The organism is Bradyrhizobium sp. CCGE-LA001 (genome assembly GCF_000296215.2).
GTDB lineage: Bacteria > Pseudomonadota > Alphaproteobacteria > Rhizobiales > Xanthobacteraceae > Bradyrhizobium.
Genome location: NZ_CP013949.1, coordinates 4,410,491 through 4,467,147, shown reverse-complemented (window position 1 = coordinate 4,467,147; position 56,657 = coordinate 4,410,491). Strand labels below are relative to the sequence as shown.

Here is a 56,657-nt window from a genome sequence, read left to right as displayed (position 1 = left end):
CAATCCGAGCCTTTCGTTCAAGCGCCGTTCAGCCGGCCGCGCGTCAGATGCGCGGTGGCGTTTGAACCATATATTGGCGGGCGGAGCAGGCGATGCGTGGGACATACGGAGCTTTCTTCGGCCTTCTTCTGGCGATCCCGCTGGTTGCGGGCATGATGCCGGGGCCCGCAAGCGCGCAGCAACAGGAGAAGCGCATCGCGCTCGTCGTCGGCAACGGCGCCTATGCCAAGTCGCCGCTGGCGACCACCGCCAACGATGCCGGCCTGATCGCGCAGACGCTGCAGGCCGCGGGCTTCGATGTCGTCGGCGCGCGCGATCTCGACGGTGACACGCTGCGCAAGAGCTTGCGCGACTTCATCCAGAAGGCCCAGGCATCCGGCCCGGGCACCGTCGCGATGATCTATCTCGCCGGCTATGGCGTGCAGCTCGCCGGCGAGAACTATTTCGTCCCGGTCGATTCCAACATCAGCCGCGACACCGACATTCCGACCGAGGCCCTGCGCATCAGCGACTATGTGCGCCAGCTTGCAGCGATTCCGCTCAAGGCCAACATCGTCGTGCTCGATGCGGCCCGTGCGCAGCCCTTCATCGAGGGCGGCCAGCCGATCGCCAGCGGCCTTGCACTGGTCGAGCCCGAGGCGAACATGCTGATCGCCTTCAACGCGGCGCCCGGCACGGTGGCGCCGGAGGAGGCGGGCCCCTACGGCATCTACGCGCAGTCGCTCGCCGAGATGATCCGCACCGGCGGCCTGCCGCTGGCCGAGGTGTTCGACCGCGTCCGCCTGCGCGTCAACGAAGCCTCCAAGGGGGCGCAGGTGCCTTGGAACGAGCAGAAGATCACCGCGCAATTCTCGTTCTTCGAGCGTGGGCCCGACGCGCCGCCGCCGGAGGCCGCGTCCGACCAGGTTGCCGCGATCCGCAACAAGCCGATCCGCGATCTCGGCGTGCAGGATGCCTATGCCGCCGCGCTCGAGCGCGACACGCTGGCGGGCTATGAGGAATTCCTCGTGACCTATCCGAGTGATCCGCTCGCCAAGCGCGTGAGGGCGATCGTGGCGGCGCGGCGCGAGGCGATCACCTGGCGGCGGACCTATCGCACCGACACGCCGGAGGCCTATTGGTCGTATCTGCGCCGCTATCCGCGCGGACCGCATGCGGCCGACGCGCGCCGGCGTCTTGCGATTCTCACCGCGCCGCCTGAGCCGCCGCCGACCTTCGCGATGATCGATTACGACGTGCCGCCGCCGCCGCCGGAGGAGGTGGTCTATGTCGATCGCCCCGTGCTGTATTTCAGCGATCCCGATTTCGGCTTCGCGCCGCCGCCACCGCCGCCGGTCTATTACCTGCCGCCGCCGCCGCCGGATTTCGTCGTGCTGCCGCCGCCGCTGCCCGTGGTCGGCCTGTTCGTGCTGCCGCAGCCGGTGTTCGTGCCGATTCCAGTGTTCGTCAGGCCGCCGGTCTATGTCGCGCCGCCGCCGAACAACATCATTTACCAGAACATCCACAACACCACGGTCATCAACACCGTGATCAACCGGCCGCCGCCGCCACCGCCTGCGGGAGCAGGCCCGGGGACCGGACCGGCCAATCTGGCGCCTGCCGTCGCCGGGCGCGCCAACCCGGCAGGTCCGGCGGTGCCGCAGGCCGTGGTCCAGCGCGCTGCGCTGATCCAGCAAGGCAAGGTGCCGATGCCGCCGAGCGCGACGATCCAGCCGATTGCAAGGCCAGGTATCGCGGCACCGGCTCCGGCCAATGTCGCGCCCGCCACATCCGCGCAGCCGCCGGCTGGGGCCAAGCTGCCGCAGGCGGATACGCTGCCGCAGGCCAATACGCCGCCGTCGCCGGGGACTCCCGGTGCGCCACCGGCCGGAGCAGGGGTGGCGCCCGGAGCTATCACGCCGAACACAGGTCCGACCACGACTGCCCCCGCCGGCAACGCGGCTGCGACCCCGCAAGCACCGGGGGCGGCCAAGCCGCCGCAGGCCAGCACACCGCCACCGGCCAGCACACCGCCGCAGGCGAATACGCTGCCGGTGCCGGGGACCCCTGGCGGACCGCCGGCTCCGGCTGGCGCAGGGCGCGCGCCCGGCATGGCCCCATCGCAGGGCAAACCCGTCGCGACGACCACGCCACCCGCCGGCAACATTAAGCCCGCGCAGCCGAACGCGGCAACCACTACCGCGCCCAACCAGCCGCCCGCTCGCGGAGGTCCGACGCCGCCTTCCGCGGGGCTGCCCAGGCCGGGGGCATTGCCTCCGTCCGCGACGGACCCGCGCGGCAGGCCGACCGGCCCTCAGCCGGGCGTTTTGCCGCCCCCGAGTGCCGCCGGCAAACCGGGTGTTCCGAGCGCGGTCAGGCCCGCGACGCCTCCACCGCCGCCGGTGGCAGCGCGCGAGCCGTCAACGGTTCAGGATCGTCGGCCGGTTCCGCCGCCGCAAGCCGCCAGGCCCGCGCCGCCGGTCAATCCTCAGGCTCTGGCCAGGCCGACAGCTCCGCCACCGCCACGGGTCGCACCGCCTCCGCCGCCGCGTGCGGCGCCTCCACCGGTGGCCGTCGCACGACCGACACCGCCGCCGCCCATGGCCCGGCCCGCTCCGCCGCCTCCGATGGCGCGGCCGGCGCCGCCTCCGCCACCGGTGGCAAGGCCGGCACCGCCGCCGCCACCTCCGGTGGCGCGTGCAGCACCGCCTCCCATGGTCGCGGCGCCGCCGCGGCCAGCGCCAGCACCACATCATCCGCCGCCACGGCCGGCCGGGCCGCCGCCGAAGGTTTGCCCGCCCGGCCAGAAATGCTAAGGCGGCAAGCGACGGAAAGCTTCCGGGCGCCCGGGAAGGGCCCCTTATTTCCTTGCTTCTGGCCGAAATGGCGCTATATAGCGCGCCATCTCACACGGAAACATGGCTCACAAGGCCGTCCGGTGGCAACCGGGGCGAGAACGCTCCGTTTTGCTCACACGTTTCCGGAGGAACCAACCGGAGAATTAGAACGATGGCGCTACCCGATTTCACCATGCGTCAGCTGCTCGAAGCTGGCGTGCACTTTGGTCACCAGTCTCACCGCTGGAATCCGAAAATGGCTCCGTTCATTTTCGGCGCCCGCAACAACATCCACATCGTCGACCTCGCCCAGACCGTGCCGATGCTGCACACGGCCCTTCAGGCCGTTAGCGACACCGTCGCCAAGGGCGGCCGCATCCTGTTCGTCGGCACCAAGCGCCAGGCTCAGGACGGCGTCGCCGACGCAGCCAAGCGCTGCGCCCAGTACTTCGTCAATTCGCGCTGGCTCGGCGGCACGCTGACCAACTGGAAGACGATCTCGGCCTCGATCAAGCGCCTGCGTCATCTCGATGACGTGCTCTCCGGCGGCGACGCCAGCTCCTACACCAAGAAGGAGCGCCTGACGCTTCAGCGCGAGCGCGACAAGCTCGACCGTTCGCTCGGCGGCATCAAGGACATGGGCGGTTTGCCCGACCTGATCTTCGTGATCGACACCAACAAGGAAGACATCGCGATCCAGGAAGCCCAGCGGCTCAACATCCCGGTCGCCGCGATCGTCGACACCAATTCGGACCCCAAGGGCATCACCTATGTGGTGCCGGGCAATGACGACGCCGGCCGCGCCATCGCGCTCTATTGCGACTTGATCGCGCGCGCTGCGATCGACGGCATCTCGCGCGCCCAAGGCGATTCGGGTGTCGACATCGGTGCCTCGACTCGTCCGCTCGCCGAAGAGCTGCCGGCTGCTTCCTCAAGCGGCTTCCAGGGCCTTGCAGGTCCGCGCGGCACCGCCGACGACCTCAAGAAGCTTCCGGGCGTGTCGGGTGCGATCGAGAAGAAGTTCAACGACCTCGGCATCTTCCACTACTGGCAGCTCGCCGAGCTCGACCACGACACCGCGCACACGATCGGCGAAGAAGTCGGTCTGCCGAGCCGCGCGGACGCCTGGGTGGCCAAGGCCAAGGCGCTGACCGCGGAAGCGGAATAGTCAAAAAGGCGATGGGTTGGCCGGCTAAGCCCCGGCCACCATTTCATTCAGTTGACGCGAATTCCTGAGATGGACCGCGGCGGGGCAATGGGATGCCGCGCCGCGGCGAACCGGCAGGCAAGAAGGATTTTCAACGATGGCAACGATCACAGCTGCGATGGTTAAGGACCTGCGCGAGTCGACCGGCGCGGGCATGATGGACTGCAAGGCCGCACTGACCGAAAACGACGGCAACATGGAAGCGGCGCAGGACTGGCTGCGCAAGAAGGGCCTGTCGAAGGCCGCCAAGAAGTCTGGCCGCGTCGCTGCCGAGGGCCTCATCGGTGCGCTCACCAAGGGAAACAAGGGCGTCGTGGTCGAGGTCAACTCCGAGACCGACTTCGTGGCGCGCAACGGCCAGTTCCAGGGCCTCGTCAAGATGATCGCCCAAGTCGCGTTCAACGTCGGCGCCGATGTCGAGAAGATCAAGGCTGCCAAGGTCGGCGACGTCACGATCGAGACCGCGATCAATGACGCGATCGCCACCATCGGCGAGAACATGACGCTGCGCCGCGCTGCCCAGCTCGAGGTGAGCCAGGGCGTGGTCTCGCACTACGTCCACGGAGCCGTCATCGACGGCGCCGGCAAGATGGGCGTGATCGTGGCGCTGGAATCGCCGGGCAAGGCCGACGAGCTCGCAGCGCTCGGCCGTCAGATCGCGATGCATATCGCCGCTGCCAACCCGCTGGCGCTCGACCCGTCGGGCCTCGACCCTGCGGTGGTCAAGCGCGAGAAGGACGTGCTCGCCGACAAATACCGCCAGCAGGGCAAGCCCGAGAACGTGATCGAGAAGATCGTCGAGTCCGGCCTCAAGACCTACTACAAGGAAGTCTGCCTGCTCGAGCAGGCCTTCATCCACGACACCGGCAAGTCGGTGGCGCAGGCGGTGAAGGAAGCCGAAGGCAAGGTCGGCGGCCCCGTGAAGATCGCCGGGTTTGTGCGCTATGCTCTCGGCGAGGGAATCGAGAAGCAGGAAAGCGACTTCGCAGCCGAGGTCGCGGCGGCCAGCGGCAAGAAGTAAGCGCCGGAACGTTCCTTCCGGCGCCGCCGGAAGCGGCGCCCGGACAAGGAAGGTGCTCATGACTGATCCGGTCTATCGTCGCGTCGTGATCAAGCTGTCCGGCGAATATCTCGCGGGACAGCCGGGCTTTGGTATCGACCAGCTGACCGTCGACCGGGTTGCGGACGATTTGATCGCCGCCCGTAAGCTCGGCACCGAGGTTGCGGTCGTGATCGGTGGCGGCAACATCGTGCGCGGGGTCGAGGTTTCCGCCCGGGGCGTGTCGCGGCCGACCGGTGACACCATGGGCATGCTCGCCACCATGATGAACTGCCTCGCGCTGGAGGCGGCGATCGAGCGCAAGGGCACCCCGGCGCGCACGCTGTCGGCCTTCGTCATGCCGGAGATCTCCGAGCTGTTCACCCGCGCCGCGGCGCACAAATACCTCGCCGAGGGCCGGATCGTGCTGCTCGGCGGCGGAACCGGCAATCCGTTCTTCACCACCGACACGACCGCGGTGCTGCGTGCCGCCGAAATCGGCGCCCAGGCGGTGCTGAAGGCGACCAATGTCGACGGCGTCTATTCGGCCGACCCCAAGAAGGACCCGTCCGCCACTCGTTTCGACCGCCTGACGCATTCGCAGGCGATCGAGGGCGGCTACAAGGTGATGGATGCGACCGCCTTCGCGCTTGCCCGCGAGACATCACTGCCTATCATCGTATTCTCGATCGCGCAGCCGGGGTCGATCGGTGCGATTCTGCGTGGCACCGGCCACGGAACCATTGTCGCCGGCTGATGTCTCGTCGTCGCCTTCCAAAAAGGGAGGGCGCGGAGAGATCGCCGGGATTTTGAAGGAGAAACGTGATGGCCACGGGTAGTTTCGACCTCAACGAAGTGAAGCGCCGCATGCAAGGCGCCGTCCAGTCGCTCAAGCACGAGCTTGGCGGCCTGCGCACGGGGCGGGCCTCGGCCTCGATGCTCGATCCGGTCCAGGTCGATGCCTATGGCAGCCACATGCCGCTCAACCAGCTCGCCACCGTCAGCGTGCCGGAGCCGCGCCTGATCTCGGTGCAGGTCTGGGACAAGTCGATGGTCAAGGCCGTCGAGAAGGCGATCGTCGATTCCAATCTCGGCCTGTCGCCCGCGACTGAGGGACAGGTGCTGCGCCTGCGCATTCCCGAGCTCAACGAAGAGCGGCGCAAGGAGCTGGTGAAGGTCGCGCACAAATACGCCGAAGCCGCCAAGGTCGCCGCGCGCCATGTGCGCCGCGACGGTCTCGACGTGCTCAAGAAGCTCGAGAAGAATCACGAGATGTCGGAGGACGACCAGAAGCGTCACGCCGACGAGGTGCAGAAGGCGACCGACGGCACCATTGCCGAGATCGACCAGCTGCTGGCTGCCAAGGAAAAAGAAATCCTCACGGTTTAAGGCATCGCCTTCATGTCCAACGCCGCGCCCGCAACGGAAGGACCCGATCGGTCCGAGGCGCCTGCGCATGTCGCCATCATCATGGATGGCAACGGGCGTTGGGCGGCCGCGCGCGGTCTGCCGCGTGCGGAAGGGCATCGCCGCGGCGTGGACGCGCTGCGCCGCGTGGTGCGCGCCTCGCACGAGCTCGGCATCCGCTATCTCACCATCTTCTCGTTCTCTTCGGAGAACTGGTCGCGGCCGGCGAGCGAGATCGGCGATCTGTTCGGCCTGCTCCGGCGCTTCATCCGCAACGATCTGGCGAGCCTGCATCGCGACGGCGTCAAGGTCCGCATCATCGGCGAGCGCGAAGGGCTCGAGAGCGACATCTGCGCGCTGCTCAACGAGGCCGAGGAGCTGACGCGCGACAACACGCGCCTCACGCTCGTCGTCGCCTTCAACTACGGCTCGCGGCAGGAGATCGCGAAGGCGGCCCAGAAGCTGGCGCGCGAGGTCGCGGAGGGCAGGCGCGATCCTGAAACGATCGACGCGGAGACGCTCGGAACCTATCTCGACGCGCCTGACATTCCCGACCCCGATCTCATCATCCGCACCAGCGGCGAGCAGCGCCTGTCCAACTTCCTGATGTGGCAGGCCGCCTATAGCGAGCTGGTCTTCGTGCCGATCCACTGGCCCGATTTCGACAAGGCGGCACTGGAAAGCGCGATCGCCGAATTTGCCAGGCGCGAGCGCCGTTTCGGCGGTCTGGTCGCGAAAACCGCCTCGTGAGCGAACCCGACGCCGCATCGGCGGGCGGAAAGCCCGCCCCGAGCAATCTGGTGATGCGGGTCCTCGCAGCACTGGTGCTGGCGCCGCTGACCATTGCGATCGCTTACGCCGGTGGCTGGCTGTGGGCGCTTCTCGTCACCCTGGTCTCGATCGGGCTGTTCGCGGAATGGCTGATGGTGGTGGGTGCGGGATCGACCGCGCTGACGGGGGCAGGGACGATCGTCATCGCCATGATGGGTGCCGCCGTCGCCTTCGGCGGGCTCAAGACCTCCGTCATCGTCGGCCTCGTCGGCGGCGCGGTCGTGACGTTGATCGCTCGGGGCAAGTTCGTCTGGGCGGCGACCGGCTTCGCCTATGCAGCGGCAGCGCTGCTGGCCTCGATCCTGGTGCGGAAGGATCTCGTCAACGGCTTCTCCGCGCTGATGTTCGTGCTGCTGGTGGTATGGGCGACCGATATCGGCGGCTATTTCGCCGGGCGCAGCATTGGCGGGCCGAAGCTGTGGCCGCGCGTGAGCCCGAAGAAGACCTGGGCGGGCGCATTCGGGGGCTTTGCCACAAGCCTTGCGGTTGCGGCCGGCTTTGCCGCCTGCGGGATCGGAAAGCTGGTTCCGCTGCTGCTTGTCAGCGCCGTCCTGTCGGTGGTGTCGGCGTTGGGAGATCTGTTCGAATCCGCGGTGAAGCGGCGTTTCGGTGTCAAGGATTCCAGTCACTTAATTCCCGGCCATGGCGGGCTCATGGATCGCCTTGACGGTTTTGTCGCCGCCATCCTGGTGGCATGGATTATCGGCTTTCTCCGCCATGGTGTGCATAGCGCCGGAAGCGGTCTTATGGTTTGGTGAGGATATGAGCGCGGTCCCATTGCGTAACAACAGGCTTGCTGCGACCAGCGTCCGCAGCGTCACGGTCCTCGGCGCCACCGGTTCGATCGGCGACAGCACGATGGATCTGCTGCGCGCTTCGCCCGAGCGCTACCGCGTCGAGGCGCTGACGGCGAACGGCAACGTGGCGGCCCTCGCCAAGCTCGCGAAGGAATTCTCTGCGCGCTTCGTCGCGATCGCCGATAGCTCCAAGCTCGGCGAGCTCAAGGCCGCGCTGGCGGGCACCGGCACCGAATGCGGCGCCGGCGAAAGCGCGGTGATCGAGGCGGGTGCGCGTCCGGCCGACTGGGTGATGGCGGCCGTGAGCGGCGCGGCCGGACTGAAGCCGGCGCTGGCCGCGGTCGATCGCGGCGCGCATGTTGCGCTCGCCAACAAGGAATGCCTGGTCTGCGCCGGCGATTTCTTCATGCAGCGCGCGGCCAAGGCGGGCGCCTGTATTCTGCCGGCCGATTCCGAGCACAATGCGCTGTTCCAGGCGTTGGCTTCCGGCAATCGCGACGAGCTCGTCCGCGTCATTATCACGGCGTCGGGCGGCCCGTTCCGGACCTGGAAGCCGGCCGATATCGAGCAGGCGACGCTCGAACAGGCCCTGAAGCATCCGAACTGGAGCATGGGCCAGAAGATCACGATCGATTCCGCCTCGATGATGAACAAGGGCCTCGAGGTGATCGAGGCGTCCTATCTGTTCGCGCTCTCGCCCGACGAGATCGACGTTCTGGTGCATCCGCAGTCGATCATCCACGGCATGGTCGAGTTCTCCGACCGTTCGGTGATGGCGCAGCTCGGTGCGCCCGACATGAGGACGCCGATCGCGCATTGCCTCGGCTGGCCCGACCGCATCAAGGGACCGGCGGCCAAGCTCGACCTCGCCAAGATCGGCCAGCTCACCTTCGAGGCCCCGGATTTCGAGCGCTTCCCGGGCCTGCGCCTGGCCTTTGATTCGCTCCGGACCGGGAAGGGCGCGACCACCGTCTACAACGCGGCCAACGAGGTTGCGGTCGCCGCCTTCATCGCCGGCAAGATCCGCTTTGGCGCGATCGCGCGCCTGGTCGAGGCGACATTGGACGACTGGGTCCGCAGCGGGAACCAGGCCCCGATGACCTCGGCCGATGATGCAATATCCGTTGACCATGTTGCGCGAAATAGAGCTGCCGCCCTATTGCCTCAAATTGCCTTAAAGGCATCCTAGATGGCTTGGGGCCAGGGCCTTGCGGCGCTGGATGAGGGACTTCGATGATCGACTTTTTCGTCCATAGTTTCAATACGTTGAGCCATGGGCTCCTGGGTTACGCGGTTCCCTTCCTGTTCGTCCTGACCATCGTCGTGTTCTTCCATGAGCTCGGCCATTTCCTGGTCGCGCGCTGGGCAGGCGTTCGCGTGTTAACCTTTTCGCTCGGTTTCGGACCGGAGCTGGTCGGCTTCAACGACCGCCATGGCACCCGCTGGAAGATCTCCGCGATTCCGCTCGGCGGCTACGTCAAGTTCTTCGGCGACGAGAGCGAGGCCTCGACCCCCTCGGCGCAGACCCTGTCGTCCATGACGGCCGAGGAGCGCGCCGGCAGCTTCCACCACAAGAAGGTCGGCCCGCGTGCCGCCATCGTCGCAGCCGGACCGATCGCCAATTTCATCCTGGGCGCGCTGATCTTCGCCGCCATGGCGCTGTACTACGGCAAGCCGAGCACGATCGCGCGCGTCGACGGCGTCGTCGCGGACGGCGCTGCGGCGGCGGCCGGGTTCAAGGTCGGGGACGTCGTCGTCCAGATCGACGGCAAGCCGATCGAGAGCTTCGCCGACATGCAGCGAATCGTTGCAATGAGCGCGGGTTCAGCGCTTGCATTCCAGGTGAGACGCGACGGCGCCATCGTAGCGCTGACGGCAACTCCTGCGCTGCTCGAGCGCAAGGATCCCTTCGGCAACCGACACCGAGTCGGCGTATTGGGCGTCGAGCACAAGTCGCAGGCCGGAGAGGCCTCGACCGCGCCGGTGGGCGTTGGCGAGGCGCTGAAGATCGGTGTCGAGCAGGTCTGGTTCATCATCACCAGCACTTTCAAGTTCCTGGGCTCCTTGTTCGTCGGACACGGCAATCCAAACGAGGTCAGCGGCGTCCTGGGAATTGCGAAGATGTCCGGGCAGGCGGCCAGCGCCGGGTTCCAGTTCGTGATCAACCTGTGCGCCGTGCTCTCGGTGTCGATCGGCCTGTTGAACCTGTTCCCGATCCCGCTGCTCGATGGCGGCCACCTGATGTTCTACGCGGCCGAAGTGGTCCGCGGCCGGCCTCTATCTGAGCGGACTCAGGAGATGGGGTTCCGAATCGGGCTCGGTTTGGTGCTGATGTTGATGGTGTTTGCGACCTACAACGACATCTTGCGGATGGCCGCTTCGTGATAGGGGCTTTTTTGTGGCGTTGCTGATCAGCAACGTCTTGGAATGAAATTGAAATTACGGCGCGCTCGGCCGTTTGCGGCGTCGGGGAAATTGGATACAAGCGGCGTGAACTTGGGGAATCTTCCAGATCGGCGTTGGGGTTGGGTCTGGTACGGAATGATAAGGGCGCGTTGCGCGATGAAGTTTGGACTGCGACTCCGGGGGGGCTTGCTCGCAACCCTGATCATGTTCGGCGCGCCGGTGGTTGCCCCGGTTGGGGCTGTTTTTGTGTCTTCGTCTGCGCTCGCTCAGACCGTCCAGTCGATTTCCGTCGAAGGAAATCGCCGTGTCGAGGTGGAGACCATCCGCTCCTATTTCAAGCCGGGTCCGGGCGGCCGCCTGGACCAAGCCGCCATCGACGACGGCCTCAAGGCGCTGATCGAGACCGGCCTGTTCCAGGACGTCAGGATCAATCGCGGCGCCGGCGGCCAGATCATCGTCTCCGTGGTGGAAAACCCGGTGATTGGTCGCGTCGCCTTCGAGGGCAACAAGAAGATCAAGGACGAGCAGCTCACGACTGAAGTCCAGTCCAAGGCGCGCGGCACCTTCTCCCGCGCCATGGTGCAGTCCGACACGTTGCGAATCGCCGAAATCTATCGCCGGTCCGGCCGCTATGACGTGCGCGTCACGCCTGAGGTCATCGAGCAGCCGAACAACCGCGTCGACCTGATCTTCACGATCGAGGAGGGCGCCAAGACCGGCGTCAAGTCGATCGAATTCGTCGGCAACAACGCGTTCTCGTCCTATCGCCTGCGCGACGTCATCAAGACCCGCGAATCCAACCTCTTGAGCTTCCTCGCCAGCGGCGACATCTACGACCCCGATCGGGTCGAGGCCGACCGCGACCTGATCCGCCGCTTCTATCTCAAGAACGGCTTTGCCGACGTCCAGGTGGTGGCCGCGCTCACCGAATACGATCCCGAGAAGAAGGGCTTCAACGTCACCTTCAAGATCGAGGAAGGCGCGCAATACCGCGTCGGTTCGGTCGATTTCCGCTCCAGCATTCCGAATTTCGACCCCTCGTCGCTGCGGGCCTATTCGCGCGTCTATGCCGGTTCGCTCTACAACGTCGAATCGGTCGAGAAGTCGGTCGAGGAGATGCAGATCGAGGCGTCGCGCCGCGGTTATGCCTTCGCCGTGGTCCGCCCGGGCGGCGACCGCAATTTCGAGGCGCACACCGTCTCCGTCGTGTTCAACATCGACGAGGGCCCGCGCACCTATATCGAGCGCATCAACCTGCGCGGCAACACCCGCACACGCGACTACGTGATCCGCCGCGAGTTCGACATCTCCGAGGGCGACGCCTATAACCGCGCGCTGGTCGACCGTGCCGAACGGCGCCTGAAGAACCTCGATTACTTCAAGAGCGTGAAGATCACGACCGAGCCCGGCTCGTCGAGCGACCGCGTGATCCTGATCGTCGACATGGAAGAGAAATCGACCGGCGACTTCTCGATCTCGGGCGGCTACTCCACGACCGACGGCGCGCTGGCGGAAGTTTCGGTCTCCGAACGCAATTTGCTCGGCCGCGGCCTGTTCGCCAAGGCCTCGGTGACCTATGGCCAGTACGCGCGCGGCTACTCGCTGTCGTTCGTCGAGCCGTATCTGCTCGACTACCGCGTCGCGCTCGGCCTCGACCTCTATCAGCGCGAGCAGCTGTCCAACAGCTACATCTCCTACGGTACCAAGACACTCGGCTTCTCGCCGCGCCTCGGCTTCTCCTTGCGGGAAGACCTCGCGCTCCAGCTGCGCTACTCGGTCTACCAGCAGCAAATCTCGCTGCCGAGTTACCTGGCGAACTGTAACAACAATCTGGGGACTTCGGCTTTTAACCCGAGCCCGGCCTTTGCCGCGTCGCAAATCCCACCGATCGACCTGAGCTCGACCAACGGCCTCGGCTGCTACGCCGACGGCGAAGCCTCGCTGCCGGTGCGCAAGGAGCTTGCCAACGGCAAGACCCTGACGTCGGCGCTCGGCTATACGCTGACCTACAACACGTTGGACAACAACAAGAACCCGACCGACGGTCTGCTCATCGACTTCCGGCAGGATTTCGCCGGCGTCGGCGGCGACGTCTCCTATCTGAAGACCGTGGCGGACGGAAAGTACTACGCTCCGCTGGTGTCTGATATCGTCGGCATCGTTCGTCTCCAGGGCGGCATTCTGACCAAGATCAACGATGATCTGCGGATGCTCGACCACTTCCAGATGGGCCCGAACCTCGTCCGCGGCTTCGCTCCGAACGGCATCGGCCCGCGCGACCTGAATCCCTTTGGCACGCAGGATGCGCTCGGCGGCACCAAATACTGGGGCGCTTCGCTCGAATTGCAGATGCCGTTCTGGTTCCTTCCTAAGGAAGTGGGCCTGAAGGGCGCGGTGTATGCCGATGCCGGCGGCCTCTACGACTATAAGGGACCCACGAGCTGGTTCGCGACCAATGAGGTCAATGCGCCGGGCTGTATCCCGTCGACGATCAACCCGCCGAGCGCTGGAACGTGCACAGGCCTCGTCTATGACGACAGCAAGGTGATCCGCTCGTCGGTCGGTGTCGGTCTGATCTGGCAGTCGCCGTTCGGTCCGCTCCGCTTCGACTACGCGGTGCCGCTCACCAAGGGCAAGTACGACCGTACGCAGGAATTCCGGTTCGGCGGCGGCACGACGTTCTAGTTCGATCAGCACGGCACGATCCGGATCACCGGAGCCGGTTTCCGAAAGGGATCGTGCCAATCCAAGACATGAGGCATGATGCGGCCCGGCCGCTTCATGCCGAAGCCGGACCGCGACGGGGTGGAATGGCGCAGCCGACCTTCTTCACACAACCGCCGGCGTCAGCGCTGGCCGACATTGCCGCGCTGAGCAAGGCGCAGCTGGTCGACCCTGCGCGGGGGCAGCACGTCATCAAGGGCCTTGCTTCGCTCGACGAAGCCGGCCCGATGCATCTGACGTTCTTCGACAATCTGAAATATGCCGACCAGCTCAGGGCGACCAGCGCCGGGGCCTGCCTCGTGAGCCCGCGCTTCGAGGCCGAGGTGCCCGCGCACGTGGCCGTGCTGCGCGTGGCGCAGCCGTTCCGTGCCTTCGTCAGGATCGCACGGGAATGGCACGCAGACGCGCTCAGGCCGCAATCCTGGGTCGGCAATGCCGGCATCGCGCCGTCCGCCATCATCGATCCCTCGGCCCGGCTCGAGGACGGCGTGATCGTCGATCCCCTGGCGGTGATCGGTCCGGACGTCGAGATCGGCAGCGGCACCGTGATCGGCGTCGGCGCGGTGATCGGCCCCGGGGTCAAGATCGGCCGGGACTGCAATGTCGGCGCCCGCACCGCCATCCAATGCGCCCTGATCGGCAACAATGTGCTGATCCATCCGGGCTGCTCGATCGGCCAGGACGGCTACGGCTTCATCTTCTTTGGTCCCGAGGGACATCTGAAGGTGCCGCAGACCGGGCGGGTGCTGATCCAGAACGACGTCGAGGTCGGCGCCAACACCACGATCGACCGCGGATCCCTGCGCGACACCGTGATCGGCGAGGGGACCAAAATCGACAATCAGGTCCAGATCGGCCACAATGTGACGATCGGACGGCACTGCCTGCTGGCGGCGCAGATCGGCCTCGCGGGCAGCCTGACCATCGGCGACAACGTGGCGCTGGGAGCGAAGGTTGGTATCAACAACCACCTCAAGATCGGCGATGGAGCTCAGGTGACCGCCATGAGCGCCGTCAAGGACGATATCCCCCCGGGCGGACGCTGGGGCGGGCATTTCGCCAAGCCGACCAAACAATGGTTCAAGGAGATCATTGCTGTGGAGCGTCTGGTGCGCGACAGCAAGGCCGATCCGAAGGGCGAGGGACGGGAATGACGGCGGAATCACCTATTAAGTTCGAGCTGGTGGACATCAACGCCATCCTCCAGACCCTGCCGCATCGCTTTCCGATGCTCTTGATCGACCGCGTGATCAACATCCGCGCCGACTACAGCGGCATTGGAATCAAGAACGTGACGTTCAACGAGCCGGCATTCCAGGGGCACTTCCCCGAGCGTCCGGTCTATCCCGGCGTGATGATGATCGAGGCGATGGCGCAGACCGCGGGCGTGATCGGCATCAAGTCGGTCGAGGGCACCGAGAAGCCGCGCGCGGTTTATTTCCTCACCATCGACAAGTGCAAGTTCCGCAAGCCCGTGCTGCCGGGCGATACCATCGAATATCACATGCGCTCGCTCGGCCGCCGCAAGGCCATGTGGTGGTTTCACGGCGATGCCAAGGTCAACGGCCAGGTCGTCGCCGAAGCCGATGTCGGCGCGATGCTGACGGACTGAGCGGGATCAGCTCCTCTGGAGGCGCTCCCGCGTTCCGCAGGCATAGCGGCCGGCCGTGGCATCGCGTTTGATGTTTTGGTTGAAGAACTGGCCCATGGACGGCGCACTAAGGAGGCTGTCGATCGTCTCGGCTGCGACGCCACAATAGCGGTCGTAGCGACCGTCGATTGCGACGATCAGGTCCTGCTGCGCGCGATCATAACAGACCCGCTGCAGGACGGTGCTGCGGGTGATGTCCCGGCATTCGAATGTCCTGAGATCGACGAGGCGGTGTTCGCCGGTCTCGACCGTCTCGGACACGATCGGCGTAGCCGCCAGCTGTGCAAGCAGAAGAACCAGGGCTCTGACCACGATAGCTGAAGCTCCGCATGAACGCGTTGAGCAGCCGGGAGGGCCGCCTCATCCGGCACTTGAAACACGGCGAGATGATACGTCACTGGACAGATCGGGCATAGTCGCGCTAACCAGCCGAAAACCGAGCGACTTCAATACATAACCACACCTTCTTGACGAGTAAGATTGGCTTGATGAGCAAGATCGATCCCACCGCACGGGTCGCGGACGGCGCCGTGATCGGCGAGGGTACCGAGATCGGACCCTATTGCATCATCGGCCCGAACGTCGTGGTCGGCAAGAATTGCAAGCTCATCGGGCACGTCACCGTCATCGGCCATACCTCGCTCGGCGATGGCTGCGTGATCTCGCCGTTCGTCGTGCTCGGCGGCGCCCCGCAGGATCTCAGCTACAAAGGGGAGCCGACCCGGCTCGAGATCGGCTCCGGCTGCACCATCCGGGAAGGTGCGACGATGAACGTCGGCACGATCAAAGGCGGCGGGCTGACGCGCGTCGGCAACGGCGGCTATTTCATGAACAATAGCCACGTCGGTCATGACTGCATGGTCGGCGACAACGTGATCTTCGCGACCTCGGCAACGCTCGGCGGTCACTGCGAGATCGGCGACGCCGTCTACATCGGTGGCTTGTCCGCGGTGCACCAGTTCACGCGTATCGGCCCCTATGTCATGGTCGGTGGCGTATGCGGCGTGCGAGACGACGTCATCCCCTACGGGTTGGTCAACGGCCAGTATGCCGTGCTGGAGAGCCTCAACCTGATCGGCATGAAGCGGCGCAAGTTCACCAAGCAGCGGCTCGCGACCGTGCGCGCGTTCTACCAAAAGCTCTTCCATGGCCCCGGCACCTTCGCCGAGCGGCTGGAGGTGGCGCGGCCGCTCGCAAGCGAGGACCCCGCGATCGCCGAAATCCTCGACTTCATCGGCAAGGGCAAGCGCCCGCTCTGTCTTCCCGCCATCGCGAAGTGATCCTGTGATGGCCGCGGGCATGACATCGGCGGCTTCGGAGGTTTCGGCACCGGTCGGCATCGTCGCCGGCGGCGGCGCCATGCCGTTCGCGGTCGCCGAATCGCTCGCCGCGCGCGGCATCACGCCGGTGCTGTTTCCGCTGCGCGGTGCCTGTGATCCTGCACGAGTGGAGCCATTCCGTCACCGCTGGATCTCGGTCGGCCAGCTCGGCCGCGCGATGCGGCTGTTCCGCGAGGAGGGCTGCCGCGACCTCATCTTCATCGGCACGCTGGTGCGGCCCTCGCTGTCGGAGATCCGCTTCGACATCAAGACGCTGCGCCTGCTCGGCAACGTCATCCGCGCCTTTCGCGGCGGCGATGATCATCTGCTCTCCGGCGTCGGCCGGCTTCTCGAGCAGGACGGCTTTCGCATGGTCGGCATCAAGGATGTCGCGCCTGATCTGTTGATGCCCGAGGGCTGCATCAGCCGGGCCTGGCCGAATGACAATGCCAAGGCCGATATCGAGCGCGGGCGCGCGGTCCTGACTGCGCTGGGTCCGTTCGACATCGGCCAGGCCGTCGTGGTGATCGACGGCCATGTAGTGGCGGTCGAGGATATCGAGGGCACCGACGCGCTGCTGGCGCGCGTGGCGCGGCTGCGCGAGGAAGGCCGCATCCGCGCCGCGACCGGACGCGGCGTGCTGGTGAAGGCACCCAAGAGCGGTCAGGACCTGCGCTTCGACCTGCCGACGATCGGCCCGCGCACCATCGAGGGCGTCGCGGCCGCGGGGCTTGCCGGAATCGCCGTCATCGCCAGCAACACCATCGCGGCCGAGCCGCAGGCGATGATCGCGCTTGCCGACGCCAAATATCTCTTCGTCATCGGCTTGCCGGCGTGATGCAGTCGCGCGATCCCCAACGGAAGATCTTCCTGATCGCCACCGAGGAATCCGGCGACAGGCTCGGCAGCGCCTTGATGAAGGTGCTGCGCCAGCGCCTCGGCGACGGCGTGCAGTTCGTCGGCGTCGGCGGCCGCACCATGGCACGCGAGGGGCTCGAGACGCTGTTTCCGATCGAGGAGCTTTCCATCGTCGGCTTCGCCGCGGTGGTGCAGCAATTGCCGAAGATCCTGCGGCTGATCCGCCAGACGGCCGACGCCGTGACGGAGGCCGCGCCCGATGCGCTCGTCATCATCGACAGCCCCGATTTCACCCATCGCGTCGCCCGCCGCGTGCGGGCGCGCAGTCCGGCAATTCCGATCGTCGATTACGTCTCGCCGCAGCTCTGGGCATGGCGGCCGGGACGCGCGCGGACCATGCTCGGCTATGTCGATCACGTGCTCGGCCTCCTGCCGTTCGAGCCGGAGGAATACCGCAAGCTCGGCGGCCCACCCTGCAGCTATGTCGGCCATCCCCTGATCGAGCAATTGGGCTCGCTGCGGCCGAACACGGACGAGCGGGCGCGCCGGGATGGCGCGCCGCCGGTGCTGCTGGTGCTGCCCGGCAGCCGCCGCAGCGAGATCCGGCATCACCTCGCCGTGTTCGGCGCGACGCTCGGCCGCTTGCAGGCGGAGGAACGCGCGTTCGATTTGATGCTGCCGACCATGCCGCATCTCGAAGCCACCATTCGCGAGGGCATTGCGGATTGGCCGGTCAAGCCGCAGATCGTGATCGGCGAGAACGAGAAGCGCGCCGCCTTCCGCATTGCCCACGCGGCGCTGGCAAAGTCCGGCACGGTGACGCTCGAACTCGCGCTGTCGGGCATTCCGATGGTGACGGCTTACCGTGTCGGCGCGATCGAGGCCTTCATCCTGCGCCGCGCGATCCGCGTCTCCTCGGTGATCCTCGCCAATCTCGTCATCGGCAAGGACGTCATTCCGGAATATCTGCAGGAGGACTGCACGCCCGAGAAGCTGGCGCCCGCGCTCGCCGAGCTGCTGACGGATTCGCCGCTGCGCCGGCAGCAGGTCGAGGCCTTCGCCCGGCTCGATCAGATCATGTCCACGGGCAACAAATCGCCGAGCGTGCTCGCTGCCGACATTGTGTTGGCGACCATGCGCAAGGGCAGGCGGTAAGCGCCCACTTGTAGGGTGGGCAAAGCGAAGCGTGCCCACCAGTCCTTGCTCGGTCGCGGGGAGATGGTGGGCACGGCGCTTCGCGCCTTTGCCCACCCTACGAGATTACGAGACTACGCAAGTCCGCCATCGACCCGAAAACATTGGCTGGTGATGCGCTGGCTTTCGTCGGAGGCCAGGAACAGCGCCATGCTGGCGATGTCCTCGGGCGTCACCGCACCGGGAACGGCCTGCCGCGCGCGAATCTCGGCGATGACCTGTTCGTCCGGATACCACAGCCGGCGTTGGCGCTCGGTGATCACCATGCCCGGCGCGATCGCGTTGACGCGAATGCGGTCGGGGCCGACCAGCCGGGCCAGTGAATTGGTGAAGCCGACGATTGCCGCTTTCGCCGCGGCATAGGTCGGCAGCGCCGGTGCGCCGCGCATCCAGGCGACCGACGACATGTTGATGATCGAGCCGCCGCCACGCGCCTGCATCTGCGGCACCACCGCTTGCGCCGCGAAGAAGACATGCTTGAGATTGACACCGATCGTCCAGTCGAACTCGGCCGGCGTCACCTCGGAGAGAACCTGGCGCTGATCGTTGGCGGCGTTGTTGACGAGAACGGCGGCATCGCCGAGTGAATGCTGGACCTCTGCCGTCGCAGTGCGCAAGGCGTCGATGTCCAGGAGATCGCAGGGCACGAACAGTGGTGCGGTCCCGCCCGCAGCCGCGACATCCCGCACCAGCGCTTCGCCCGCCTTGGTGTCGATGTCGAGGAAGGCGACGCGGGCGCCTTGGGCGGCGAAGGCCCGCACGAAGGCGGCGCCGATGCCGCTGGCGCCGCCGGTGATCAACACTACGCGGTCCGAAAGCCCTGAATAGGTCGTCTTGGTCATGCGATCAGTCGCTCCGTCTCGGGGTCGAACAGGCAGATGCGGCGCGTGTCGAGCGCGAAGGCGGCGGACGCACCGGGCGAGGGGCGGATATCGGGTGACACGCGCGCCATCGCCGGCTCGCCTCCGAGCCGCAGCGATACCATCGTCTCGGCGCCGGTCGGCTCGATCATGTCCACCGGCGCGTCGACGAGAACAGGCGCATCGCCGGAAAACACGCGGCTGCCTTCGGCGATGCATTCCGGCCGGATCCCGAACACCACCTCGCGCCCGACAAAGGGCACGGCGGCGTCATATCCGCTCAGGCGCAGACGAAGCTCGTCCGGCCGGCCCGCGCCGATCACGACCACCAGCCCGTCGTTCTCGGTCTCGAGTCGCGCCGGCATGGTGTTCATCGGAGGCGAGCCCATGAAGCGCGCGACGAACAGATTGGCGGGGTAGCGGTACACGGTATCGGGATCGGCGAATTGCTGCACGCTGCCCTGGTGCATGACGGCGATCCGCGTCGCCATCGTCATCGCCTCGATCTGGTCGTGGGTGACATAGACGATGGTGGCGCCGATGCGCTGGTGCAGCCGCTTGATCTCCATCCGCATCTCGACGCGCAGCTTGGCGTCGAGATTGGACAGCGGCTCGTCGAACAGGAAGAGCAGGGGATCGCGCACCAGTGCGCGGCCCATCGCCACGCGCTGGCGCTGGCCGCCGGACAATTGCGATGGCTTGCGGCCGAGCAGCGGCTCGATCTGGAGCAGCTTTGCCACATTCGCGACCGCCTTCTCCTGCTCGGCCTTGGGCACGTGGCGGCATTCCATGCCGAAGGTGATGTTCTGGCGCACGGTCATCGAGGGATAGAGCGCGTAGGACTGGAACACCATGGCGATGTCGCGATCTTTCGGCGCGACATCGTTGACGACCCGCCCGCCGATCTCGATCGTCCCGGCGCTCGGCCGGTCCAGCCCGGCGACGATGTTGAGCAGCGTGGACTTGCCGCAGCCGGACGGGCCGACCAGCACGGTGAACTCGCCGCTCTCGATGTCGAGCGCGATGTCCTTCAGCACCTCGAGATTGGCGTAGCGTTTGGACAGGGCGCGAATGCTCAGTGCCGCCATGACGACTCCATCATTTCACGGCCCCGGCAGTCAGGCCGCGGACGAAATATTTTCCGCCAAGGAGATAGATCAGCAGGGTGGGGAGCGCTGCGATGATCACCGCCGCGCTCTGCACGCCATGCTGCGGGATATCGGCGACTGCGGCAGAAAGCGCGATGAGAGCGGCCGTGACGGGTTGCTGCTGTCCGGTCGTGAACGTCACGCCATAGAGGAACTCGTTCCAGATATGGGTGAACTGCCAGATCACCGTGACGATCAGGATCGGACCCGAGAGCGGCAGGATGATGCGCCAGAAGATGCGGAAAAAGCCGGCACCGTCGATGCGGGCGGCTCTGATCAGTTCATGGGGAATGGCGACGTAATAGTTCCGGCAGAACAGCGTGGTGAAGGAGAGCCCCTGGATGGTGTGGATCAGAACGAGTCCCGTCAGCGTGTTGATGAGACCGACGTCGCGCAGCACGATGGTCCAGGGCAGCAGGCGCATCTGCTGGGGCAGGAAAAGGCCGAGGGTCACGATGCCGTAGATCCAGTTGTCGCCGCGAAAACGCCAGAGCGACACGGCGTAACCTGCGATCGCGCCAAGCAGGGTCGAGAAGATCGTCGCGGGAATGGTAACGAGTGCGGAGTTCAGCATGTACGGCCGGATGCCGGCGCAGGTCTCGGCGACGCAGAAGCCGCTCCAGGCGACCGCGTAATTGTTCCAGGCCCATTGCTGCGGCCAGCCGATCATCGAGGCCTGTGCGATCTCCTCGTTGCTGCGCAGCGAATTCAGCACCACGACGACGAGCGGCGCCAGCCATGCCGCGGCGATCAGCGAGACGATCAGATAGATCAAGATTCGGCTCGGTGCGAAGCTGCGGTCACGCATGGGCGGCCCGCCGTCGCTGGATGTATCGCCACGCCGCATAGGGCAGCAGCACCGCGAGAAGGATGAGCAACATGAGCACCGCGGCCGCCGCGCCGCGGCCGAGCAGGCTGCGCTGGAACATCAGGTCATAGACGACGAGCGCCGGCAGCTGGGTCGCAATTCCCGGCCCCCCGTTGGTGAGCGCGCGGACGAGGTCGAACGTCGAAATCGCGAACTGCAGCTGGATCACGGCGACAGTGATGGTGATCGGCCACAGCGACGGCAGGATGATGCGCCGGTAGATCCGGACCGGTCCGGCGCCGTCGATCTGCGCCGCCTTGATGATGTCGGCGTCCACGGAGCGAAGGCCGGCCAGGAAGAGCGCCATCGCGAATCCCGAGGATTGCCAGATCGCGGCGATGACGATGGTCCAGATCGCCATGTCGCGGTCGATCAGCCAGTCGAACCTAAAGGAGGTCCAGCCGAGGTCGTGGACCAGCTTCTGGATTCCAAGGCCAGGATTGAGCAGCCAGCTCCAGACCGTGCCGGTGACCACGAACGACACCGCCAGGGGATAGAGGAAGATCGATCGCAGCACGTTCTCGCCGCGAATACGCTGATCGAGCAGGATCGCCAGGATCAGGCCGGTCGCCGCGCTCAGCACGACGAACGCGCCGCCGAACAGCAGTAGATTGTCGAAAGCGATCTGCCAGTTCCGCGATGCCAAGACCGCCGAATAGTTGCGCAAGCCCACCCAGCCCGAGACCGGAATCAGAGTGGACGGCGTGAACGATATCCAGATCGTCCACAGCGAGAACGAGATGAGGTGCGCGGCGGACAGCAGCAGCGGCACCCAGATCATCAGATATTCCGGCAGCCGGCGCATCCATGCAGGAAGCGCCGGCCGGCCCGGCTCATGGCGGCAACATCGCTCAACGCGCGCCCTCGACGGCCTCGGCAAGACGCGTGGCGGCCTGCTCGGGTTTGATCGACTTGTTCTTCACGTACTCCGTGATCACGTCGATCATCGCCGCAGTCATCCCGTTTTCCTGCGCCATGTTGTGGGCCATGCTGAGGACGGCCTGGTTGCTGGCGATGGCGTCCTTCAGGGCCTTTGCAGTCGTTCGCTGCCCCTCGGACCAACCTTCGCCGGACAGGTCAACATCGGTGCGCACGGGGATCGATCCCGTGATCTGCGAATACATGGTCTGGATCGCCGGATCCATGACGAGCTGGGCCATCAGCGTCTGGCCGGCTTGCAGGTCAGGCTCCTTGCGCTGCCAGAAGATGAAGGCGTCGGCATTCAGCAGGAAGACCGGCTTGCTGTTGTCGCTCGGGCCTGGCGCGATGACGAAGTCCTCAAACTTGAAACCGGCATTGCGTAACACGCCCTGGGCCCAGCCGCCCATGATCATCATGCCCATGTCGCCGTCGACGAAGCGCTTCAAATTGGTCGAAAAGTGTTGCGCGCCGACGTTTGGATCCATCCAGTCGGCGATCTTCCGCACCTGTGCGAAGGCGGCCTTGATCTCGGGTCCCTTCAACGCTTTCTCGTCAAGATTCATGATGGCGGCGCGATAGGCGGCGGGACTGATGCCGGCGAGAGCAGCCTCGAATTTTTGCCCGTCGTCGGGACGGGTACCGCCGTTGGCGATGGGATGGTTGACGCCACCCGATTTCATCTTCTCGGCGAGATCATTGAAGTCTGCCCAGGTGACGGGGACCTTGTCAGCCTTGGCCTTGTCCATCGCGCGCTTGGACAGGAACAGCATGTTGGTGCTGTAGATCTGCAGCGGCAATGCGATCCATTTGCCTGCAGGCTTGTGCAATTTTGCAAGATCGGGAGCGACGACCTTTTCGTAACCGGCGGCAGCGACCACGGCGTCGAGATCGACGGTCGGGGCGATCTTCGACCAGGCTGCAATCTCCGGACCCTTGAGCTGGGAGCAGGCCGGCGGATCGCCGGCCATGATCTGCGCGCGCAGCTTGTTCATCATCTCGGTGGTGAAGCCGGGGACGGGCGAGTGCTGCCAGACACCGCCCTTCTCCTCGAACTTCTTGCCGAGCGCCGTGATGGCCGCCCCGTCGCTGCCGGCCGACCATTGCGAGATCGCCGTCAGGCGCGGCTTGGCCGCGCCTTGCGCACGGGCAAAGGCCGGCAGCGCGAGCGTGGCAACGGATCCAGCGAGCAGACGGCGCCTTGTTGTCGTAATCGGCATGGCAGTTCCTCCCGGTGTGAAGTTCTTGCGTGTTCTTGACGCGGCGCGTTGATGCCGCACGGCTCAGGACATGTCAGGCGGCCTCCGTCGAGCTGGCCGGCATGCCGCCGCGGCTGGCGAGGCAAAACGCGGCGAAGGCAAGGGCAGCCTGCGGATCGTTGCCGGTCGAGGGCGGCACGAAGGCGATGGAGACTTGCGCCAATGTCCGGCCCCCCAGGAGGCAGGCGTCGATCCCCTCGATCACGGCGTTGCGATCGTCGTCGGCGAGAAGCGATGGCCAGCCGCTGATGGCGACGCCACCGCATGGCTTCACGTTCAGCGTGTTGCCGATCGCAAGGCCGAGCCGGAATAGCCGCCGCCGCAAGTCCTGGCGCATGCGCGTCGACAGCGGGATCGCGTGCACCCATTCGCTGCCGAGCTGGAGCAATTCGGCTTCCGAGATGTCGAGAAGCTCGGCCAAGGCGGGGAGCGAGGTGTAGGCCTCGACGCAGCCATCATGACCGCAGCGGCAGCGCGGTCCCTCCGGTCCAAAGACCATGTGGCCCAATTCCACCGGTTGGAGGGCATCGGCCTCGGTCGGATCATCCATCCAGGCGCCGGCAACGCCATGGCTGACGAAGACGAACAGATGCGTGCCGCTGAATGGATAGTTCTGCGTGCGGCAGCGATGGAAGGTCGCGTGCGCCACGACCGAATTGGTGAATTCCAACGGCACGCCGGCAAACATCTCGCCGATCATGCCGCTGATGCGGGCGACGTCGCAGGGAATGATCGGATTGCCTGCTGCCGTCAACCGGCCAAGGCCCGGGATGGAGACGCCGATCTGCGCGAGCGTGATGCGGCGACGGCGTGTCCAGTCGCGCAGCAACGTCATCGCCTCGCGGAACACGCGGCCGACGGTCTCGACGGTTGGCGTCTTCGGCAACGGCAGTCGCTCGGTGTAATGCAGCTCGCCCGAGAAATTGCCGACGCCGACACTGAGCCATTGCGCCGTCAGCTCGAGGGCTGCGAGCGCCACCGTGCTATCGAGCGACACGAGGCCCGTCGGGCCGCCGACGTAAGGGGCAGGGCGCCGCACTTCCTCGATCAGCCCTTCAGCTTTCAGGTCGAACAGGATGCGCGACAGGCTCGCCTCGGACAGGCGCACGGCCTTTGCCAGCGGCGGCCGGAACGAGCCGCCGGACTGGAGCAAATGAGTCAAAATGGCAGCGCGCGTCTGCCGCCGACTTCTCGGCTGCTCCGGCATTTCCATCCCTGTCGTCATTCTTACTTAGTGTAAGAATTTGCGCGCGGAGCAATTGGACTGTCAAGCGATTACCCGTCGAGTGCGCCGACTTGTTGTTGTGCGCGGCAGCAAGACGAGCATCCGTCCGCAAACAAAAACGGCGCCATCTTGCGATGGCGCCGTTTTGTCGGACCTATCGTCCGAACTTACTTGCGATCGTTGATCGGCACATAGTCGCGCTTGGCGACGCCGGTGTAGAGCTGGCGCGGACGGCCGATCTTCTGCTGCGGATCCTCGATCATCTCGCTCCACTGGCTGATCCAGCCGACGGTGCGGGCGACCGCGAACAGCACGGTGAACATCGAGACCGGGAAGCCCATCGCCTTCAGCGTGATGCCCGAATAGAAGTCGACGTTCGGGTAGAGCTTGCGGTCGATGAAGTACTGATCGCTGAGCGCGATCTTCTCGAGCTCCAGCGCGACCTTCAGCATCGGATCGTCGCCATGGCCGGTCTCCTTGAGCACGGCGTGACACATCTTCTGCATGATCTTGGCGCGCGGATCGTAGTTCTTGTAGACGCGGTGCCCGAAGCCCATCAGGCGGACTTCGGAATTCTTGTCCTTCACCTTGGCGATGAATTCGGGGATCTTGTCGACCGTGCCGATGCCGTAGAGCATGTTGAGCGCGGCTTCGTTGGCGCCGCCATGCGCCGGGCCCCAGAGGCAGGCGATGCCCGCTGCGATGCAGGCGAACGGGTTGGCGCCGGAGGAGCCGGCGATGCGCACCGTCGAGGTCGAGGCGTTCTGCTCGTGATCGGCGTGCAGGATGAAGATCTTCTCCAGCGCGTCGGCGAGCACCGGGCTGACCTTATAGTCCTCGCAGGGCACCGCGAAGCACATGTTCAGGAAGTTCTCGGCAAAGCCCAGCGAGTTCTTCGGGTAGATGAAGGGCTGGCCGACCGTGTACTTGTAGGCCATCGCCGCCAAGGTCGGGATCTTCGCAATCATGCGCATGGAAGCGATCATGCGCTGCTTCGGATCGTTGATGTCGGTGGAGTCGTGATAGAAGGCGGCGAGCGCGCCGACGGCCGCAACCATGATCGCCATCGGATGGGCGTCGCGGCGGAAGCCCTGGAAGAAGCGGGCCATCTGCTCGTGCACCATCGTGTGATGGGTCACGCGATGGTCGAAATCCTTCTTCTGCGCGGCGGTCGGCAGATTCCCGTAGAGCAGGAGATAGCAGGTCTCCAGGAAGTCGCCGTGCTCGGCGAGCTGCTCGATCGGGTAGCCGCGATATTCCAAGACGCCCGCATCACCGTCGATATAGGTGATCTTGGACTGGCAGCTCGCAGTCGAGGTGAAGCCCGGATCGTAGGTGAACAGGCCGGACTGGCCGTAGAGCTTGCCGATATCGATGACATCAGGCCCGACGCTGCCGCTGAGGATCGGAAGATCGTAGTTCTTGTTTCCGACCGTCAGTGTGGCGGTCTTGTTGCTTGGTTTTGCGTCCATCGTAGGTCCCCGATGTGTGGTGAAACGGGCCGGAGCCGGAGGCCCCTGGGAAGATCATGGGGGCAGGCCGGATGTTCCAGAATGTACGAGGGAGATGGGTATATTATTGCTGTGTGCGCTGCAAGATCATGGCAGCCATGGCCTACTTACGTCGTAGACTGATCTTTAAGCCGGGCGAGGCTCTCCTGGCGTCCGAGGACGTCCAAAACCTCAAATATACCAGGCGATGTCGTCCGTCCGGTCAGCGCGGCCCGCAAGGGTTGGGCGACCGCGCCGAGCTTGAGACTATTTTCCTCGGCGAAGGCGCGCAGCGCAGCCTCCGTGCTGGCGCCGCTCCAGGTCTCGACTTTCTCCAGCGCGGAATGAAGCTGGCCGATCAGCTTGCGGTTCTCTGCTGTCAGCAGCGCCTGCGCCTTGGCATCGAGCTGCAGCGGCCGGTCGGCGAAGATGAAATAGGCGCCGTCGATCAGCTCGATCAGCGTCTTGGCGCGCTCCTTCAGGGCCGGCATGGCCTTGAGCAGCTGCGCTCGCGTGGTGTCGTTCAGCTTGGCCTTGATCTCGTCGCGGGCAGGCACGACGTGGTCGAGCACATCCTCGAACATCTTCACGAGTGATTGATCGTCGGCGTTGCGGATGTAGTGACCGTTGAGGTTCTCCAGCTTGGCGAAATCGAACCGCGCTGCGGCCCGGCCGACGCTTGCGAGGTCGAACGCCGCGATCATCTCCTCGGTCGAGAAGATCTCCTGGTCGCCATGGCTCCAGCCGAGCCGGACCAGATAATTGCGCAGCGCCGCCGGCAGGTATCCCATGGCGCGATAGGCATCGACGCCCAGTGCGCCATGGCGCTTCGAAAGCTTCGAGCCATCCGGACCGTGGATGAGGGGGATGTGGGACATGCTCGGCAGCGCCCAGCCCATCGCATCATAGATCTGCTTCTGGCGGGCGGCGTTGATCAGATGGTCGTCGCCGCGGATGACGTGGGTGACGCCCATGTCGTGGTCGTCGACCACCACCGCGAGCATGTAGGTCGGGTTGCCATCGCCGCGCAAAAGCACGAGGTCGTCGAGGTTCTCGTTCTGCCAGACGACGCGGCCCTGGACCTGGTCCTCGATCACGGTCTCGCCGGTCTGGGGCGCGCGCAGGCGGATCGTCGGCTTGACGTCGCCTGGCGCCGTGGCCGGGTCGCGGTCGCGCCACATGCCGTCATAGAGGCGGGTGCGGCCTTCGGCGCGAGCCTTCTCGCGCATGGCGGCGAGCTCCTCGGCGGTGGCGTAGCAGCGATAGGCCTTGCCCTCGGCGAGCAGCTGCTCGGCGACCTCGCGATGGCGGGCGGCGCGGGCGAACTGGTAGATGACCTCGCCGTCCCAGCCCAGCTCCAGCCATTCGAGGCCGTCGAGGATGGCGCCGATGGCCGCCTCGGTGGAGCGCTCCCGGTCGGTGTCCTCGATCCGCAGCAGCATCTTGCCGCCATGCTTCTTCGCATAGAGCCAGTTGAACAGCGCCGTGCGGGCGCCCCCGATGTGGAGGAAGCCGGTCGGCGAGGGGGCAAAGCGGGTGACGACGGAATCGGTCATTCTTGGCAGGGCCTATGCATTGGAGGCGGTGGTGTATAGCAGGACCGGGGCATAACTAAAGCCCGGCGGCGGATCTGGCAGGCCTTGCTTGGCCCTTGGCTCAGCCACGCGAATTTGGCAGAAGGTCCGCTGATTTCCCTACAGGATTTTCGTAATGACAGAACCGGTGGCAGCTGAGGTTGGGCGCGATTTCATTCGTGACATCATCCAGGCCGACCTCGAGCAGGGCAAGTACAAGGAAATCGTGACCCGGTTCCCGCCGGAGCCGAACGGCTATCTGCATATCGGCCACGCCAAGTCGATCGCGCTCAATTTCGGCATCGCGCAGGAGTTTCCGGGCCGCTGCCATCTGCGCTTCGACGACACCAACCCGGTCAAGGAAGAGCAGGAATATATCGATTCCATCCAGGCCGACGTGCGCTGGCTCGGCTTCGACTGGGGCAAAAACCTGTTCTTCGCCTCGGACTATTTCGATCGCCTGTACGAATGGGCGGAGCAACTGATCCGCGACGGGCTCGCCTATGTCGACGATCAGACCCAGGAGGAGATCCGCCTCTCGCGCGGCACGCTGACCGAGCCCGGCAGGAACTCGCCCTTCCGCGATCGCGCGGTGGAGGAGAACCTGGACCTGTTCCGCCGCATGAAGGCCGGTGAATTCCCGAACGGCGCGCGCGTGTTGCGGGCCAAGATCGACATGGCCGCGGGCAACATCAATCTGCGCGATCCCGTGCTGTATCGGATCCTGCATGCGCATCATCCGCGCACCGGCACCAAATGGAGCATTTATCCGAGCTACGACTACGCGCATGGCCAGTCGGACGCGATCGAAGGCATCACGCATTCGATCTGCACGCTGGAGTTCGAGGATCACCGGCCGCTCTATGACTGGTTCATCGAGAAGTTGCCAGTGCCGTCCGAACCGCATCAGTACGAATTCGCGCGGCTGAACCTGACCTACACGCTGCTGTCGAAGCGCGTGCTGACCCAGCTCGTCCGCGACGGCCATGTCGCGGGCTGGGACGATCCGCGCATGCCGACCGTGGCGGGGATGCGCCGCCGTGGCGTGCCGCCGGCTGCGCTGCGCGAATTCGTCAAGCGCATCGGTGTGGCCAAGGCCAACAGTGTGGTCGACGTCGGCATGCTGGAGTTCTGTATTCGCGAGGAGCTGAACCGCACGGCGCAGCGGCGCATGGCCGTGTTGAAGCCGCTGAAAGTGGTAATCGAGAACTATTCGGAAGGGCAGACCGAGGAGCTCGAGGCGATCAATCATCCTGATGATCCCTCGGCCGGCACGCGCAAGATCACGTTCGGCCGCGAGCTCTATATCGAGCAGGACGACTTCATGGAGAACCCGCCGAAGAAGTTCTTCCGCCTGTCGCCCGGCAACGAGGTGCGGCTGCGCTATGCCTATTTCGTCAAATGCACCGGCGTGATCAAGAACGACGCGGGCGAGGTGGTGGAGCTACGCTGCACCTACGACCCCGCAACCAAGGGCGGCAACGCGCCCGATGGCCGCAAGGTCAAGGCGACCATGCACTGGCTGCCGGCGGCGGCATCGAAGCCGGCGGAGATCCGCATCTACAACCAGCTGTTCTCCAATCCGAGCCCGGACGCTTCGAACTTTGCGGCCGATCTCAATCCGAACTCGCTCGAGATCCTGTCCGACGCGCGGATCGAGGCTTCCGTTGCGGAGAGCAATTCCACCGAGCCGATGCAGTTCGAGCGCCAGGGCTATTTCGTGCGCGACAAGGACTCGACGTCGGGCAAACCGGTGTTCTCGCGGACGATCGGCTTGCGCGACACGTTCGCCAAGGAAGTCGCCAAGGGCTAGGGGACAGTAATGAGCAGCGAAGCCGACAACATCGTTTCAGCCATCATCGCGAAATGGTGCGCCGGCTTCGCAAGGCTCGACGCTGCGGCGCTGTCGTCGCTGTATTCGAAGAACGCGTTCTTCTTCGGCTCCAATCCCAAGCTCTATCGGGGCCGGGACGGCGTTGCCGATTACTTCAACGGCCTGCCGCGCTGGCGCAAGCCAAGCGCGACCTTCTCCGAGGTGTACGCAGCGCAAGCAGGCCCTGATCTGATCAACATCGGCGCCACCATCACCTTCGATCTTGCCGGCGAACGTCCCGATCTGGTCGTCAAGATGAGCTGGGTCATCACCCGCGAGGACGGCGAGTGGAAAATCGTCAATCACCACGCCTCGTCGAAGGCGCCGCTGATCTGACGCGAGACGATACGACATCGTCATTCGGACTGTCGGCCAAGGCCTCGGTGGCCTTGCCCAGAGTCAAAGTAAAGTAGGGCGCTGCACCGACTGTTCCTGATCCGTACCCTATTCGCACATCCGCACGGTCCGGTAGCCTCTGCACCTGTCGCGTATCGTAAGGTGCAGGGGAATGGCGGAGCCGGTCCGGCCAATACGCTCCCAGGGAGTTGCCGGGACGTGGCCGCTCGGCCGCGCCACGCCGGCTGGCGGCCTTGCACCTGTTGGCTTTGGCCTCTGGCCCGCGATCGTCGAGACATTGCGCGGCTGGGCCCGCGCGGAAGCCGGTCCGGGGCGCCTGCTGCCGTGGGTGCCCGTCGCCTTCGGGGGCGGCATCGCGCTCTATTTCGCCGCCGATCATGAGCCGGTGCTCTGGGTCGTCGCGGCGACGGCTGCCGCGCTCATGCTCGGCGCGGTGCTGCTCCGGCGCAGCCGGCTGTTCGCCCCCGCGATCATGATCGCAGCGCTCGCTGCCGGCTTTGCCATCGCGACCTGGAAGACGGCGCGCGTTGCTCATCCCGTGCTGGCCAAGCCGCTCTATTCGGTGTCGCTCTCGGGTTTCGTGGAAGCACGCGACATCCGCGAGCGCACGGACCGTTTCGTGCTGCGCGTCACCGCGATGGAGGCGCAGCGCAGCGACGTCAAGCTGGAGCGCGTGCGTCTGTCGGTGCGCAAGGGGACGGCGCCGGAAGTCGGCAGCTTCGTGCAGCTGAAGGCGCGGCTGATGCCGCCGATCTCGCCGGTGCGGCCCGGCAGCTACGACTTCTCCCGGGACATGTATTTTCAAGGCATCGGCGCCTCCGGCTTCGTGATGGGAACGATCGCGGCGTCGATGCCGCCGGAGGCCGGCGGCTTGCGGTTGCGCTATGCGGCGTTCATGCAGGGCCTGCGCGATGCGATCGATGCGCGCATCCGCGCGACGCTCGAGGGCGACAATCGCGCGATCGCAACGGCGCTGCTCACCGGACGGCGTGATGCCATCAGCGCGCCCGTCAACGACGCCATGTTTGTCTCGGGGCTGGGCCATGTGCTGTCGATCTCCGGCTACCACATGGCGGTCGTCGCCGGCGTCGTGTTCTTCGCAGTGCGCGCGCTGCTGGCGTTGATCCCAGGGCTGGCGGCTGGCTTTGCCATCAAGAAATGGTCGGCAGCCGCCGCGCTGGTCGCGGCCGCGTTTTATTTGCTGCTGTCGGGTGCGGAGGTCGCCACGCAAAGGTCGTTCTTCATGACGGCGGTGGTGTTGATCGCGGTCATGGTCGACCGCCGCGCTATCACCTTCCGCACGCTGGCAGTGGCCGCACTCATCGTGCTCGCGGTCGCGCCCGAAGCGCTGGTGCATCCGAGTTTTCAAATGTCCTTTGCCGCAACGCTCGGGCTCGTGGCGCTGGTGCAGATCGGCATGCCGAACCTGTTTGCCTCGCCCGAACATTCGGCAACGGCGCGTGTCGCGCTGTGGGGCGGCCGCGAGATCGCGATGCTGTTCCTGGCCTCGCTGATCGCGGGGCTCGCGACGACGCCCTATGCTGCCTTCCACTTCCATCGTGTCACGCCTTACGGCGTGCTCGCCAATCTCGGCGCGATGCCGGTGGTCTCGGCACTGGTGATGCCGGCGGGGCTGCTGGGACTGATTGCAGCGCCCTTCGGGCTCGACGGCGTGTTCTGGTGGCTGATGGGGATCGGTATCGACTGGATGGTCGCGGTGTCGCGCTGGGTGGCGGCTCTGCCGGGCGCAGTCGGCCGCATTCCAGCTTTCGGCATCGCGCCGTTGATGGCGGCAAGCCTCGGCATCATCATGATGGGGCTGTTGCGAACGCCCTTGCGCTGGTCCGGTGGCCTGGTGCTGCTGGTGTCCCTCACCTGGGGCCTGTCGGTGCGCCAGCCCGATATCCTGATTGCCGGGGACGGCACGAGCGTCGCGGTGCGGGGCAAGGACGGGCAGCTGCACGTGATCCGAGCGAGCAAGGACAGCTTTCTGCTGAAGGAGTGGCTGGCGGCCGACGCCGATCCGCGCGACGCCGCAACCAATTCGCTGGCCGATGGTGTGTCATGCGACGAAACCGGCTGCGTGACGCCGCTCGCCGACGGGCGGCTGGTCGCGCTGTCCCTGCGCGTCGACGGTCTTGCCGATGATTGCAGCCGCGCCGCGCTGGTGGTGACGGCGCGGCCAGCACCCTCCGGCTGCGCGGCCATGGTGGTCGACCGTCCGCGCCTTGCAAGCCAGGGCGCGCTGGCGCTGACGCAGCGTGGCGACGGGTTTTCGGTTCAGACCGTGAGGGCCAGAGGCACAAGCCGGCCCTGGTTGCCGGCCGGCGCCGGCGAGGGCGATTTCGACGGCAGCCTTGTTCCGAAGACGGCAGCGCCCCGGAGCCGGGACGCAACGCCGGCAGAGACCGACCTGCAGGCTGACGATTGAGCAGATGCGCTACAGATACCAAGCCAGCACGGCGTCTAGACCGGCGCTGCCGATGACCGGCAGGGCCACCATCTGGCTTAGCCCGGCTGCGCGGGCCTCTGCAGCCGCGATCGAGCCGTCATGTGCGAGATCATCGCTAATCGCGGGCATGCCCGTGGCCCAGGCGCCCCCGATGCTCCCGTCGCTCCTGGCGATTGATGTCGTCGCATAGAGTTCGGCAAGGTCGGTTTGCGCGCTGCAATCGCCGGCGCGGAAGACCAGCGCAGAGCGAGCCTCGTTCGGGACCCAGATCTCGAAGCGCCGTGCGATCGGGGTGGCCTGTGCGGAGAGGAAGGTCAGCACCCAGCTCTGGTCGGCGCCGGTGCGGTAGGGCACGCCGACGCCGAGATTGATCCCGATTTCGGCGGCTTCTTCCCAGCGCAGAAAACTCTTGGCGTTGTGCAGGTCCTTGATGATCAGCGGCAGGCCGGCCTTCCAGGTGCGTCCCGGCAGGCCGAAGCCGCGCGGGAATCTGGTGTGGCGGGAGTTGAATTCGAACATGTCGGCGGTGCCATAGTAACCGTCGACAAGCCGCATCTCGTGGGAGACATCGGGGTCGTTGTGCCAGAGCTCGAGCGCCCCGACATGCGCTTCGTCATCGCCGCAGAACAGCACCATCACGGCCTGCAGGAATTCGCCGGCGAAGACCGGCACCGCGACGCCGCATGTGAGGCCCGCTGCGAGCGCCTGATCGGTCCGCTTGAAGTAGGAGTTGGCGAATTTGGTGAGGATCACCGGATGGCCGCTGGCCCACGCTTTGCCGGGCAACCCCTCGTCATAACCGAAGCGCAGATCCTCACTCACGGCTTTGAATGCGGACAGCCCTTCACCGTAGAGGCCGCCGCCGAATTCCAGCCGCATGCGCGTGCGATCGGGCACCCAGAGTTCGACGACGCGAATGAAGGCTTTCATCGACCATGTCCGCTGTGTCAGGTCCCGACAGCATCGGTCATTTGACGGTCGAGCGGACGTTCAAAATTCAGGCAGGGCGGCCCAAACTTCGTGCGCAGAGGCGAAGGGCACTCGGTCGGCTGGTTGGATGTCGCGAGCGCCAAACCGCTCCATGTCGCCGGCCGCGGCCGGCGAATGGCAATTTCAATTCTGGTCTCCGACCTGGACGGCCGGGACGGCGCATCAGCCGATCGGCAGGCGGGGCGTTGGGCTCGGGCGGCTGTCTGCGATGATCTGCGGCTTGTGCTCGCGCTCGCTGACCGGCTGCGTCACGGGCAGTTGCAGCACCGTTGCGCGCTGGCCTTCGACGAGCTGCGTCACCAGCACGTATTTGCCATCAGGAAATTCGATCGCGTCGTGATGGCGATCGGGAATGTGCGGATCGATCTTGCCGAACTTGCCGACGCGGGAGTTGATGGTGCGCGTCCAGATCCAGCGATTGTCGTAACGGACGTTGTCGGCGAAGGCGAGCTCCGTTCCCGGCAGCAGGCAGACGGCCACGGTCGGATCTGCCGCGGAAGCAAAGCCGCGCGTCGAGGTGCCGCGGAACGTCGTGGAGACGATCGTCTCGCCAACTTCGGCGGGACGCGATGCAACGGCATGCAGGCTGTAGTCACACATCGGGTGCTCCTCATGCGAAGATAGCAACCCGCGCCTCTTTCGGAGGCGCAAGCCTCTATCAGAGTGGAAGCATGTAACGCTCTGCTCGGTTGTAGGCGAATCTGCGGCTGGCGTTCGCGAGACGCGATCACATTATCTTTTTCAGATTCACTAGGAACAAAGCTCATTTCAGCGCATTCGGGGACCACGAACGCCTGTGGCCGCGAGCGGTGAGGCATCCTTGTCTGCTCGATCTTTCGAGCTCAGACGCGATGAGCGCTTGGCCGCGACACGCAGAGTGTGTCGTGCTGAATGAGGGCCGGACAATCTGCGCAAGACCGGAAAGACTGCCCAGCCGGAGCGGACGCATCCGCTCCAATCGGGATCATCGGTATCGAATGACCGCCGGGCGGTCAGTACTTGCGGTACAGCCCGATCAGCTTGCCCTGAATCTTCACCCGGTTGGGCGGCAGGATGCGCACCTCATAGGCGGCGTTGGCGGGCTCGAGCGCGATCGAGGCACCGCGGCGGCGGAAGCGCTTGAGCGTCGCTTCCTCGTCGTCGATCAGCGCCACGACGATGTCGCCGGTATCGGCGCTCTCGTTGCGCTGGATCAGCGCCATGTCGCCGTCGAGGATGCCGGCCTCGACCATCGAATCGCCGCGCACTTCGAGCGCATAATGTTCGCCGGAGCCGAGCATGTCCGGCGGGACGCTGATGGTGTGACTGCGGGTCTGCAGCGCCTCGATCGGCGTGCCGGCTGCGATGCGGCCCATCACGGGCACGGCAACCGGACGCTCACCCTCGTCCGCGGGCGGGCTGGAGCTCGCACGGATCTTGCCGAGATTGCCCTCGATCACGCTCGGCGTGAAGCCGCGGCGGTTGCCGGCAGCGGCCTGGAGCTCGGGCAGCTTGATCACCTCGATGGCGCGGGCGCGGTTGGGCAGGCGGCGGATGAAGCCGCGCTCCTCGAGCGCGGTGATCAGGCGATGGATGCCTGACTTCGAGCGCAGGTCGAGCGCATCCTTCATCTCGTCGAAGGAGGGCGGCACGCCGCTTTCCTTCAGACGTTCGCTGATGAACCGCAGAAGCTCGTATTGTTTGCGCGTTAACATCTCGACCAAAGTCCCCCGGTTGATGTCGTTCGATTCCGAGACGCTGTATTGGAGCGGCGAACCGCTACATCCTCGAAACAAATCATGAACGGACACTATATGTTCGATACATGTTCCGCAACTGCTTAATTTACCGTGAACGCCGCAAAGTTCGCGGAACGCGTGTGGGGGATGCGTTCAGGCGGGCAGGCGCAGCACCTCGCAAGGCGTGCCGGCTTCGGCCCTGGGGGCGAACGGCGCGCGCACGAGAAGTGCCTGTGCCGCAGCAAGATTTGCAAGCAGCGAGGAATCCTGGTGGTTGACGGGAATAGCGACGAGCGCGCCGTCATCGCGCTCCTCCAGCCTCGCGCGAAGATAATCCGCGCGCATGTCGTTTGCGCCGACGTCCTTGCCGAGCACGGCGCGCTCGTGGCGATGATGAATCTCGGATCGGCCCGACAGGGCGCGAATCAACGGCACCATGAACAGGAAGGCGCAGACATAGGACGAAACCGGATTGCCAGGCAGGCCGATCACGCGCATCGCCCCCAGGCGTCCGTGCATCATCGGCTTGCCCGGGCGCATTGCGATCTTCCAGAACGCCATCGCGATGCCTTCGTCGCGAAGGGCTTGCTGCACCAGATCGTGGTCGCCGACAGAGGCTCCGCCTGTCGTGACCAGGATGTCGGCGCCGCTCTCGCGCGCGCGGCGGATGCCGGCGGCGGTGGACCCGAGCGTGTCGGCGGCAATGCCGAGGTCGATGGTCTCGGCGCCCTCGCTGCGGGCGAGCGCGTGCAGGGCATAGCCGTTGGAATAGACGATCTGGCCGTGGCCGGGCGTGGAGCCCGGAAACACAAGCTCGTCGCCGGTGGCGAGGATCGCGACCTTCGGACGACGGCAAACGGGAAGCTGTGGGTAATTCATGGCGGCGGCGAGCGCGAGATCGCGCTCGGTGAGGCGGGCCCCCTTGCGCAGCAGCACGTCGCCCTCGGAGAAGTCGACGCCTGCGGGGCGAATGTGCCGCCCTGTAATGGCGGCTTCCTTGACCGTCACGTGCTTGCCGTCGACGACGGTGTCCTCCTGAATCACGACCGCGTCGGCACCGGCGGGAATGACGCCGCCGGTGAAGATCCGCACCGCTTCACCGGTACCAACGGATGCGGCAAATGGCCGGCCTGCTGCAACCTCGCCGATGACCGTGAGCTTGGAATTGATCTCTGCCGCATCGGCCGCGCGCACGGCATAGCCATCCATCGCCGACATGGCTTCCGGCGGCTGCGTGCGCCGCGCTGCGACGTCGCGGGCGAGCACGCGGTGGAAGGCCGCATCGAGTGCGGCCATCTCGTCAGGCAGCGGCTCGGCACCCGCCAGCACCGCGGCAAGCGCGTCGGAAACCGGCATCAGGGCCACGGGTGAACTCCGCAACAAATCAAAGGACACGATCGGTAAGGTTCTAGCCCAGTGAGAGGATCGACGCAAAAGAGGTCTCAATGGAGTGAGAAAGACGCGCTTCCTTTCGGCGCAACTTGGGCTTATCTTTTGTCGATGACAAAATTGCTCGAAAAGGCTCTTCACGCCGTGCGGCAGCTTCCTGCCGATGATCAGGACGAGATCGCGCGCGCAATGCTGGCTTTGACCGGCTATGCGGGAGAGCCCGAGGAAATCGATGCCGCGCATCTGTCGGCGGTCCTCGAGGGACTCGCACAGGCGAAGCTCCGGCAGTTTGCGTCTGACGTCGAGGTTGAAGCTGCGTTCCGCCGCTTCGAGCGATGAAGCTCAGATACACGCCACGGGCCGCGCAAGATCTGATTGGCATTGCCGAATATGTCAGGGAGCAAAGTCCGCAAGGCGCATTGCGTGTGCGCGCTGCAATCCTTGAATCGCTTCAGAATCTCGTCCGTTTTCCGCGACTTGGAAGACCGCCGAAGGTAGAGGGCGTGCGCAAGCTGGTAACCCGGCGATACCCCTATTTGATTTATTACACGCTCGACGAAGAGGCTGGTGAAGTCGTCATTCTCACCATTCAGCATCCCGCACAGGCGCGCGAGCACTCGGACGCCTAAGGCGGCTCAAATTCTCCGAGGCATGATCCGGAAGGCGAGGCAGACTGGCACCAGGATGGCCATGGCAAGCACGAGAAGAACGAGCGCCACGGCCAGCATGGGTCAACTCCGCGTCGGCCCGTTCGGACTGACGTCCGGGGCGTGGGGACCCTGATCCGTATCGGGCAGCGGGTCGGCCTGCGATTTCAGGTCGGCTGCCTTGCTGATCAGCTTAGCGGAGAGGTCAGAATCCGAGGTGGTTCTGGCGAATTTCATCAGCAGAGAGGCCTGCTTGGTAAGATAGGTTTTGCCCAACACGACGATAAGTCCGATGTAGAAGTCCCAACGGACTCATGAGTCCTGAAGCGGGCATTCGTTCCCGGAACTTTGTATAAAAATATACAGAGGAATTTGGTTCCTCGCCCTCGGCAAAAATAGTTCCCGAGCGCTCCGGTCGATCTCGGCCAGTCCGCGGGACGGATTAAATTCCCAGCGCCCTGAGCGCGTTCCCGACGTCCATGGGCGAGGTCACGTGCACGCAGGTCAGGCCGCAAGCCCGCGCCCCCTCGACGTTCTCGGCAAGGTCGTCGAAGAACACGATTCGGCTAGCTGGCACGCCGATCGCCGCCACGACATGGTCGAACGCCTCCGCATCCGGTTTGCGCAGGCCGATGCTGGACGACAAATAGAGCTCGCGGAAATGGCCGAGCACGCCGGCATATTCCTTCGAGAAATAGTCAATATGCGGCCGGTTGGTGTTGGAGAAGGCATAGATCGGCATCTGCTTGGCCGCGCGCGGCAACAGCTCGGCAATGTCGGGCATCTCGCCGGCGAAGATCGCGTTCCAGCCCTCCAGGAACTGCGCATCCGAAATGCCGATCCCGAGCGATGACCGCAACGATTGGAAATAGTCCTCGTCGCTGATTTTGCCGACCTCGTGCAGCCGGTAGGCCTCGTCACGCACGTAGCGCGCGACGATGGCCTCGGGCTGGCAGCCGGCATGTCCCGCCCAGCAGGCGATTGCCTTGGAGAAATCGATGTCGATCACCACGCGTCCGAGATCGAACAGGAGCGCATCGGCGGTGCCGGGAGAGAGCGAGGTCATTGCGTCCTTTCACGTCAGTATCGATAGGGGTCGTGGTCGAACAGCGGGAACGCGCTGAACACGCTCGGCGCATTGGCTGCGGCCGCCGGATGCAGGCAGGATTTTTCGACCTCGGCGAAGGAGGCGGCCCCCAAGAGACCCAGGCAGCGCAACACTTCGTCCTCCAGCAGCTCCAGCATGCGTAGCACGCCGGCTTCGCCGGCGGCCGCCAGAGCCCAGCATTGCAGCCGGCCGATGCCGACGAGGTCGGCTCCTGCCGCGATGGCCTTGACGATGTCGGTGCCGCGGCAGAAGCCGCCATCGACCATGATCTTGGCACGGCCTTTCACGGCCTCGACGATTTCAGGCAGCACGTGCATGGCGCCGCGGCCATGATCGAGCTGACGGCCGCCATGGTTGGAGACGTAGATCCACTCGACACCATGATCGACCGCGATCCGGGCGTCCTCGGCGGTGGCGATGCCCTTCAGGATCAGCGGGATCCTGAACTTGTCCTTGATCATCTTCACCGTCCGCCATTCCAGGCCCTTCTGGTAGTCGCCGCCGGTCGCGCGCAGGCGGCTCTCGCGAACATAGCGCTTGGCGATGTCACGTTCGCGACGGCTGTAATGGGCGGTGTCGACGGTCAGGCAGAACGCCGCGTAGCCGTTCTTCTCGGAGCGGCTGACGACATCGGCGACGAAGGCATCGTCGCCGCGGACATAGAGCTGGTAGAGCCGCAGCGCGTCGGGCGCGGCTTCCGCGGTCTTCTCGAGGCCCGGCTCCGACACCGAGCTCAGCATGTGCGCCGCACCGAAGCTGCCGGCGGCGCGCGCGACGCTCGCCGCGCCATCGGGATCGAAGATCTCCAGCGCGCCGACGGGGGCGAGCACCACCGGCAAACGCATCCTGCGGCCGAGCTGCTCGACGGAGCCGTCGACCTTGCGAACGTCCCGCAGCACGCGCGGGCGAAAGGCGATCTCGTCCAGCGCCATCCGGTTGCGGCGCATCGTGGTCTCGGTCTCGGCGGCGCCGACGATGTAGTCCCAGGCGTTCTGGTTGAGGTTGGCACGCGCCTTCCTGACGAATTCGTGCAGGTTCTGGAACGGCTCGTTGCTGGCGCCGAGTTCGACGTTCCGTTCCGGCCGGATGCGGGGCGCGTCGTTCATTGTTGTCCTCCCGGGAATTTGAAGTCTTATCGCCATCGCCTATCGCGTCCGGCCCTCCAAAACCATCCTAAAATCGCATAGCTGCAAGGCGTCGGCCCGTCGGCCGAACTGGTCGACCGTGCGATGGTCCTTGAACGTTGCCAAAAGTTTAGGCCCCAACGAAGGGATTTTTGCGGTGTACCGCCGGAGTGGCGTTCCGGGCCTTGAAGAAACCAGAATGATATTGTGAGAAGCGGCTGGATCGCCATTTGCATGGCGCCACCAGCCCCAAGAAAAAGGCTATCTCTCCATGCGGAAAACCCTGCTGTTCCCCCTGGGCGCGCTCACTGGAGCGTGTCTGACCCTTCTGGTAGCCAGTCCCCACGGCGGCGTATGGGCGGCACGGGCGGCAGCGAGCGCGGACGACGCCTATTCCCAGCTCAATCTGTTCGGCGCGGTGTTCGAGCGCGTGAAGGCGAGCTACGTCGAGAAGCCCGACAATGCCAAGCTGATCGAAGGCGCGATCACGGGCATGGTGACCTCGCTTGACCCGCATTCGCGCTACATGAACGACAAAGCCTGGACCGAGATGCAGGAGACCACCTCCGGCGAGTTCGGCGGGCTCGGCATCGAGGTCACGATGGAGGACGGCCTCGTCAAGGTCGTCTCGCCGATCGACGACACGCCGGCCTCGAAGGCCGGCATCATGTCCGGCGACCTCATCAGCAAGATCGACGGCGAGGCCGTGCAGGGCATGACGCTCGAGCAGGCCGTCAACAAGATGAAGGGCCCGGTCGATACCAAGACCAAGCTCACCATCGTGCGCAAGGGCGCCGACGCGCCGCTCGACGTCGCGATCACGCGCGAAATCATCCATGTTCGGCCGGTGCGCTTCCAGGTCAAGAACGGCGATATCGGCTACATCCGCATCACCTCTTTCAACGAGCAGACCACCGACGGGCTGAAGAAAGCGATTGCGTCGATCTCCAAGGAGATCCCGCCGGAGAAGCTCGCGGGCTATGTGATGGACCTGCGCAACAATCCGGGCGGCCTGCTCGACCAGGCGGTGTCGGTCTCGAGCGCATTCCTCCAGCGCGGCGAGGTCGTCTCGACCCGCGGCCGTAGTCCGGAAGAGACCCAGCGCTTCACGGCGCGTGGGGGTGACCTTGCCAAGGGCAAGCCGCTGGTGGTGCTGGTCAACGGAGGCTCGGCCTCCGCCTCGGAGATCGTCGCCGGCGCGCTGCATGACCACAAACGCGCGACGCTGATCGGCACGCGCTCCTTCGGCAAGGGCTCGGTGCAGACCATCATCCCGCTCGGCGCCGGCAATGGCGCGCTGGCGCTGACCACGGCGCGCTACTACACCCCGTCGGGCCGCTCGATCCAGGCCCAGGGCATTGCGCCCGACATCGAAATCCTTCAGGACGTGCCGCCGGAGTTGAAGGGCCGGATGGACACCATGGCGGAATCTCAGATGCGCGGGCATTTGTCGGCCGCCGACGGCGCCGAACAGACCGGATCGCAGTCCTACGTCCCACCGAAGGAGGAGGACGACAAGGCCCTGCATGCGGCTTTCGACTTCCTGCACGGCGTCAGCGCAAATGCGGTTGCCGCCAAGCCGGCGCCGAAGGCGGCGGTGCCGAACTAGATAGACCTCACGATCTTCGGATGATGGATCGCCCGGGAGTGGATCGCCGCTCCCGGGCGAATTCGTTTGAGGGTCTGTCCCGGCGTGCGATCTGCCCAGGATTGCGTCGCGCTCTATCGGATCTAACCGGCCTCGCGCCGGCGGCTCTCGCTGGCGCCGCGCTGGGCGAGACGGCTGCGATGCAGCGCGAACAACTCCAGCATCTTGTCGGCGGGCTTTGCGGCGCTGAACAGATAGCCCTGCATCTCAGAACAGCCGAGCGCGCGGAGCAGACGCTGCTGCTCTTCGGTTTCGACGCCCTCGGCCGTGGTGGTCATGCGACGCGCCGCCGCGAGGTTGACGACCGCCTGGACGATGCTGGCGGAGCCGTCGGGGCGGGCGATGTCGTCGACGAAGCAGCGGTCGATCTTGATCTTGTCGAAGGGGAAGCGGTGCAGATAGCTCAGCGAGGAATAGCCGGTGCCGAAATCGTCGAGCGCGATGCGCACGCCGATGGCGCGAAGCTGGTGCAGGATCGCGAGCGCAGTATCGTCGTCGCGGATCAGCACGGCCTCGGTGATCTCGAGCTCGAGCCGGCTCGCCGGCAAATTGGAGGCGGCGAGCGCGGCCATGATCTTCAGCGCAAGCGTGCCGCTCTTGAACTGCACCGGCGAGACGTTGACGGCGAGGCGGATGTCGTCGGGCCAGCTGGCTGCGTCCCGGCACGCTGTCGCCAGCACCCATCCGCCGATCTCGTTGATCAGGCCGGTGTCTTCGGCGATCGGGATGAATTCGGCCGGTGAGACCATGCCGCGCTCCGGGTGGCGCCAGCGCACCAGCGCCTCGCAGCCGGTGATGCGATCGTCCTTCAGTCCGAGGCAGGGCTGGTAGTAGACCTCGAGGCCGCCTTCGAGCCCACCTTGGGCGATGGCATGACGCAAGTCGATCTCGAGCTGCCGCCGTTCGCGAACCTTGGCGTCCATCTCCGGCTCGAAGAAGCGATAGGTGCGGCGTCCCGCGGCTTTGGCCGCATACATCGCCATGTCGGCGTTCTTGAGAATCTGGTCGAGCGCACTGCCGTGCTCCGGCGCGAGCGCAATGCCGATGCTGGCGTCCGCCGTGAGATGATGACCCATGCAGTCGAAGGGGGTGCGGATGGCATGGAAGACCCGACCGACCAGATCGGTGACCTGGTCCGGTGACGTCACCGCACTCTGCACGATGGCGAACTCGTCGCCACCGAGCCGGGCCACGAAGTCCTCCGGGCCGGCGCAGCGGCGCAGGCTGTGCGCGATCGATTTCAACAACTCATCGCCGACGAGATGGCCAAGCGCGTCGTTGACGCCCTTGAACTCGTCGATGTCGATGTAGTGCACCGCGATCTCTTCGCCGTCCGCGATGGCGGCGAGCTCTTCGCGTAGATGCTCGTGGAACATGGTGCGGTTGGGCAGGTCGGTCAGCGCATCGTAATGGGCGAGATGGGTGATGCGCTCCTCGGTCCGCCGGCGCTCGGTGATGTCCTCATGCGTCGCCACCCAGCCGCCGTCGGCGAGCGGTTCGTTGTCGATCTGGATCGAGCGGCCGTCGGAGGTGTCGATGACCATGGAATTGCGCACGTGGATGTCGCCCAGCACGCGCGCAACGTAGTTGTCGATGTCGCCGGTGAACGAGCCGGTCATCTTGCGATGGGCGATGATGTCGTGGAAGCTGCAGCCGGGCTTCACCACCTCTTTTGACAGACCGTACATCTCGATGTAGCGCTGGTTGCAGATCACGAGCCGCCGCTCGGCATCGAACAGCAGAAGGCCCTGCGTCATGTTGTTGACGGCGCGGTCGAGGCGCTGTTTTTCCAGCGTCAGCCGTTCCCGCGAAAGGCGGTGCTGCTCCAGCAGCTTGCGCACGATCGCGATCAGCACGCCCGCGATGGCGAGCGCCGACGACGCCGCGACCGAGATCAGGATGCCGATCTGCTCGCGCCAGTCCGTCAGGGCCGCCGCGCGCGTTGTTGTCGCCATCATCAGGATCGGAAAATGGGGCAGGGCGTGCGAGGCGATCAGCCGGTCTTCGCCGTCGACGGGGCTGACGAAGCGGCCTGCGAAATGATCGAGCCCGAACACCCTCTGATGCGAGAACGGGCCGGTCTTGAAATTCCGTCCCATCAACTCGCCGGATTGCGGATAGCGCGCGAGCAGCGTGCCGTCTCGATGCAGCATCGAGATCGTCGCCTCTTCGCCGAGCACGACGGTCTCGAAGAACTTCTCGAAGCTGGCCGGCTCGATGCCGCGGCCGACGACGCCCAGGAACTCGCCGTTCGGTCCCACGATCTTGCGGACGATCAGGATGGTCCAGGCGCCCGAGATGCGGCTGTGCAGCGGCTCGATCAGCACGTCGGGCGAGTAGGGATCGTATTTGAAAGTACGGAAGTAGGCGCGGTCGGCGACGTTGACCTTGGGCGCCGGCCACGTCGTCGACGAGTTGATCAGATTGCCCTCGGCGTCGATGACGTTGACTCCGCCCATGTAAGGCAGCGCCTCGATCTTCGAGCGCAGCATCCGGTGGACGTCCTGCCCCGAGAGACGCCTGCGATAGTCCTCTGCAGCGTTGATGCCGGTCGTGCGGACGTGGTCGACGAAGCCCTTCTGAATGACGGCGAAATCCTGCAATTGCTGGTCGAAATGATGGGCGAGCATCAGCACGGTGTTTTCCAGCTCGCGGCTGGCGTTGCGCAGCGCACGTTCGCGGAAATTCTGTGCCATGAGCGTCGCGCCGACGGCGATCGCCACGATCAGCAGCGCGCCGCCCACCACCAGCCAGCGGATCGGTCCGCTGCGCACGAAGGCCTGGTCAAAGAGGCGACTGCCGAATCTCGTCATCATACTGGATCATTGCCGTGCACACGCCAGGATCAATTCTTGAATCCCAAAACATCCGTTGGTTTACGGGAACGGTGTGGAGGCGAAGTTAGGAAGCGCGGTTAACGCAATGTGAACGCTCGCGCACAAAAGCGATCGATGCGCGAGGCGCAAGACCTGCAGGAATTGCCGCAAGCTCCCCGCGATGCCGGTCAATTCCTGCCGGCCGTGTCGCGACTAACCAGGGCTTAACCATCTAACGTGTTGGCGAACCTCGAACGTACGATGGCACGTGATTTGCGAAGACGTCTGCCCACAACGCAGAGAGGGACACGATCATGACGAACATTCTGAAGGACTTCATCGCCGACGAGCGAGGTGCGACCGCGATCGAATACGGCCTGATCGCCGCCGGCATCGCGCTCGCGATCATCACCGTCGTGAACGGCATGGGCAGCAAGCTGAACGCGAAATTCGGATCGATCAGCAGTTCGCTGAAGTGATCGCGCCTACGCGCGGTAGTGGCCGGACTTGCCGCCGAGCTTCTCGACGAGATGGATGCCTTCGATGCGCACGCCGCGCTCCACCGCCTTGATCATGTCATAGACGGTGAGGCAGGCGACCGAGACGGCGGTGAGCGCCTCCATCTCGACGCCGGTGGGGCCGGTGACCTTCACGCTGGCACGGACGAGACAGCCAGGCAGTTTCGCGTCGGGCTCGATGTCGACCGTCACCTTCGACAGCGCGAGAGGGTGGCAGAGCGGGATCAACTCGGAGGTGCGCTTGGCTGCCATGATGCCGGCGATCCGTGCGGTCCCGAGCACGTCGCCCTTCTTGGCGTTGCCGGACACGATCAGATCGAGCGTCGCCTTGGTCATGATGACGCGGCCTTCGGCGACCGCAAGCCGTTCGGTCGCGGGCTTGTCCGACACGTCCACCATGCGCGCCTCGCCGGAGGCGCCGATATGGGTGAGGGCAGGGCCGGTCTTGGACTTGGTTTTGGCGGGCTTCGTCGAGGACGGCTTGCGTGCCATGTCAGCGCGTACCGGTTGCGCGTGCGCCGGGCTCGCGCGCGAGCAGCGAGCGTGTCGCCGCAGTGACGTCGGCCTGCCGCATCAGGCTCTCGCCGACCAGGAAGGTCGACATGCCCACGCGCTCGAGCCTGGCGAGATCGGCGGGCGTGAAGATACCGCTCTCGCCGACCATCAGCCGCTCCCGCGGGATCAGCGGCGCCAGCGCCTCGCTGGTCGCGAGCGTGGTTTCGAAGGTGCGCAAGTTGCGGTTGTTGACGCCGATCATCGGCGAGCGCAGCTTCAGAGCCCGGTCGAGCTCGGCCCGGTCGTGGATCTCGATCAGCACATCCATGCCATAGGCAGTCGCGGCGTCTTCGAGATCCTGGGCGGTGGCATCGTCGAGCGCGGCCATGATGATCAGGATGCAGTCGGCACCATGCGCGCGGGCTTCCGCCATCTGATAGGTGTCGAACATGAAATCCTTGCGCAGCACGGGGAGCGAGGTTGCCGCGCGCGCCGCCACCATGAAGTCGAGATGACCCTGGAACGACGGCGTGTCGGTCAGAACCGAGAGGCAGGCGGCGCCGCCGGCCTCATAGGCCTTGGCAAGCTCCGGCGGATCGAAATCGGCGCGGATCAGCCCTTTCGACGGTGAGGCCTTCTTGATCTCGGCAATCAGCGCGTAGTCGCCACTGGCGTGCTTCGCCTTGATCGCGCGCAGGAAGCCGCGCGGTGCGGCTTGCGCCTTGGCCATCGCCTCGACCGCGGAGAGCGGCTGCGCGTGCTTGGCGGCGGCGATCTCCTCGCGCTTGTAGGCTTCGATCTTGGTCAGGATGTCCGACATGCCAGGCTCAGCCGTTCGAGACCGCAATCAGGTGTTTCAGCTTCGCGTTCGCAGCGCCGCTGTCGATCGACTTCGTGCCGATCGCAACGCCGTCCTTGAGATCCTTGGCGCGTCCGGCCACGACCAGCGCGGCGGCTGCGTTCATCAGTGCGACGTCCCGATAGGGGCTCGGCTTGCCGTCGAGCACGCTTTGCAGCGCGATCGCGTTGGCATCCGCGTCGCCCCCCTTGAGTGCGCCGGCGTCGCAGCGCGACAGGCCGGCTTGCTCCGGTGTCACTTCGAAGTTCCTGATCTCGCCATTGTGGAGCGCCGAGACGAAGGTCGGACCGGTGAGGGTGATCTCGTCGAGGCCATCGGAGCCGTGCACCACCCAGGCAGATTCGGAGCGGAGATTCTTGAGCACCTGCGCCAGCGGCTGCACCCATTGCCTGGAGAACACGCCGACCATCTGCCGCTTGACGCCGGCAGGGTTCGACAGCGGGCCGAGCAGGTTGAAGATCGTGCGCGTCGCCAGCTCGACCCGGGTCGGGCCGACGTTCTTCATCGCGGGATGATGGGCGGGGGCGAACATGAAGCCGATGCCGCATTCGCGCACGCAGCGGCCGACCTGCTCGGGCCGCAGGTCGATCTTGACCCCCAGCGAGGCCAGCACGTCGGCGGCGCCGGAGCGCGACGACAGCGCGCGGTTGCCATGCTTGGCCACCGGCACCCCGGCGCCCGAGACGATGAAGGAGGCGCAGGTCGAGACGTTGACCGAGCCGGAGCCGTCGCCGCCAGTGCCGACGATGTCGACGGCGTCGGGCGGTGCCGTCACGGTCAGCATCTTCGAGCGCATCGCCGTAACGGCGCCGGTGATCTCGTCCACGGTCTCGCCGCGCACCCTGAGCGCCATCAGCAGGCCGCCCATCTGCGAGGGCGTGGCCTCGCCACTCATCATGGCATCGAAGGCGGAAGCGGCTTCGTCACGCGACAGGCTGGCGCCGGTCGCCACTTTTCCAATGATCGATTTCAGGTCGTCCATCGCGTGCTTTCAACTCACTGGTTCGCGCCGGTCACCTGCGCGAAGGCGGCCTGATTAATGGTGGTCCCGATGTCGGTTTCAAGCTTGTTGACGTAGGAGGCGACCTGCTCCTCGGTTTGCGCACGCTCGAGGCTGTCCTTGAGCTTCTTGACCGCCTCGGAGGCGGCGTCGATCGCGGGCTCGACGATGTCGGTGACGCGAAAGACGATGACTTCGCTGCCGCCGCTCACCGCGGTCTGTCCGACGCCATCCTTGGCGGTGCGGAAGGCGGCCGCGACGACGGTGCCGGGCACGCCGGCGGGCGAGTCGTCGCGCTTGAAGCCGCTCGCGGTCTCGACCTTGGCGCCGATCGCGGCGGCCTCATCGGCGAGCTTGCCGCCGGATTCGAGCTTCTGCACCATCTCGGTCGCCTTGGCCTTCAGCTTGGCAGCGATCTGGTCCTGACGCCAGCGCGCCTCGACCTGGTCGCGGACCTCGTCAAGATTGCGATCGCGCGAGGGCGTGATGCCGAGCACGTCGTACCAGACATAGCCGCCCTTGAACGAGATGGCGTCGTTGTCGACGCCGACATCGGTGTTGAAGGCCTGCGACACCACGTCGAGGCCTTGCGGGATATTGGCGACCGGCTGGCCGTTCGGGGCGCGGCCGGAGCGATCGACGGCCTCGATGGTGACGGCGGTCAGGCCGAGCTTCTGCGCCGCGTCGATCACGCTGGAGCCGCCGCCGCGCTCGTCCTCCATCTTGTCGCGGAGATCGGCGACCTTGATGCGCGCACGCTCGGTGGCGATCTCGCGCTTGATGTCGCCGGCCAGGCTGGCGTAGTCCGCCTGCTTGCCCGGCTCGATCTTGTCGACCTTGACGATCGCGACGCCGAGCCCGCCCTGGATCGGCTGGCTGATCTCGCCGGCAGGAAGCGCGAAGGCGGCATCGCCGACCGCGGGCGCGAGCGAGGATTTGGTCACGAGCCCGAGGTCGACGTCGGAGGCGCTGAGGCCACGCTCCTTGCCGAGATCCTCGAACGACATCCCGCCGACGAGGCGCTCGCGCGCGGCCTGCGCGTCGGCGACGTTCGGAAATACGATCTGCTGGATCTGGCGCTTCTCCGGGGTGCCGAGCCGGTCCTTGCGCTGCTCGAACATCTTCCTGGCGTCCTCGTCCGACACCTCGGTCCACTTGCCGATCTCCTCCGGCGAGACCACGACGAAGGAAATCTTGCGGTATTCGGGCGCGCGGAACTGGACCTTGTGATCCTCGAAATAGGCAGCGAGCGTCTCGGGCGAGGGCGCATCGATCTGGCCGGCCTGCGCGGCGTCGAGCTTGACGAACTCGATGGCGCGCTGCTCATTTTGGAAGCGCGTCAGCACGTCCAGCATGGTCTTCGTCGGTTCGACACCTGCACCGATCGTGCCGGTGATCTGCCTGCGCAGCGACACCTTGCGCTGCTCGGCGACGTAGCGCTGCTCGGTGTAGCCGAAATTGCGGATCACGGCCTGGAAGCGGTTCGCATCGAAGCTGCCGCCGACGCCCTTGAAGTTGGGATCGTTCATGATGACCTGGCGGATCTGCTCGTCGGACTGGCCGAGCCCGAGCCGGCGCGCCTCCTCGTCGAGGGCGGCTTCGGCGATGGTCTGCTGGAGCACCTGACGGTCGAGGCCGAAGGCACGCGCTTGATCGGGCGTCAGCGGACGGCCGAACTGGCGGCTGATCTGTTGCAGGCGGTCCGTATAGATCTGGCGGAACTCATTGAGCGAAATCTCGGTGCTGCCGATCTTGGCCACCGTCGACTGGCCGAAGCCCTTGAAGATGTCCGCGATGCCCCAAATGCCGAAACTGACGATCAACACGCCCATCACCACGGCCATAATGGTCTTGCCGAGCCAGTTCGATGAGGCCTTGCGTATTCCTCGAAGCATTTGGTCCAACTTGTTTGGTCAGGAGGGGGACGGGAGCGCGTCTTAATGCAGATTCCGCAAAAGCGCGTCACCAAATTGATCCATCATCATAAAGTGGCGGCTTTCCCCCCGCAACCTTGCGTCAGCCGGCGCTTCGGGGCTGCGGTTAAAAGCCCCAAAGCGTTTTCCAGCGAAGTGGACCCCGGTTCGCGTCAAGAAAACGCGTCAAAACAAGAATCTGGAACTACCGCAGCGGCTCTGCTAGCTCATGCGCAAACCTCATTCAGCTGGAAAACGACATGACCGATGCCATCCGACCGCTGATCGCCGGCAACTGGAAGATGAATGGCCTGAAGGCCCAGGCTGCCGAATTCGACGCCATGCTCAGCGGCGCGGCAGACGTGACCGCCAAGGCCGACCTGCTGGTGTGCCCGCCGGCGACGTTGATCGCGGCCTTTGCCGGGAGGGCGGCAGGCAAGAAGGTCGCGGTAGGGGCCCAGGACTGCCATCCCAAGGCCTCCGGCGCCCATACCGGCGATGTCTCAGCCGAAATGCTGGTGGATGCCGGCGCAACCGCCATCATCGTCGGCCATTCCGAGCGCCGTGCGGACCACGGCGAGGGGGATGCCCTGATCCGGCAGAAGGCGGAGGCGGCCTGGCGCGCCGGGGCGGCGGCAATTGTCTGCGTCGGCGAGACGCAGGCCCAGCGCGATGCCGGCCAGACCCTCGACATTCTGCGCGGCCAGCTCGACGGCTCACTGCCGGACGGATCGACCGCCGCCAATCTGGTCGTGGCCTATGAGCCGGTCTGGGCGATCGGCACGGGTCTTACCCCAACAGCCAAGGATGTTGAGCAGATTCATGGGTTTATCCGGGAGCTCCTGACCTCCCGGTTCAAGACGGACGGCGCCAGGATGCGCATTCTCTACGGCGGCTCGGTCAAGCCCTCGAATGCGGCCGAGCTGATGGCAGTGAAAAACGTCAATGGCGCGCTGGTCGGCGGCGCCAGCCTGAAAGCGGCCGACTTCCTTGCGATTGCCAAGGGCTGTCTCTAGCTCATTGAAACCCTTGGTCCGGGCCCGATCGGGGGTGGCAATGCCCCCTCCGATCGTGTAACACCGCGCAACTTCAGGAAAACCCGCGAAGCGCGCTCGGCCGCCGTCAGGCGCCGCCCGCTTGTGACGGAAGGATACTATGCATACCGTTGTCATCGTCATCCACCTCATGATCGTCGCCGTCATGATCGGCGCCGTGCTGCTCCAGAAGTCGGAAGGCGGCGGCCTCGGCATGGGCGGCGGCGCGGGCTTCATGTCGAGCCGCGGCACTGCGAATCTTTTGACGCGGACCACGGCGATCCTGGCCGTCGGCTTCTTCCTCACCAGCCTGTTCCTGTCCTGGTACGCCGGCTACGACCGCAAGCCGTCGTCGATCATCGGCCAGCCCGGGCAGACCCAGCCGGCCGGCGGGTCGCCGATCGCGCCGCCGACCTCGGGCGGCATCCTGGATTCGCTGAAGAAGGCCGACGAGCAGCAGCAGAACCAGGCGCCGGCAGGCCCGCAGGTGCCGCGCTCGCAATAAAGCAGGGGGGCCATGCAGGACGGCTGCTACCGTCCTGCATCAAAAGTCCCCATCAAGGCACTGTCACCACTCTCAGTTCTGCATCACCCACAGGCCCGCAAAATCTTTGGGGCGGAATGCGAATCGCTTTGGCGAATCGAATTTAGGGGATTAGAGGTTAAGTCCCATGGCGCGGTACATATTCATCACCGGCGGCGTGGTTTCTTCGCTCGGCAAGGGTTTGGCTTCGGCGGCACTGGGTGCCCTGTTGCAGGCCCGGGGCTACAAGGTCCGCCTCCGCAAGCTCGATCCCTATCTCAACCTCGATCCCGGAACGATGTCGCCGTATCAGCACGGCGAAGTGTTCGTCACCGATGACGGCGCGGAGACCGATCTCGATCTCGGTCACTACGAGCGCTTCACCGGCCGTCCCGCCACCAAGGCCGACAACATCACAACGGGGCGCATCTACCAGGACATCATCTCCAAGGAGCGCCGCGGGGATTATCTCGGCGCGACCATCCAGGTGGTTCCGCACGTCACCAACGCGATCAAGGAATTCGTCCTCGACGGCAACGATGATTACGATTTCGTGCTGGTCGAGATCGGCGGCACCGTCGGCGACATCGAGGGCCTGCCGTTCTTCGAGGCGATCCGCCAGCTCAAGAACGAGCTGCCGCGCGATCACGCCGTCTACATCCACCTGACGCTGCTGCCCTACATCCCGAGTGCCGGCGAGCTCAAGACCAAGCCGACGCAGCACTCCGTCAAGGAGCTGCGCTCCATCGGCATCCAGCCAGACATCCTGCTCTGCCGCACCGATCGCGAGATTCCGAAGGAAGAGCGGCGCAAGCTCGGGCTGTTTTGCAACGTGCGCGAAAGCGCCGTGATCGAGGCGCGCGACGTCGACAACATCTACGCCGTCCCCGAGGCCTATCACAATGCGGGCCTCGACGACGAGGTGCTCGCCGCCTTCGGCATTGGCTCGCGGATTCCGCCGGTGCTCCAGAGCTGGCAGCAGATCAACGAACGCATCCGCAATCCCGAAGGCAACGTCACCATTGCCATCGTCGGCAAATATACCGGCATGAAGGATGCGTATAAGTCGCTGATCGAGGCGCTGTCGCACGGCGGCATCGCCAACAAGGTCAAGGTCAATCTCGACTGGATCGAGAGCGAGATCTTCGAGAAGGAGGATCCGGCGCCGTTCCTCGAGCACGTCAACGGCATCCTGGTGCCCGGCGGCTTCGGCCAGCGCGGCGCGGAAGGCAAGATCAGGGCGGCGCAATTCGCGCGCGAGCGCGACGTGCCATATTTCGGCATCTGCTTCGGCATGCAGATGGCGGTGATCGAGGCCGCGCGAAATCTCGTCGGCATCGAGGACGCCAACTCGACCGAGTTCGGCCCGACCAAGGAGCCGCTGGTCGGCCTGATGACGGAATGGCTGCGCGGCAACGAACTGGAGAAGCGCTCGCAGGCCGGCGATCTCGGTGGCACGATGCGGCTCGGCGCGTATCCTGCGGCATTGAACCGCGGCAGCCGCGTCTCGCAGGTCTATGGCGGCGCGACCGAAATCTCCGAACGCCATCGCCATCGCTACGAGGTCAACACCGCCTACAAGGATCGGCTCGAGCAGCATGGGCTGAAATTCTCAGGCCTGTCGCCTGACGGCGTTCTGCCTGAAATCGTCGAGTACGAGGATCACCCCTGGTTCATCGGCGTCCAGTTCCACCCCGAGCTGAAGTCGCGGCCGTTCGAGCCTCATCCGCTGTTCGCCTCGTTCATCGCGGCGGCGGCGAAGCAGAGCCGGTTGGTGTAGCGTTTCTCTGCCTTTGACGATCGCGCCGTTTGTTGCGACAACTCCCTGCCGCAAGAACAACAGCAGGGAGTGAAGTTGATGATCTACGAAATGCGCGTCTATCGCTGTGTGCCCGGCCGGCTGCCGGCGCTGCTGAAGCGGTTTGAGACGGTGACGCTGAAGCTCTGGGAGAAGCATGGCATCAAGCAGGCCGGCTTCTTCACCACGCTGATCGGTGGATCCAACCAGGAGCTGACCTATTTCCTTGCCTGGGATTCGCTCGCCGAGCGCGAGAAGAAGTGGGGCGCGTTCATGACCGATCCGGACTGGATGAAAGCCCGTGCCGAGAGCGAAGCTGACGGCCAGATCGTCGGCAACATCGTCAGCCAGATCCTGGCGCCGACCGCCTTCTCCTCGGTGAAGTAGCGATTCCCGCCGCCGCCGGGAACCCTGGCGCAACCCTGATATTCGAACGGCCCGGGCGGAAGAGGGTTGATCCGACCCTCATCACGGCTATGGTCGCGCCGAAACGAGGGATTTGCCTTGAGCTCTTCGCATTCGGCGGCGCCGGTCGTCACTATCGGGACGGTCAAGTTCGGCAATGATCTGCCGATTTCGATCATTGCCGGACCGTGCCAGCTCGAAAGCCGCCAGCACGCGTTGGAGGTTGCTTCCGCGCTGAAGGAGATCGCCGCGCGGCTGAAAATCGGCCTCGTCTACAAGACCTCCTTCGACAAGGCCAACCGTACCAGCGCCTCCGCTGCGCGCGGGCTCGGTCTTTCGCAGTCGCTGCCGATCTTCGCCGAGATCCGCTCCTCGCTTGGCTTGCCGGTGCTGACCGACGTGCACGAGGCCACGCAATGCGCCGAGGTCGCGCAAGCCGTGGACGTCTTGCAAATCCCTGCCTTCCTGTGCCGGCAGACCGATCTGCTTCTCGCCGCCGCCGCGACCGGCAGGGTCGTCAATGTCAAGAAGGGCCAGTTCCTGGCGCCCTGGGACATGGCGAATGTCGTGACCAAGATCACCAGCGCGAACAATCCGAACGTGCTCGTCACCGAGCGCGGCGCCTCGTTCGGCTACAACACGCTGGTCTCAGACATGCGCGCGCTGCCGATCCTGGCGCGCACCACCGGCGCGCCCGTCATCTTCGATGCCACTCATTCGGTGCAGCAGCCGGGCGGGAAGGGCACCTCGTCGGGCGGCGAGCGTGAGTTCGTGCCGGTGCTGGCCCGCGCGGCTGTCGCCGTCGGCGTTGCCGGCGTCTTCATCGAAACCCATCCCGATCCCGATCGCGCGCCGTCGGACGGTCCCAACATGGTGCCGCTGCGCGAATTCGAAGGGCTGATCGCCAGGCTGATGGCGTTCGACACGCTGGCCAAAGAATCTGTCAAAGTCGGCCCGCGCTGATGCAGCAAGGCGAGGCGCGGCCGCACGATCACGGCTTGCCGGCAGCGCTCTACGTCATAGCAGGCGCAAGCTTCGCCGCAGCACTCTCCGCACGCGCGCTCGATCCGGTGCTGCCGCACGTCGCCGAAGACTTTGGCGTCAGCATCGCGACTGCGGCGGGCTTTGCCGCGGTGTTCGCCTTCACCTTCTCGATCATCCAGCCCATCATTGGCGCTGCAGCCGACCTGTTCGGAAAGACGCGGCTGATGATCGGCTGCCTCGCGCTGCTCGGCCTCGCCAATATCCTCGGCGCGTTCTCGACCTCGTTCTCGGTGCTGTTTGCCACCCGCATTCTCGCCGGTATCGGCTCGGGCGGTGTGTTTCCGGTGGCGCTGAGCCTGACCAGCGATCTCGTCGGGCCTGAGAAACGCCAGGTCGCAATCAGCCGCACGCTCGCGGGCGCGATGACGGGCAATCTCCTCGGCGCCTCGGCCTCCGGCCTGATCGGCGATTTCCTGGGGTGGCGCGGCGTGCTGGCGGTGCTGGGCGTGCTCGTGATCGTCGCCTCGATCGCGGTTGCGGCCGGCTTTCACGGCGCCAAGGTCAAGCATCCGCCGAAGACGAGCCTGTCGGCGCTGAAGGCCGGCTATCGCACCATCTTCACCAATCCGAACGCCTATGTCTGCTACACGGCAGTGTTCATCGAAGGCTGCTGTGTGCTCGGTCTGTTTCCCTACATCGCCTCGTTCCTGTTCGAACTTGGCCAGACCTCGCTCTCGATCGCGGGGCTCGTCATCGCGGGCTTTGCGGTCGGCGGCCTGTTCTACACGCTGACGGTGTCGCGCCTGCTGCCGCGCCTTGGCATGAAGGGCATGATGATCGCCGGCATGACGCTGGTTGCCTCACAGCTCGTTGCTGTGGCCTTCGGCCCGCGCTGGGAGGTGCAGGCCCTGAATCTCGTCGTGATGGGATGGGGCTTCTACATCGCCCATGGTTGTCTGCAGGTCTTCGCCAGCGAGCTCTCGGTCGAGGCGCGCGCCACCGCGTTGTCGCTGCATTCATTCTTCTTCTTCATGGGGCAGACCGTTGGGCCGCTCGCCTATGGCTTCGGACTCCACCATGCCGGCAAGATGCCGACGCTGTTCGCGAGCGCAGTGATCATGGTGGTGCTGGGCTTCGTCTGCGCCCGCCTGCTGAAACAGCGAGCGCCGGCGGACGCGCGCTGACGTCTACCGGATGAGCTTGGCTATTTTGACCCGAGAGCCTGGATCGGCTCCATGCCGCTCGCAATGATCGCCTCGCGCGCAGCCGGGGAGGCCAGGAACTTGATCAAGGCCCGGCCTGCCTCGGGCTCCTTCGAACCGGTCGCAATTCCGGCGGAAAAGATCGTGATCTTCTGCAACTCGCTCGGCAGCGGTCCGACGATGTCGATGCCCTTGACGGGCTTCAGCTCGCTGATCTGCTGGAAGCCGAGCTCGGCCTCGCCATGCGCGACGGTCTCGCCGACAGGCGTTGCCGGAATCTTGCGCGCCTTGTCCTTCATGGCGTCGGCAATGCCGAGCTTGTCGAACATCTCGGTCGAGACGTAGACGCCGCTGGCGCTGTCGGAATAGGCGATCGTCTTCGCCGCCAGCAGCGCGCGCTTCACCGTTTCCACGGAGCTGATGTCCGGCTTCGGCGCGCCCGCTTTCACGGCGATCCCGATCGGGGACCTGGTCAGATCGACCTGGCTGCCGGCAACGACCTTGCCCTTGCTGGCGAGATCGTTGAGGGCATAGCCCACCATGATCAGGACATCGGCCGGCTCGCCGCGTTCGAGCCGCACCGGGATGGCGTTCGCGGTCGTGCCCATCGACGGCCCATATTCCGTCAGCACCTTGTTGCCGGTGGCCTTCTCGAATTCCGGCACGAGCACCTTGTAAGCAGCCGTCAGTCCGCCCGAGATCATCACCCGAACCTCGGCAGCATCGGACGCGCCGCTGAGCCACAGGACAGCCAGAAGACCCAGAGCAAGGTTGCGGAGTGTTGCTGGCATCCATTTCATTGTTGTTTTTCTCCTCCTAGCCCCGCCCGCGATAAGGCGCGACGCCTTGCTCGGGCACCCACATTCCCTTCGGTACGCGGCCGGTCTGCCAGAATACGTCGATCGGGATGCCGCCGCGCGGATACCAATAGCCGCCGATGCGCAGCCATTTCGGCTTGATCTCGCTGGCGATGCGCTTGCCGATCATCACGGTGCAGTCCTCGTGGAAGGCGCCGTGATTGCGGAAGCTTGCGATGTAGAGTTTGAGCGATTTTGACTCCAGCAGCCACTGGCCCGGCGCGTAGTCGATCATCAGATGCGCGAAATCCGGCTGGCCCGTGACCGGGCAGAGCGAGGTGAATTCCGGCACGGTGAAACGCACCAGATAATCCGTGCCTTCTTGCGGATTCGGCACGCGGTCGAGCTTGGCTTTTTCAGGCGCATCCGGCCATTCCACGGCGCGGCCAAGCTGCAATGAAGCTGGCTTGGCAGGGGACTTGTTCGATTTGCTGGGTTTTTTCGACATTCGGCCGCCTCCGTGCGGCCCTCTTAGCCAATCATCGGGCGGCCGTCACCCGGCCTTTTCCGCGTCGATGCATTGCGGTAGAAGCACCGCCAACTGCCCCTTTGTTTCCCGAAATGAGGCTCTCATGACCGCCATCATCGACATCATCGGCCGCGAAATCCTGGATAGCCGGGGTAATCCCACCGTCGAGGTCGATGTGGTGTTGGAAGACGGTGCGCTCGGCCGCGCCGCGGTGCCGTCGGGCGCCTCGACCGGAGCCCATGAGGCGGTGGAATTGCGCGACGGCGACAAGGCCCGCTATCTCGGCAAGGGCGTCACCAAGGCGGTCGGCGCCGTCAACGGCGAGATTTTCGAGGCCCTGAGTGGTCTCGATGTCGAGCAGCAGGCCCAGATCGACCAGATCATGATCGATCTCGACGGCACGGCGAACAAGAGCCGGCTCGGGGCCAACGCCATCCTCGGCGTCTCGCTCGCCTGCGCCAAAGCGGCCGCGAACTCGCTCGACATGCCGCTCTATCGCTATGTTGGCGGCACCTCCGCGCGTCTGTTGCCGGTGCCGATGATGAACATCATCAATGGCGGCGTGCATGCCGACAACCCGATCGACTTCCAGGAGTTCATGATCCTGCCCGTCGGCGCATCGTCCTTCGCCGAGGGCCTGCGCTACGGTGCGGAGGTGTTCCACACGCTGAAGTCCGAATTGAAGAAAGCCGGCCACAACACCAATGTCGGCGACGAGGGCGGCTTCGCCCCGAACCTGCCGTCGGCGGATGCCGCGCTCGACTTCGTCATGAACGCGATCGGCAAGGCCGGCTTCAAGGCGGGCTCCGACATCGTGCTCGGCCTCGACTGCGCCTCGACCGAGTTCTTTAAGGGCGGCAAGTATGTCTATGAAGGCGAGGGCAAAA

General features: G+C 65.2%; 51 protein-coding genes (1 of these 51 cut by a window edge). 29 read left to right on the top strand and 22 right to left on the bottom strand.

Annotated elements, in window-relative coordinates; translation table 11 throughout:
• The first annotated feature begins 92 nt into the window (after positions 1-92).
• From BCCGELA001_RS20665 to fabZ, 12 genes are all read left to right on the top strand, one after another.
• Positions 93-2,795 carry a caspase family protein gene (locus BCCGELA001_RS20665; RefSeq protein WP_060736190.1) on the top strand — a complete coding sequence of 901 codons (2,703 nt, stop codon included), beginning with the start codon at positions 93-95 and terminating at the stop codon, positions 2,793-2,795.
• Positions 2,796-2,988: 193 nt separating this feature from the next.
• Positions 2,989-3,984 carry a 30S ribosomal protein S2 gene (locus BCCGELA001_RS20660; RefSeq protein WP_008547522.1) on the top strand — a complete coding sequence of 332 codons (996 nt, stop codon included), beginning with the start codon at positions 2,989-2,991 and terminating at the stop codon, positions 3,982-3,984.
• A gap of 136 nt (positions 3,985-4,120) precedes the next feature.
• Positions 4,121-5,044, top strand: a complete 924-nt coding sequence (tsf, locus tag BCCGELA001_RS20655; protein ID WP_060736189.1) for a translation elongation factor Ts — start codon at positions 4,121-4,123, stop codon at positions 5,042-5,044.
• A 58-nt stretch (positions 5,045-5,102) separates the two neighbouring features.
• The gene (pyrH, locus tag BCCGELA001_RS20650; RefSeq protein WP_008547514.1) at positions 5,103-5,819 is read left to right on the top strand and encodes a UMP kinase; all 717 of its coding nucleotides are present in this window, start codon (positions 5,103-5,105) and stop codon (positions 5,817-5,819) included.
• Positions 5,820-5,887: 68 nt separating this feature from the next.
• Positions 5,888-6,451: a ribosome recycling factor gene (frr, locus tag BCCGELA001_RS20645; RefSeq protein ID WP_008547512.1), complete on the top strand. Its 564-nt coding sequence runs from the start codon at positions 5,888-5,890 to the stop codon at positions 6,449-6,451.
• A 12-nt stretch (positions 6,452-6,463) separates the two neighbouring features.
• Positions 6,464-7,219 carry an isoprenyl transferase gene (locus BCCGELA001_RS20640; protein WP_060736188.1) on the top strand — a complete coding sequence of 252 codons (756 nt, stop codon included), beginning with the start codon at positions 6,464-6,466 and terminating at the stop codon, positions 7,217-7,219.
• Complete coding sequence (locus BCCGELA001_RS20635) at positions 7,216-8,058, top strand: phosphatidate cytidylyltransferase (RefSeq protein WP_144441394.1); 843 nt, start codon at positions 7,216-7,218, stop codon at positions 8,056-8,058. The genes BCCGELA001_RS20640 and BCCGELA001_RS20635 overlap by 4 nt, the downstream gene beginning before the upstream one ends.
• A gap of 4 nt (positions 8,059-8,062) precedes the next feature.
• Positions 8,063-9,286 carry a 1-deoxy-D-xylulose-5-phosphate reductoisomerase gene (dxr, locus tag BCCGELA001_RS20630; protein ID WP_060736187.1) on the top strand — a complete coding sequence of 408 codons (1,224 nt, stop codon included), beginning with the start codon at positions 8,063-8,065 and terminating at the stop codon, positions 9,284-9,286.
• 44 nt (positions 9,287-9,330) lie between these two features.
• On the top strand, positions 9,331-10,482 hold the full coding sequence (gene rseP / locus BCCGELA001_RS20625) for an RIP metalloprotease RseP (protein ID WP_008547500.1): 1,152 nt from the start codon (positions 9,331-9,333) through the stop codon (positions 10,480-10,482).
• A gap of 177 nt (positions 10,483-10,659) precedes the next feature.
• Positions 10,660-13,188, top strand: a complete 2,529-nt coding sequence (gene bamA, locus BCCGELA001_RS20620; protein ID WP_060736186.1) for an outer membrane protein assembly factor BamA — start codon at positions 10,660-10,662, stop codon at positions 13,186-13,188.
• Between the two features lie 125 nt (positions 13,189-13,313).
• Complete coding sequence (lpxD, locus tag BCCGELA001_RS20615) at positions 13,314-14,381, top strand: UDP-3-O-(3-hydroxymyristoyl)glucosamine N-acyltransferase (RefSeq protein ID WP_060736185.1); 1,068 nt, start codon at positions 13,314-13,316, stop codon at positions 14,379-14,381.
• Positions 14,378-14,839 (top strand): 3-hydroxyacyl-ACP dehydratase FabZ, encoded by a 462-nt coding sequence (fabZ, locus tag BCCGELA001_RS20610; RefSeq protein ID WP_008547486.1) that lies wholly within the window; start codon positions 14,378-14,380, stop codon positions 14,837-14,839. Before lpxD ends, fabZ begins: the two co-directional genes overlap by 4 nt.
• Before the next feature lie 6 nt (positions 14,840-14,845).
• On the opposite strand, the gene BCCGELA001_RS20605 is transcribed toward fabZ, so the two are convergent.
• Positions 14,846-15,190, bottom strand: a complete 345-nt coding sequence (locus BCCGELA001_RS20605) for a KTSC domain-containing protein (RefSeq protein WP_008547485.1) — start codon at positions 15,188-15,190, stop codon at positions 14,846-14,848.
• A gap of 176 nt (positions 15,191-15,366) precedes the next feature.
• Between BCCGELA001_RS20605 and lpxA the strand changes: the two genes are divergently transcribed.
• The 3 genes from lpxA to lpxB are packed head-to-tail and all read left to right on the top strand — an operon-like array spanning position 15,367 to position 18,210.
• Complete coding sequence (gene lpxA / locus BCCGELA001_RS20600; protein WP_008547483.1) at positions 15,367-16,158, top strand: acyl-ACP--UDP-N-acetylglucosamine O-acyltransferase; 792 nt, start codon at positions 15,367-15,369, stop codon at positions 16,156-16,158.
• 19 nt (positions 16,159-16,177) lie between these two features.
• Positions 16,178-17,035 (top strand): LpxI family protein, encoded by an 858-nt coding sequence (locus BCCGELA001_RS20595; RefSeq protein ID WP_060737751.1) that lies wholly within the window; start codon positions 16,178-16,180, stop codon positions 17,033-17,035.
• Positions 17,032-18,210: a lipid-A-disaccharide synthase gene (gene lpxB / locus BCCGELA001_RS20590; RefSeq protein ID WP_144441392.1), complete on the top strand. Its 1,179-nt coding sequence runs from the start codon at positions 17,032-17,034 to the stop codon at positions 18,208-18,210. The genes BCCGELA001_RS20595 and lpxB overlap by 4 nt, the downstream gene beginning before the upstream one ends.
• Positions 18,211-18,323: 113 nt before the next feature.
• On the opposite strand, the gene BCCGELA001_RS20585 is transcribed toward lpxB, so the two are convergent.
• The 8 genes from BCCGELA001_RS20585 to gltX form a co-directional block, all read right to left on the bottom strand.
• On the bottom strand, positions 18,324-19,091 hold the full coding sequence (locus tag BCCGELA001_RS20585) for an SDR family NAD(P)-dependent oxidoreductase (RefSeq protein WP_060736183.1): 768 nt from the start codon (positions 19,089-19,091) through the stop codon (positions 18,324-18,326).
• Positions 19,088-20,197 carry an ABC transporter ATP-binding protein gene (locus tag BCCGELA001_RS20580; RefSeq protein WP_060736182.1) on the bottom strand — a complete coding sequence of 370 codons (1,110 nt, stop codon included), beginning with the start codon at positions 20,195-20,197 and terminating at the stop codon, positions 19,088-19,090. Before BCCGELA001_RS20580 ends, BCCGELA001_RS20585 begins: the two co-directional genes overlap by 4 nt.
• A gap of 10 nt (positions 20,198-20,207) precedes the next feature.
• The gene (locus tag BCCGELA001_RS20575) at positions 20,208-21,065 is read right to left on the bottom strand and encodes a carbohydrate ABC transporter permease (RefSeq protein WP_008547465.1); all 858 of its coding nucleotides are present in this window, start codon (positions 21,063-21,065) and stop codon (positions 20,208-20,210) included.
• The gene (locus BCCGELA001_RS20570; RefSeq protein ID WP_236840720.1) at positions 21,058-21,906 is read right to left on the bottom strand and encodes a carbohydrate ABC transporter permease; all 849 of its coding nucleotides are present in this window, start codon (positions 21,904-21,906) and stop codon (positions 21,058-21,060) included. The genes BCCGELA001_RS20575 and BCCGELA001_RS20570 overlap by 8 nt, the downstream gene beginning before the upstream one ends.
• A 70-nt stretch (positions 21,907-21,976) precedes the next feature.
• Positions 21,977-23,263, bottom strand: a complete 1,287-nt coding sequence (locus BCCGELA001_RS20565; protein ID WP_060736181.1) for an ABC transporter substrate-binding protein — start codon at positions 23,261-23,263, stop codon at positions 21,977-21,979.
• 73 nt (positions 23,264-23,336) lie between these two features.
• Positions 23,337-24,515 (bottom strand): ROK family transcriptional regulator, encoded by a 1,179-nt coding sequence (locus tag BCCGELA001_RS20560; protein ID WP_193409729.1) that lies wholly within the window; start codon positions 24,513-24,515, stop codon positions 23,337-23,339.
• Between the two features lie 179 nt (positions 24,516-24,694).
• Complete coding sequence (gene gltA / locus BCCGELA001_RS20555) at positions 24,695-25,999, bottom strand: citrate synthase (protein ID WP_008547451.1); 1,305 nt, start codon at positions 25,997-25,999, stop codon at positions 24,695-24,697.
• A gap of 146 nt (positions 26,000-26,145) precedes the next feature.
• Positions 26,146-27,573 (bottom strand): glutamate--tRNA ligase, encoded by a 1,428-nt coding sequence (gene gltX / locus BCCGELA001_RS20550; RefSeq protein ID WP_060736180.1) that lies wholly within the window; start codon positions 27,571-27,573, stop codon positions 26,146-26,148.
• A 154-nt stretch (positions 27,574-27,727) separates the two neighbouring features.
• Between gltX and BCCGELA001_RS20545 the strand changes: the two genes are divergently transcribed.
• The 3 genes from BCCGELA001_RS20545 to BCCGELA001_RS20535 all read left to right on the top strand — a co-directional run bounded on the left by BCCGELA001_RS20545 (position 27,728) and on the right by BCCGELA001_RS20535 (position 32,252).
• A complete protein-coding gene (locus BCCGELA001_RS20545; protein ID WP_060736179.1) occupies positions 27,728-29,404 on the top strand; it encodes a glutamine--tRNA ligase/YqeY domain fusion protein in 1,677 nt (558 codons plus the stop codon).
• A gap of 9 nt (positions 29,405-29,413) precedes the next feature.
• A complete protein-coding gene (locus tag BCCGELA001_RS20540; protein ID WP_060736178.1) occupies positions 29,414-29,800 on the top strand; it encodes a YybH family protein in 387 nt (128 codons plus the stop codon).
• A 172-nt stretch (positions 29,801-29,972) separates the two neighbouring features.
• A complete protein-coding gene (locus BCCGELA001_RS20535; protein ID WP_060736177.1) occupies positions 29,973-32,252 on the top strand; it encodes a ComEC/Rec2 family competence protein in 2,280 nt (759 codons plus the stop codon).
• 9 nt (positions 32,253-32,261) lie between these two features.
• Here BCCGELA001_RS20535 and BCCGELA001_RS20530 read toward each other — a convergent pair whose 3' ends face one another.
• The 4 genes from BCCGELA001_RS20530 to BCCGELA001_RS20515 form a co-directional block, all read right to left on the bottom strand.
• Positions 32,262-33,203, bottom strand: a complete 942-nt coding sequence (locus BCCGELA001_RS20530) for a GAF domain-containing protein (RefSeq protein ID WP_060736176.1) — start codon at positions 33,201-33,203, stop codon at positions 32,262-32,264.
• Between the two features lie 222 nt (positions 33,204-33,425).
• Positions 33,426-33,863 carry a hypothetical protein gene (locus tag BCCGELA001_RS20525; RefSeq protein WP_008547420.1) on the bottom strand — a complete coding sequence of 146 codons (438 nt, stop codon included), beginning with the start codon at positions 33,861-33,863 and terminating at the stop codon, positions 33,426-33,428.
• 392 nt (positions 33,864-34,255) lie between these two features.
• Positions 34,256-34,957, bottom strand: a complete 702-nt coding sequence (gene lexA / locus BCCGELA001_RS20520; RefSeq protein ID WP_060737749.1) for a transcriptional repressor LexA — start codon at positions 34,955-34,957, stop codon at positions 34,256-34,258.
• Between the two features lie 177 nt (positions 34,958-35,134).
• Positions 35,135-36,346, bottom strand: a complete 1,212-nt coding sequence (locus BCCGELA001_RS20515; protein ID WP_060736175.1) for a molybdopterin molybdotransferase MoeA — start codon at positions 36,344-36,346, stop codon at positions 35,135-35,137.
• A 359-nt stretch (positions 36,347-36,705) separates the two neighbouring features.
• Between BCCGELA001_RS20515 and BCCGELA001_RS20505 the strand changes: the two genes are divergently transcribed.
• Complete coding sequence (locus BCCGELA001_RS20505) at positions 36,706-36,999, top strand: type II toxin-antitoxin system RelE/ParE family toxin (protein ID WP_008547406.1); 294 nt, start codon at positions 36,706-36,708, stop codon at positions 36,997-36,999.
• A gap of 460 nt (positions 37,000-37,459) precedes the next feature.
• Here the strand turns inward: BCCGELA001_RS20505 and BCCGELA001_RS20495 are convergent, their stop codons facing one another.
• Positions 37,460-38,083, bottom strand: a complete 624-nt coding sequence (locus tag BCCGELA001_RS20495; protein ID WP_060736173.1) for an HAD-IA family hydrolase — start codon at positions 38,081-38,083, stop codon at positions 37,460-37,462.
• A 14-nt stretch (positions 38,084-38,097) separates the two neighbouring features.
• On the bottom strand, positions 38,098-39,231 hold the full coding sequence (locus tag BCCGELA001_RS20490; RefSeq protein WP_060736172.1) for an alpha-hydroxy acid oxidase: 1,134 nt from the start codon (positions 39,229-39,231) through the stop codon (positions 38,098-38,100).
• A 289-nt stretch (positions 39,232-39,520) separates the two neighbouring features.
• On the opposite strand from BCCGELA001_RS20490, the gene BCCGELA001_RS20485 reads away from it, so the two are divergent.
• The gene (locus BCCGELA001_RS20485) at positions 39,521-40,858 is read left to right on the top strand and encodes a S41 family peptidase (protein WP_060736171.1); all 1,338 of its coding nucleotides are present in this window, start codon (positions 39,521-39,523) and stop codon (positions 40,856-40,858) included.
• A gap of 122 nt (positions 40,859-40,980) precedes the next feature.
• Here BCCGELA001_RS20485 and BCCGELA001_RS20480 read toward each other — a convergent pair whose 3' ends face one another.
• Positions 40,981-43,713 carry a bifunctional diguanylate cyclase/phosphodiesterase gene (locus BCCGELA001_RS20480; protein WP_060736170.1) on the bottom strand — a complete coding sequence of 911 codons (2,733 nt, stop codon included), beginning with the start codon at positions 43,711-43,713 and terminating at the stop codon, positions 40,981-40,983.
• A 314-nt stretch (positions 43,714-44,027) separates the two neighbouring features.
• On the opposite strand from BCCGELA001_RS20480, the gene BCCGELA001_RS20475 reads away from it, so the two are divergent.
• Positions 44,028-44,192, top strand: a complete 165-nt coding sequence (locus tag BCCGELA001_RS20475; protein WP_008571925.1) for a Flp family type IVb pilin — start codon at positions 44,028-44,030, stop codon at positions 44,190-44,192.
• A gap of 6 nt (positions 44,193-44,198) precedes the next feature.
• On the opposite strand, the gene moaC is transcribed toward BCCGELA001_RS20475, so the two are convergent.
• Genes moaC through BCCGELA001_RS20455 form a run of 4 tightly spaced genes read right to left on the bottom strand, consistent with a single transcriptional unit; the run spans position 44,199 to position 48,480 of the window.
• On the bottom strand, positions 44,199-44,723 hold the full coding sequence (moaC, locus tag BCCGELA001_RS20470; protein ID WP_060736169.1) for a cyclic pyranopterin monophosphate synthase MoaC: 525 nt from the start codon (positions 44,721-44,723) through the stop codon (positions 44,199-44,201).
• A 1-nt stretch (position 44,724) separates the two neighbouring features.
• A complete protein-coding gene (trpC, locus tag BCCGELA001_RS20465; RefSeq protein WP_008547365.1) occupies positions 44,725-45,546 on the bottom strand; it encodes an indole-3-glycerol phosphate synthase TrpC in 822 nt (273 codons plus the stop codon).
• Between the two features lie 7 nt (positions 45,547-45,553).
• Positions 45,554-46,567, bottom strand: a complete 1,014-nt coding sequence (trpD, locus tag BCCGELA001_RS20460; RefSeq protein WP_008547364.1) for an anthranilate phosphoribosyltransferase — start codon at positions 46,565-46,567, stop codon at positions 45,554-45,556.
• 14 nt (positions 46,568-46,581) lie between these two features.
• Complete coding sequence (locus BCCGELA001_RS20455) at positions 46,582-48,480, bottom strand: SurA N-terminal domain-containing protein (protein ID WP_060736168.1); 1,899 nt, start codon at positions 48,478-48,480, stop codon at positions 46,582-46,584.
• Between the two features lie 45 nt (positions 48,481-48,525).
• On the opposite strand from BCCGELA001_RS20455, the gene BCCGELA001_RS37215 reads away from it, so the two are divergent.
• From BCCGELA001_RS37215 to BCCGELA001_RS20425, 7 genes are all read left to right on the top strand, one after another.
• The gene (locus tag BCCGELA001_RS37215) at positions 48,526-48,762 is read left to right on the top strand and encodes a hypothetical protein (RefSeq protein ID WP_144441389.1); all 237 of its coding nucleotides are present in this window, start codon (positions 48,526-48,528) and stop codon (positions 48,760-48,762) included.
• Positions 48,759-49,514 (top strand): triose-phosphate isomerase, encoded by a 756-nt coding sequence (tpiA, locus tag BCCGELA001_RS20450; protein WP_060736167.1) that lies wholly within the window; start codon positions 48,759-48,761, stop codon positions 49,512-49,514. Before BCCGELA001_RS37215 ends, tpiA begins: the two co-directional genes overlap by 4 nt.
• Positions 49,515-49,653: 139 nt before the next feature.
• Positions 49,654-50,037: a preprotein translocase subunit SecG gene (gene secG, locus BCCGELA001_RS20445; protein WP_008547351.1), complete on the top strand. Its 384-nt coding sequence runs from the start codon at positions 49,654-49,656 to the stop codon at positions 50,035-50,037.
• Positions 50,038-50,203: 166 nt separating this feature from the next.
• Positions 50,204-51,835, top strand: coding sequence for a CTP synthase (locus BCCGELA001_RS20440; RefSeq protein WP_060736166.1), 1,632 nt, complete (start codon positions 50,204-50,206; stop codon positions 51,833-51,835).
• A 78-nt stretch (positions 51,836-51,913) separates the two neighbouring features.
• Positions 51,914-52,240, top strand: coding sequence for an NIPSNAP family protein (locus tag BCCGELA001_RS20435; RefSeq protein ID WP_008547345.1), 327 nt, complete (start codon positions 51,914-51,916; stop codon positions 52,238-52,240).
• Positions 52,241-52,357: 117 nt separating this feature from the next.
• Entirely contained in the window at positions 52,358-53,221 is an 864-nt protein-coding gene (kdsA, locus tag BCCGELA001_RS20430) for a 3-deoxy-8-phosphooctulonate synthase (protein ID WP_008547344.1), read from the top strand.
• Complete coding sequence (locus tag BCCGELA001_RS20425; protein ID WP_060736165.1) at positions 53,221-54,426, top strand: MFS transporter; 1,206 nt, start codon at positions 53,221-53,223, stop codon at positions 54,424-54,426. Before kdsA ends, BCCGELA001_RS20425 begins: the two co-directional genes overlap by 1 nt.
• Before the next feature lie 20 nt (positions 54,427-54,446).
• On the opposite strand, the gene BCCGELA001_RS20420 is transcribed toward BCCGELA001_RS20425, so the two are convergent.
• Together BCCGELA001_RS20420 and queF are read right to left on the bottom strand one after the other, a co-directional pair.
• On the bottom strand, positions 54,447-55,244 hold the full coding sequence (locus BCCGELA001_RS20420; protein WP_144441388.1) for a substrate-binding domain-containing protein: 798 nt from the start codon (positions 55,242-55,244) through the stop codon (positions 54,447-54,449).
• 16 nt (positions 55,245-55,260) lie between these two features.
• On the bottom strand, positions 55,261-55,749 hold the full coding sequence (gene queF / locus BCCGELA001_RS20415; RefSeq protein ID WP_060736163.1) for a preQ(1) synthase: 489 nt from the start codon (positions 55,747-55,749) through the stop codon (positions 55,261-55,263).
• Between the two features lie 124 nt (positions 55,750-55,873).
• Here queF and eno point away from each other — a divergent pair, with 124 nt between their 5' ends.
• Positions 55,874-56,657: the 5' portion of a phosphopyruvate hydratase gene (eno, locus tag BCCGELA001_RS20410; protein ID WP_008547341.1), read on the top strand. The gene runs 500 nt beyond the window's last position; the window shows 784 of its 1,284 coding nt (coding positions 1-784); its start codon is at positions 55,874-55,876; its stop codon lies beyond the right edge, outside the window.

Coding starts and splice junctions, on each gene's coding strand:
- BCCGELA001_RS20665 (WP_060736190.1), top strand. CDS start 93: ATGCGTGGGACATACGGAGCTTTCTTCGGCCTTCTTCTGGCGATCCCG.
- BCCGELA001_RS20660 (WP_008547522.1), top strand. CDS start 2,989: ATGGCGCTACCCGATTTCACCATGCGTCAGCTGCTCGAAGCTGGCGTG.
- tsf (WP_060736189.1), top strand. CDS start 4,121: ATGGCAACGATCACAGCTGCGATGGTTAAGGACCTGCGCGAGTCGACC.
- pyrH (WP_008547514.1), top strand. CDS start 5,103: ATGACTGATCCGGTCTATCGTCGCGTCGTGATCAAGCTGTCCGGCGAA.
- frr (WP_008547512.1), top strand. CDS start 5,888: ATGGCCACGGGTAGTTTCGACCTCAACGAAGTGAAGCGCCGCATGCAA.
- BCCGELA001_RS20640 (WP_060736188.1), top strand. CDS start 6,464: ATGTCCAACGCCGCGCCCGCAACGGAAGGACCCGATCGGTCCGAGGCG.
- dxr (WP_060736187.1), top strand. CDS start 8,063: ATGAGCGCGGTCCCATTGCGTAACAACAGGCTTGCTGCGACCAGCGTC.
- rseP (WP_008547500.1), top strand. CDS start 9,331: ATGATCGACTTTTTCGTCCATAGTTTCAATACGTTGAGCCATGGGCTC.
- bamA (WP_060736186.1), top strand. CDS start 10,660: ATGAAGTTTGGACTGCGACTCCGGGGGGGCTTGCTCGCAACCCTGATC.
- lpxD (WP_060736185.1), top strand. CDS start 13,314: ATGGCGCAGCCGACCTTCTTCACACAACCGCCGGCGTCAGCGCTGGCC.
- fabZ (WP_008547486.1), top strand. CDS start 14,378: ATGACGGCGGAATCACCTATTAAGTTCGAGCTGGTGGACATCAACGCC.
- lpxA (WP_008547483.1), top strand. CDS start 15,367: ATGAGCAAGATCGATCCCACCGCACGGGTCGCGGACGGCGCCGTGATC.
- BCCGELA001_RS20595 (WP_060737751.1), top strand. CDS start 16,178: ATGACATCGGCGGCTTCGGAGGTTTCGGCACCGGTCGGCATCGTCGCC.
- BCCGELA001_RS20585 (WP_060736183.1), bottom strand. CDS start 19,091: ATGACCAAGACGACCTATTCAGGGCTTTCGGACCGCGTAGTGTTGATC.
- BCCGELA001_RS20580 (WP_060736182.1), bottom strand. CDS start 20,197: ATGGCGGCACTGAGCATTCGCGCCCTGTCCAAACGCTACGCCAATCTC.
- BCCGELA001_RS20575 (WP_008547465.1), bottom strand. CDS start 21,065: ATGCGTGACCGCAGCTTCGCACCGAGCCGAATCTTGATCTATCTGATC.
- BCCGELA001_RS20570 (WP_236840720.1), bottom strand. CDS start 21,906: ATGATCTGGGTGCCGCTGCTGCTGTCCGCCGCGCACCTCATCTCGTTC.
- BCCGELA001_RS20565 (WP_060736181.1), bottom strand. CDS start 23,263: ATGCCGATTACGACAACAAGGCGCCGTCTGCTCGCTGGATCCGTTGCC.
- BCCGELA001_RS20560 (WP_193409729.1), bottom strand. CDS start 24,515: ATGGAAATGCCGGAGCAGCCGAGAAGTCGGCGGCAGACGCGCGCTGCC.
- gltA (WP_008547451.1), bottom strand. CDS start 25,999: ATGGACGCAAAACCAAGCAACAAGACCGCCACACTGACGGTCGGAAAC.
- gltX (WP_060736180.1), bottom strand. CDS start 27,573: ATGACCGATTCCGTCGTCACCCGCTTTGCCCCCTCGCCGACCGGCTTC.
- BCCGELA001_RS20545 (WP_060736179.1), top strand. CDS start 27,728: ATGACAGAACCGGTGGCAGCTGAGGTTGGGCGCGATTTCATTCGTGAC.
- BCCGELA001_RS20540 (WP_060736178.1), top strand. CDS start 29,414: ATGAGCAGCGAAGCCGACAACATCGTTTCAGCCATCATCGCGAAATGG.
- BCCGELA001_RS20535 (WP_060736177.1), top strand. CDS start 29,973: ATGGCGGAGCCGGTCCGGCCAATACGCTCCCAGGGAGTTGCCGGGACG.
- BCCGELA001_RS20530 (WP_060736176.1), bottom strand. CDS start 33,203: ATGAAAGCCTTCATTCGCGTCGTCGAACTCTGGGTGCCCGATCGCACG.
- BCCGELA001_RS20525 (WP_008547420.1), bottom strand. CDS start 33,863: ATGTGTGACTACAGCCTGCATGCCGTTGCATCGCGTCCCGCCGAAGTT.
- lexA (WP_060737749.1), bottom strand. CDS start 34,957: ATGTTAACGCGCAAACAATACGAGCTTCTGCGGTTCATCAGCGAACGT.
- BCCGELA001_RS20505 (WP_008547406.1), top strand. CDS start 36,706: ATGAAGCTCAGATACACGCCACGGGCCGCGCAAGATCTGATTGGCATT.
- BCCGELA001_RS20495 (WP_060736173.1), bottom strand. CDS start 38,083: ATGACCTCGCTCTCTCCCGGCACCGCCGATGCGCTCCTGTTCGATCTC.
- BCCGELA001_RS20490 (WP_060736172.1), bottom strand. CDS start 39,231: ATGAACGACGCGCCCCGCATCCGGCCGGAACGGAACGTCGAACTCGGC.
- BCCGELA001_RS20485 (WP_060736171.1), top strand. CDS start 39,521: ATGCGGAAAACCCTGCTGTTCCCCCTGGGCGCGCTCACTGGAGCGTGT.
- BCCGELA001_RS20480 (WP_060736170.1), bottom strand. CDS start 43,713: ATGATGACGAGATTCGGCAGTCGCCTCTTTGACCAGGCCTTCGTGCGC.
- BCCGELA001_RS20475 (WP_008571925.1), top strand. CDS start 44,028: ATGACGAACATTCTGAAGGACTTCATCGCCGACGAGCGAGGTGCGACC.
- moaC (WP_060736169.1), bottom strand. CDS start 44,723: ATGGCACGCAAGCCGTCCTCGACGAAGCCCGCCAAAACCAAGTCCAAG.
- trpC (WP_008547365.1), bottom strand. CDS start 45,546: ATGTCGGACATCCTGACCAAGATCGAAGCCTACAAGCGCGAGGAGATC.
- trpD (WP_008547364.1), bottom strand. CDS start 46,567: ATGGACGACCTGAAATCGATCATTGGAAAAGTGGCGACCGGCGCCAGC.
- BCCGELA001_RS20455 (WP_060736168.1), bottom strand. CDS start 48,480: ATGCTTCGAGGAATACGCAAGGCCTCATCGAACTGGCTCGGCAAGACC.
- BCCGELA001_RS37215 (WP_144441389.1), top strand. CDS start 48,526: ATGCAGATTCCGCAAAAGCGCGTCACCAAATTGATCCATCATCATAAA.
- tpiA (WP_060736167.1), top strand. CDS start 48,759: ATGACCGATGCCATCCGACCGCTGATCGCCGGCAACTGGAAGATGAAT.
- secG (WP_008547351.1), top strand. CDS start 49,654: ATGCATACCGTTGTCATCGTCATCCACCTCATGATCGTCGCCGTCATG.
- BCCGELA001_RS20440 (WP_060736166.1), top strand. CDS start 50,204: ATGGCGCGGTACATATTCATCACCGGCGGCGTGGTTTCTTCGCTCGGC.
- BCCGELA001_RS20435 (WP_008547345.1), top strand. CDS start 51,914: ATGATCTACGAAATGCGCGTCTATCGCTGTGTGCCCGGCCGGCTGCCG.
- BCCGELA001_RS20425 (WP_060736165.1), top strand. CDS start 53,221: ATGCAGCAAGGCGAGGCGCGGCCGCACGATCACGGCTTGCCGGCAGCG.
- BCCGELA001_RS20420 (WP_144441388.1), bottom strand. CDS start 55,244: ATGAAATGGATGCCAGCAACACTCCGCAACCTTGCTCTGGGTCTTCTG.
- queF (WP_060736163.1), bottom strand. CDS start 55,749: ATGTCGAAAAAACCCAGCAAATCGAACAAGTCCCCTGCCAAGCCAGCT.